The organism is Thermococcus eurythermalis, from assembly GCF_000769655.1.
Classification (GTDB): domain Archaea; phylum Methanobacteriota_B; class Thermococci; order Thermococcales; family Thermococcaceae; genus Thermococcus; species Thermococcus eurythermalis.
In genome coordinates, this window is record NZ_CP008887.1 from 111,391 (window position 1) to 166,073 (window position 54,683).

General features: G+C 55.0%; 55 protein-coding genes and 1 tRNA gene (2 of these 56 only partly in view). 22 read left to right on the top strand and 34 right to left on the bottom strand.

The window, feature by feature from the left end:
- The 8 genes from TEU_RS00670 to purD form a co-directional block, all read right to left on the bottom strand.
- A protein-coding gene (locus TEU_RS00670; RefSeq protein WP_050001952.1) for a DUF4932 domain-containing protein crosses the window boundary here: on the bottom strand, positions 1-322 show its 5' end (the start). The gene continues 1,214 nt to the left of window position 1, outside the view; 322 of the gene's 1,536 nt are visible here — the first part of the coding sequence; it begins with the start codon at positions 320-322; the stop codon falls past the left edge of the window.
- Between the two features lie 70 nt (positions 323-392).
- Positions 393-848 (bottom strand): hypothetical protein, encoded by a 456-nt coding sequence (locus tag TEU_RS00675; RefSeq protein WP_050001953.1) that lies wholly within the window; start codon positions 846-848, stop codon positions 393-395.
- Complete coding sequence (locus TEU_RS00680) at positions 845-1,456, bottom strand: hypothetical protein (protein ID WP_050001954.1); 612 nt, start codon at positions 1,454-1,456, stop codon at positions 845-847. Before TEU_RS00680 ends, TEU_RS00675 begins: the two co-directional genes overlap by 4 nt.
- The gene (locus TEU_RS00685) at positions 1,456-2,289 is read right to left on the bottom strand and encodes an ABC transporter ATP-binding protein (protein ID WP_050001955.1); all 834 of its coding nucleotides are present in this window, start codon (positions 2,287-2,289) and stop codon (positions 1,456-1,458) included. Before TEU_RS00685 ends, TEU_RS00680 begins: the two co-directional genes overlap by 1 nt.
- 198 nt (positions 2,290-2,487) lie before the next feature.
- On the bottom strand, positions 2,488-3,159 hold the full coding sequence (purQ, locus tag TEU_RS00690; RefSeq protein WP_050001956.1) for a phosphoribosylformylglycinamidine synthase I: 672 nt from the start codon (positions 3,157-3,159) through the stop codon (positions 2,488-2,490).
- A 1-nt stretch (position 3,160) separates the two neighbouring features.
- On the bottom strand, positions 3,161-3,403 hold the full coding sequence (purS, locus tag TEU_RS00695) for a phosphoribosylformylglycinamidine synthase subunit PurS (RefSeq protein WP_050001957.1): 243 nt from the start codon (positions 3,401-3,403) through the stop codon (positions 3,161-3,163).
- Between the two features lie 10 nt (positions 3,404-3,413).
- Entirely contained in the window at positions 3,414-4,556 is a 1,143-nt protein-coding gene (locus tag TEU_RS00700) for a formate--phosphoribosylaminoimidazolecarboxamide ligase family protein (RefSeq protein WP_050001958.1), read from the bottom strand.
- 10 nt (positions 4,557-4,566) lie between these two features.
- Positions 4,567-5,883: a phosphoribosylamine--glycine ligase gene (gene purD, locus TEU_RS00705; RefSeq protein WP_050001959.1), complete on the bottom strand. Its 1,317-nt coding sequence runs from the start codon at positions 5,881-5,883 to the stop codon at positions 4,567-4,569.
- A 136-nt stretch (positions 5,884-6,019) separates the two neighbouring features.
- Here purD and TEU_RS00710 point away from each other — a divergent pair, with 136 nt between their 5' ends.
- The 3 genes from TEU_RS00710 (at position 6,020) to purE (ending at position 7,910) form a co-directional block, all read left to right on the top strand.
- Entirely contained in the window at positions 6,020-6,655 is a 636-nt protein-coding gene (locus tag TEU_RS00710) for a hypothetical protein (RefSeq protein ID WP_144244785.1), read from the top strand.
- Positions 6,648-7,412 (top strand): hypothetical protein, encoded by a 765-nt coding sequence (locus TEU_RS00715; RefSeq protein ID WP_227738735.1) that lies wholly within the window; start codon positions 6,648-6,650, stop codon positions 7,410-7,412. Before TEU_RS00710 ends, TEU_RS00715 begins: the two co-directional genes overlap by 8 nt.
- Before the next feature lie 66 nt (positions 7,413-7,478).
- Positions 7,479-7,910 (top strand): 5-(carboxyamino)imidazole ribonucleotide mutase, encoded by a 432-nt coding sequence (gene purE, locus TEU_RS00720; RefSeq protein ID WP_050001962.1) that lies wholly within the window; start codon positions 7,479-7,481, stop codon positions 7,908-7,910.
- A gap of 309 nt (positions 7,911-8,219) precedes the next feature.
- On the opposite strand, the gene purT is transcribed toward purE, so the two are convergent.
- The gene (gene purT, locus TEU_RS00725) at positions 8,220-9,509 is read right to left on the bottom strand and encodes a phosphoribosylglycinamide formyltransferase 2 (RefSeq protein ID WP_050001963.1); all 1,290 of its coding nucleotides are present in this window, start codon (positions 9,507-9,509) and stop codon (positions 8,220-8,222) included.
- 149 nt (positions 9,510-9,658) lie between these two features.
- Between purT and TEU_RS00730 the strand changes: the two genes are divergently transcribed.
- The 3 genes from TEU_RS00730 to TEU_RS11770 all read left to right on the top strand — a co-directional run bounded on the left by TEU_RS00730 (position 9,659) and on the right by TEU_RS11770 (position 11,920).
- Complete coding sequence (locus TEU_RS00730; protein WP_050001964.1) at positions 9,659-10,624, top strand: hypothetical protein; 966 nt, start codon at positions 9,659-9,661, stop codon at positions 10,622-10,624.
- A 96-nt stretch (positions 10,625-10,720) separates the two neighbouring features.
- On the top strand, positions 10,721-11,725 hold the full coding sequence (gene purM / locus TEU_RS00735) for a phosphoribosylformylglycinamidine cyclo-ligase (RefSeq protein WP_050001965.1): 1,005 nt from the start codon (positions 10,721-10,723) through the stop codon (positions 11,723-11,725).
- A gap of 30 nt (positions 11,726-11,755) precedes the next feature.
- Positions 11,756-11,920: a hypothetical protein gene (locus TEU_RS11770; RefSeq protein WP_169741384.1), complete on the top strand. Its 165-nt coding sequence runs from the start codon at positions 11,756-11,758 to the stop codon at positions 11,918-11,920.
- On the opposite strand, the gene purC is transcribed toward TEU_RS11770, so the two are convergent.
- On the bottom strand, positions 11,892-12,599 hold the full coding sequence (gene purC, locus TEU_RS00740) for a phosphoribosylaminoimidazolesuccinocarboxamide synthase (protein ID WP_081947179.1): 708 nt from the start codon (positions 12,597-12,599) through the stop codon (positions 11,892-11,894). The two genes, TEU_RS11770 and purC, sit on opposite strands and share 29 nt — an antisense overlap.
- Before the next feature lie 164 nt (positions 12,600-12,763).
- Between purC and purF the strand changes: the two genes are divergently transcribed.
- Entirely contained in the window at positions 12,764-14,098 is a 1,335-nt protein-coding gene (purF, locus tag TEU_RS00745; protein WP_050001967.1) for an amidophosphoribosyltransferase, read from the top strand.
- On the opposite strand, the gene fdhF is transcribed toward purF, so the two are convergent.
- The 3 genes from fdhF to pdxS all read right to left on the bottom strand — a co-directional run bounded on the left by fdhF (position 14,061) and on the right by pdxS (position 17,798).
- Positions 14,061-16,010, bottom strand: coding sequence for a formate dehydrogenase subunit alpha (gene fdhF / locus TEU_RS00750; RefSeq protein ID WP_265100835.1), 1,950 nt, complete (start codon positions 16,008-16,010; stop codon positions 14,061-14,063). The two genes, purF and fdhF, sit on opposite strands and share 38 nt — an antisense overlap.
- Positions 16,011-16,163: 153 nt before the next feature.
- Positions 16,164-16,757: a pyridoxal 5'-phosphate synthase glutaminase subunit PdxT gene (pdxT, locus tag TEU_RS00755; RefSeq protein ID WP_050001969.1), complete on the bottom strand. Its 594-nt coding sequence runs from the start codon at positions 16,755-16,757 to the stop codon at positions 16,164-16,166.
- A 33-nt stretch (positions 16,758-16,790) separates the two neighbouring features.
- A complete protein-coding gene (pdxS, locus tag TEU_RS00760) occupies positions 16,791-17,798 on the bottom strand; it encodes a pyridoxal 5'-phosphate synthase lyase subunit PdxS (RefSeq protein WP_050001970.1) in 1,008 nt (335 codons plus the stop codon).
- A gap of 296 nt (positions 17,799-18,094) precedes the next feature.
- Here pdxS and TEU_RS00765 point away from each other — a divergent pair, with 296 nt between their 5' ends.
- Positions 18,095-19,336, top strand: coding sequence for a nucleotidyltransferase family protein (locus TEU_RS00765; protein ID WP_050001971.1), 1,242 nt, complete (start codon positions 18,095-18,097; stop codon positions 19,334-19,336).
- Positions 19,337-19,430: 94 nt separating this feature from the next.
- Here the strand turns inward: TEU_RS00765 and nadC are convergent, their stop codons facing one another.
- From nadC to guaB, 7 genes are all read right to left on the bottom strand, one after another.
- Positions 19,431-20,264, bottom strand: a complete 834-nt coding sequence (gene nadC / locus TEU_RS00770) for a carboxylating nicotinate-nucleotide diphosphorylase (protein WP_050001972.1) — start codon at positions 20,262-20,264, stop codon at positions 19,431-19,433.
- Positions 20,261-21,562, bottom strand: a complete 1,302-nt coding sequence (locus TEU_RS00775) for an ATP-binding protein (protein WP_050001973.1) — start codon at positions 21,560-21,562, stop codon at positions 20,261-20,263. Before TEU_RS00775 ends, nadC begins: the two co-directional genes overlap by 4 nt.
- Positions 21,563-21,647: 85 nt before the next feature.
- On the bottom strand, positions 21,648-22,556 hold the full coding sequence (gene nadA / locus TEU_RS00780) for a quinolinate synthase NadA (protein ID WP_050001974.1): 909 nt from the start codon (positions 22,554-22,556) through the stop codon (positions 21,648-21,650).
- Between the two features lie 62 nt (positions 22,557-22,618).
- The gene (locus TEU_RS00785) at positions 22,619-24,016 is read right to left on the bottom strand and encodes an L-aspartate oxidase (protein ID WP_050001975.1); all 1,398 of its coding nucleotides are present in this window, start codon (positions 24,014-24,016) and stop codon (positions 22,619-22,621) included.
- Between the two features lie 51 nt (positions 24,017-24,067).
- Complete coding sequence (locus tag TEU_RS00790) at positions 24,068-25,231, bottom strand: ABC transporter permease subunit (protein WP_050001976.1); 1,164 nt, start codon at positions 25,229-25,231, stop codon at positions 24,068-24,070.
- On the bottom strand, positions 25,224-25,973 hold the full coding sequence (locus tag TEU_RS00795; protein WP_050001977.1) for an ABC transporter ATP-binding protein: 750 nt from the start codon (positions 25,971-25,973) through the stop codon (positions 25,224-25,226). Before TEU_RS00795 ends, TEU_RS00790 begins: the two co-directional genes overlap by 8 nt.
- A 140-nt stretch (positions 25,974-26,113) precedes the next feature.
- Complete coding sequence (gene guaB, locus TEU_RS00800) at positions 26,114-27,571, bottom strand: IMP dehydrogenase (RefSeq protein WP_050001978.1); 1,458 nt, start codon at positions 27,569-27,571, stop codon at positions 26,114-26,116.
- A 366-nt stretch (positions 27,572-27,937) separates the two neighbouring features.
- Between guaB and TEU_RS00805 the strand changes: the two genes are divergently transcribed.
- From TEU_RS00805 to TEU_RS00820, 4 genes are all read left to right on the top strand, one after another.
- A complete protein-coding gene (locus tag TEU_RS00805; protein ID WP_320407204.1) occupies positions 27,938-28,135 on the top strand; it encodes a hypothetical protein in 198 nt (65 codons plus the stop codon).
- A 133-nt stretch (positions 28,136-28,268) separates the two neighbouring features.
- Entirely contained in the window at positions 28,269-30,245 is a 1,977-nt protein-coding gene (locus tag TEU_RS00810) for an IGHMBP2 family helicase (protein WP_050001980.1), read from the top strand.
- Between the two features lie 3 nt (positions 30,246-30,248).
- Positions 30,249-30,851 carry a tRNA(Phe) 7-((3-amino-3-carboxypropyl)-4-demethylwyosine(37)-N(4))-methyltransferase Taw3 gene (taw3, locus tag TEU_RS00815; RefSeq protein ID WP_050001981.1) on the top strand — a complete coding sequence of 201 codons (603 nt, stop codon included), beginning with the start codon at positions 30,249-30,251 and terminating at the stop codon, positions 30,849-30,851.
- A gap of 81 nt (positions 30,852-30,932) precedes the next feature.
- The gene (locus tag TEU_RS00820; protein WP_050001982.1) at positions 30,933-31,988 is read left to right on the top strand and encodes a DUF835 domain-containing protein; all 1,056 of its coding nucleotides are present in this window, start codon (positions 30,933-30,935) and stop codon (positions 31,986-31,988) included.
- Between the two features lie 171 nt (positions 31,989-32,159).
- Here TEU_RS00820 and TEU_RS00825 read toward each other — a convergent pair whose 3' ends face one another.
- Positions 32,160-33,227: a DUF1464 family protein gene (locus TEU_RS00825; protein ID WP_050001983.1), complete on the bottom strand. Its 1,068-nt coding sequence runs from the start codon at positions 33,225-33,227 to the stop codon at positions 32,160-32,162.
- 156 nt (positions 33,228-33,383) lie between these two features.
- On the bottom strand, positions 33,384-35,024 hold the full coding sequence (thsB, locus tag TEU_RS00830; RefSeq protein WP_050001984.1) for a thermosome subunit beta: 1,641 nt from the start codon (positions 35,022-35,024) through the stop codon (positions 33,384-33,386).
- Between the two features lie 151 nt (positions 35,025-35,175).
- Between thsB and TEU_RS00835 the strand changes: the two genes are divergently transcribed.
- Positions 35,176-35,895 (top strand): hypothetical protein, encoded by a 720-nt coding sequence (locus TEU_RS00835; protein ID WP_050001985.1) that lies wholly within the window; start codon positions 35,176-35,178, stop codon positions 35,893-35,895.
- Here the strand turns inward: TEU_RS00835 and TEU_RS00840 are convergent.
- Both TEU_RS00840 and TEU_RS00845 read right to left on the bottom strand, forming a co-directional pair.
- On the bottom strand, positions 35,847-36,596 hold the full coding sequence (locus TEU_RS00840) for an anaerobic ribonucleoside-triphosphate reductase activating protein (protein WP_050001986.1): 750 nt from the start codon (positions 36,594-36,596) through the stop codon (positions 35,847-35,849). The genes TEU_RS00835 and TEU_RS00840 overlap by 49 nt on opposite strands.
- Positions 36,597-36,618: 22 nt before the next feature.
- Positions 36,619-38,463 (bottom strand): anaerobic ribonucleoside triphosphate reductase, encoded by a 1,845-nt coding sequence (locus TEU_RS00845; RefSeq protein WP_050001987.1) that lies wholly within the window; start codon positions 38,461-38,463, stop codon positions 36,619-36,621.
- Between the two features lie 303 nt (positions 38,464-38,766).
- Between TEU_RS00845 and TEU_RS00850 the strand changes: the two genes are divergently transcribed.
- On the top strand, positions 38,767-39,792 hold the full coding sequence (locus tag TEU_RS00850) for a tetratricopeptide repeat protein (RefSeq protein WP_050001988.1): 1,026 nt from the start codon (positions 38,767-38,769) through the stop codon (positions 39,790-39,792).
- Positions 39,793-39,892: 100 nt separating this feature from the next.
- Here TEU_RS00850 and TEU_RS00855 read toward each other — a convergent pair whose 3' ends face one another.
- The 3 genes from TEU_RS00855 to TEU_RS00865 all read right to left on the bottom strand — a co-directional run bounded on the left by TEU_RS00855 (position 39,893) and on the right by TEU_RS00865 (position 41,607).
- Complete coding sequence (locus TEU_RS00855; protein ID WP_050001989.1) at positions 39,893-40,168, bottom strand: elongation factor 1-beta; 276 nt, start codon at positions 40,166-40,168, stop codon at positions 39,893-39,895.
- 17 nt (positions 40,169-40,185) lie between these two features.
- Entirely contained in the window at positions 40,186-40,359 is a 174-nt protein-coding gene (locus TEU_RS00860) for a zinc finger domain-containing protein (protein WP_050003902.1), read from the bottom strand.
- Between the two features lie 1,170 nt (positions 40,360-41,529).
- Positions 41,530-41,607, bottom strand: a tRNA-Arg gene (locus TEU_RS00865).
- Between the two features lie 91 nt (positions 41,608-41,698).
- Here TEU_RS00865 and TEU_RS00870 point away from each other — a divergent pair.
- Genes TEU_RS00870 through TEU_RS00880 form a run of 3 tightly spaced genes read left to right on the top strand, consistent with a single transcriptional unit; the run spans position 41,699 to position 43,391 of the window.
- Positions 41,699-42,067 (top strand): BlaI/MecI/CopY family transcriptional regulator, encoded by a 369-nt coding sequence (locus TEU_RS00870; protein ID WP_050001990.1) that lies wholly within the window; start codon positions 41,699-41,701, stop codon positions 42,065-42,067.
- Positions 42,068-42,073: 6 nt separating this feature from the next.
- On the top strand, positions 42,074-42,856 hold the full coding sequence (locus TEU_RS00875) for a M48 family metallopeptidase (RefSeq protein WP_050001991.1): 783 nt from the start codon (positions 42,074-42,076) through the stop codon (positions 42,854-42,856).
- Between the two features lies 1 nt (position 42,857).
- Positions 42,858-43,391, top strand: a complete 534-nt coding sequence (locus TEU_RS00880; protein WP_050001992.1) for a deoxycytidylate deaminase — start codon at positions 42,858-42,860, stop codon at positions 43,389-43,391.
- On the opposite strand, the gene TEU_RS00885 is transcribed toward TEU_RS00880, so the two are convergent.
- Complete coding sequence (locus TEU_RS00885) at positions 43,384-43,752, bottom strand: DUF2304 domain-containing protein (RefSeq protein ID WP_050001993.1); 369 nt, start codon at positions 43,750-43,752, stop codon at positions 43,384-43,386. The genes TEU_RS00880 and TEU_RS00885 overlap by 8 nt on opposite strands.
- A gap of 5 nt (positions 43,753-43,757) precedes the next feature.
- Positions 43,758-45,080 carry a glycosyltransferase gene (locus tag TEU_RS00890; RefSeq protein ID WP_050001994.1) on the bottom strand — a complete coding sequence of 441 codons (1,323 nt, stop codon included), beginning with the start codon at positions 45,078-45,080 and terminating at the stop codon, positions 43,758-43,760.
- A 53-nt stretch (positions 45,081-45,133) separates the two neighbouring features.
- On the opposite strand from TEU_RS00890, the gene TEU_RS00895 reads away from it, so the two are divergent.
- Entirely contained in the window at positions 45,134-46,030 is an 897-nt protein-coding gene (locus TEU_RS00895; protein WP_050001995.1) for an MraY family glycosyltransferase, read from the top strand.
- On the opposite strand, the gene cas6 is transcribed toward TEU_RS00895, so the two are convergent.
- Complete coding sequence (gene cas6 / locus TEU_RS00900; RefSeq protein ID WP_050001996.1) at positions 45,987-46,736, bottom strand: CRISPR-associated endoribonuclease Cas6; 750 nt, start codon at positions 46,734-46,736, stop codon at positions 45,987-45,989. The two genes, TEU_RS00895 and cas6, sit on opposite strands and share 44 nt — an antisense overlap.
- A gap of 209 nt (positions 46,737-46,945) precedes the next feature.
- Between cas6 and TEU_RS00905 the strand changes: the two genes are divergently transcribed.
- The 3 genes from TEU_RS00905 to TEU_RS00915 are packed head-to-tail and all read left to right on the top strand — an operon-like array spanning position 46,946 to position 49,566.
- Positions 46,946-48,136 (top strand): proteasome-activating nucleotidase, encoded by a 1,191-nt coding sequence (locus TEU_RS00905; RefSeq protein ID WP_050001997.1) that lies wholly within the window; start codon positions 46,946-46,948, stop codon positions 48,134-48,136.
- Positions 48,137-48,170: 34 nt separating this feature from the next.
- Positions 48,171-49,100 carry a serine/threonine-protein kinase RIO2 gene (locus tag TEU_RS00910; protein ID WP_050001998.1) on the top strand — a complete coding sequence of 310 codons (930 nt, stop codon included), beginning with the start codon at positions 48,171-48,173 and terminating at the stop codon, positions 49,098-49,100.
- Entirely contained in the window at positions 49,093-49,566 is a 474-nt protein-coding gene (locus tag TEU_RS00915) for a tetratricopeptide repeat protein (protein WP_050001999.1), read from the top strand. The genes TEU_RS00910 and TEU_RS00915 overlap by 8 nt, the downstream gene beginning before the upstream one ends.
- On the opposite strand, the gene TEU_RS00920 is transcribed toward TEU_RS00915, so the two are convergent.
- The 4 genes from TEU_RS00920 to TEU_RS00935 are packed head-to-tail and all read right to left on the bottom strand — an operon-like array spanning position 49,535 to position 53,523.
- The gene (locus tag TEU_RS00920) at positions 49,535-50,473 is read right to left on the bottom strand and encodes a radical SAM protein (protein WP_050002000.1); all 939 of its coding nucleotides are present in this window, start codon (positions 50,471-50,473) and stop codon (positions 49,535-49,537) included. The genes TEU_RS00915 and TEU_RS00920 overlap by 32 nt on opposite strands.
- Positions 50,463-51,632 (bottom strand): MFS transporter, encoded by a 1,170-nt coding sequence (locus TEU_RS00925; protein ID WP_050002001.1) that lies wholly within the window; start codon positions 51,630-51,632, stop codon positions 50,463-50,465. Before TEU_RS00925 ends, TEU_RS00920 begins: the two co-directional genes overlap by 11 nt.
- Positions 51,632-52,552 carry an isoaspartyl peptidase/L-asparaginase family protein gene (locus TEU_RS00930; protein WP_050002002.1) on the bottom strand — a complete coding sequence of 307 codons (921 nt, stop codon included), beginning with the start codon at positions 52,550-52,552 and terminating at the stop codon, positions 51,632-51,634. The genes TEU_RS00925 and TEU_RS00930 overlap by 1 nt, the downstream gene beginning before the upstream one ends.
- 59 nt (positions 52,553-52,611) lie before the next feature.
- Positions 52,612-53,523: a phosphate signaling complex PhoU family protein gene (locus TEU_RS00935; RefSeq protein WP_050002003.1), complete on the bottom strand. Its 912-nt coding sequence runs from the start codon at positions 53,521-53,523 to the stop codon at positions 52,612-52,614.
- An 84-nt stretch (positions 53,524-53,607) separates the two neighbouring features.
- Here TEU_RS00935 and TEU_RS00940 point away from each other — a divergent pair, with 84 nt between their 5' ends.
- On the top strand, positions 53,608-54,683 hold the 5' portion of the coding sequence (locus TEU_RS00940; protein WP_050002004.1) for an MFS transporter. It continues 91 nt past the right edge of the window; 1,076 of the gene's 1,167 nt are visible here — the first part of the coding sequence; the start codon lies at positions 53,608-53,610; the stop codon falls past the right edge of the window.

Here is a 54,683-nt window from a genome sequence, read left to right on the forward strand (position 1 = left end):
TGGCATCGTATCCCAAGCCCTCTCTCAGGGCTTTTCTGGCGAGGAATACTGCCCTGTGGTTCCTGTAGGGAGCGAAGTGCGAATTAACTTCCTGAGGGTAAGGGGTAAGGTTGTTGGAATTCCAGCCTGCGAGGTGGAAAACAACGTTCGTCAGCTCGGTGTAGGGGTTCACCTCGACACAGACGTTGCCTGAGCACTCGGAAACCGGGGAGACGTTGAGCTGGAAGTCCGGCTTCGGTGGAACGTGCGACTGGGAGAGGTAAAATGCAAAGAGTAGCACGAGCAAGGACAAAGGCACCAGCAGGAGTTTGGCTCTGGACATCCAATCTCCTCTCGACGTTTTTATATCAACCGGTGTCTGTTGTATTTCCTAATTTAACAATTACCCACGATTAGCCCCCTCCAAGCGCCGCTATGCCCCCACGCTTAAAGTACCTGCAGCTGAATATGAACGCGGCCAGTACAAGAGGCCAGAGAATGTACCTGCTCGGCAAAAGGGGATATACGAATATCATCGGAATGAGGAGCTTCTTTTCTTCAATCTCCGACATAAGTGCCACCATCGGGATTACGTCCGACCTCGAAACGAGGGCGTAGGGGACGACCGTTAAGATTTTGAAGAGCGCCCTTCCCAGGGCAACATCGCACGGGGTTACCGGAAGGGGAAGGAACCGTCGGAGCGGGTTCCTTATCTCCTCCTCAACACTCACCACCCCAATCCAGACAAGGCCGAAGACGTAGGGCAGAATGTCGTGGAGGAGGAAAGAGGGAAGGGTTAAGAGGAGGTACGGGACGTAGTACCTCCAGTACTTGAGGCCCATGAACTTGCAGAATGTGAGGGGAATCATCCAATCCCCTCCTTTTTCAGGTTGATGCTACACAGAGCACCCGCCCCAAGCAGGATGGCACTTATGGCCCACGCGAGGAGGGTAGCGTCAAGGAGCGAGATGAAAAGAAAGCTTCCAATTAGAGCCACTATCATTGCAAAGGCGGAGACCATCTTAACCCCAACGTTCTTTATCCAGACAGAGGGAGAGATTAAGGCCGAACCCACCCCTCCTGCGAGGGCCGCGGCAACTATCGCGGGCGTAATGGAGACGCCACCATTCCCCACCGCTCTCCCCACGTACCAGAGAACGAAAGCGTTGAGCGCTCCAACAGCAAGGGAAATTGTGAGTGAGAGAAGCGCCCTGGCGCGGACTATGTCCCAGGGCTCAATGGGGAGTGCAAAGATTCCGGGGATAAGGCCGTTCTTAACGTCCTGTTTGTACCTCCCCAGGCTGGATGGGCCAAGTACAGCCACCAAGAAAAGCGGAAGTGCGGCTTCCCAGCTCTTGGTGGCAAGGCCGCGGAGGAGGGGGACTCCAAGCGGGATTGCCACAATGATGTAAAGGATGCCCCAAGAACGAACGCTGGATTTTATGCGTTTCAGTTCGTGCTTCAGAACCGCGTCCATCAGCCCTCCCTCCGGATTGCCTTCATCAGGGGCATCACTTCCTCCAGAGCCACCCCCTTCTCTCTGCAGGCACTGACTATCTCATCAACACCTGCCCTTGAAACGATGATGACACTCTTTGGCCCAAGCTTGATACCATCGAGATTTTCAGTGCCTTCTCCTGAGACCACGTATGCGTTCGAAAACTCCTCAGGGCTAAAGTGAGCCAGCGTCCGACCACCCACCATCAGAACGACCCTGTCAGCCAAGCCCAGCGCAAACTCCGTTTCATGGGAAACCATGACAACTGCCGCACCGTTGTTTTTCAGCTCCCTGACGACATCAACGAGGAGCTCTTTTCCGCCGCTGTCAAGCCCGGAGAAGGGTTCATCGAGAAGAACCGCTTTGGGATGATATAGAAGCAGCCTCCCAATTTCCAGGCGCTTTCTCATACCCTTCGAGTACTGTCCGGCCTTTTTTCCAGCTTCCTCAGACAAGCCAACCCTCTCCAAGACAGAGTTTATGAAACCTGGGTCTGGTCTGCTACCGTTGTATAGCTCATAGAAAAATTCGAGATTCTCTTTCCCGGTCAGGAGAACGTCCAGGACGTCAGAGTCCATGATAAACCCTATTTTTCTTCTCGTCTCCTTTGAAGAGTAAGGGTTCCCACCGCACACCCTTACCGTACCGGACGTAGGTTTGAGGAGACCGAGGCCGAGTTTTAGCAGTGTGCTCTTCCCGCTTCCGTTCGGTCCGACGAGAAGGACGCATTCTCCCGGCTCGGCTTTTAGGGTGACTTCTCTAAGAATCTCCTGGCCGTTGGCAGTGTATGAAACATGCTCATATTCAATCATGAGAGTCCCCCCAGTGAACCCCACCATAGTAAGTGACGTGTATTCACTGATACAGTCACAGCGTTATTAATATTTCGTTGCGAGAACTTTTGACGTGCGTTAGTACTGACTCCTCGACAATGCTCAAAAAGTCCGGAACATGGCACTAATAACACCCTATGGATTGAGGATTAAAAATTTAAAAACGGCAGGAGGAGCTTATCTCCTCGCCCACTCCACCATGCTCCTAAAGAGCCTCAGACCGTCCTCACTCCCTAAGAAGCGGTCGCTCGCACGCTCTGGGTGAGGCATCGTTCCGAGAACGTTCCCCCTCTCGTTCGCCACCGCCGCTATGTTAAGGACGGAGCCGTTGGGGTTTGCCTCTTCCGTCACGTTCCCGTTCTCGTCGCTGTACTGGAAGGTTATCCTGACCTTCGAGGGGTCGTCAACGTAGTAGTTCCCTTCAGCGTGGGCTATCGGCATCCGTATGACCTCGCCGGGCTCGTAGAGGGAAGTGAACGGCGTTTCAGTGTCGCCGACGCGGAGGTAAACCCACCTGCAGAGGAATCTTGGGATTCTGTTCGGCCTCAGTGCTCCGGGAAGGAGACCCGCCTCCGTGAGAACCTGGAACCCGTTGCATATCCCGAGGACGGGCCTCCCCTCACGGGCGAACTCCTTAACCTCCTCCATTATCTTCTGACGGGCGGCTATCGCCCCGGCGCGCAGGTAGTCGGCGTAGCTGAAGCCCCCTGGGAGAACAACGCCGTCGAAGTCCTTGAGGCTCGTCTTATACCAGACGCGCTCTGCTTCTCCTCCAGCCTTCCTTATGGCCCTCTCCGTCTCAAAGTCGCAGTTCGTCCCAGGAAAGACGACAACGGCAAACTTGGGCATTTCAGCTCACCGGCTCGATGCTGTACTCCCAGCTGTGGATTAGCGGGTTGGCGAGAAGCTTCCTGCACATCTCTTCAACTTCTTCCTCCGGCCTCTCGCTCTCAAGCTCGAACTCGAAGTACTTGGGGACGCGGAGGTTCTCCACCGCGTAGCCGAGGTTCCTGAGGGCGTTTCCTATGACCCTTCCCTCAGGGTCGTTAAGGCCTTCCTTAAGGCGGACGATGACGGTGACCTTCCATCTCATTCCAACCACCTCAAGTTACCACCTTCTCAAGCTCGTCCAGCTCGATTGCGCGCTTGATTTCGAGGGCTACCCTCCGCCCGGTGCTCATCGGCTTCCTCCAGAGGGCGTTTCCGTAGGGGTGGCCCATCGCCATGTGAATGTTAGTCCCGCCGCCAGTCCTCGGCGCAACGTCGTAAATGTAGAAGTTGAGGTCTTTATCAACCGCCGTCTGGAGAGTAAAGGGCCCGATTATGCCGGGGGAGTAGTACTTCTTTGTCGCTTCAACGTACTTCTCGGCCATGTCGAAGACCTTCTCAAGGAGGGACTCACGGAGCGTCGAGGAGGCGTGGCCGCAGACGGTGTATTCGGGCTCGAACTGGTGCTCCGGGAGGGTCAGCTGCTGGGAAGCCGGGAGGCGGACGTGGCCGTCGAGGCTCGTCTCAAAGCGCCAGTCTATTCCCAAAAGCTCAATCTCCCCGTCAATCGGCGAGTAGAAGAAGTCGAAGTTGAAGACCGGCCCGATTATGTAGCGCTCGATTCTCGCTTTGGCGAGGTCTTCCTCGGTAATCACACCGAGCCTGATGAGCCTCTCCGCTTTCTCGCGGAACTCCTTGTAGCTCGCCGCGGTGAAGAAGCCGCGCTCAAGCCTCTTCTTCGCGTGCGGGAGCTTGACGATGACGAGGCCAACTTCATCAATCTCCTCCGGCTTCACTGGTTCCGGGTAGGGGAGTCCAGCCTTCTCAAGCAACCAGTAGTAGCTCTTCTCCTCGCTCCGCTCCTCACTCCTGAGGAGGTTACGGCTCCCGAAGAGCGGGACGCGGAAGTCGTTCTCAACCCTGTCAATGCCGGTGTAGACCACGAACGAGCGGTTCGGCACGAAGATGACGTTCCTCTTCACGAGCTCGTCCTGAACCTCCACGACCTGGGCGAACTTCTCAAGCACCAGCACCTCGTCAATGAAGCCCTTCGTAAGGCCGTCCTTCGTCTTCCTCAGCCTGAAATACTCGGCGTAAGTCCTGTGCCTGCCCCTCTGGGCGATGACAAGAACCGGGAGGCCTTCCTCCTTGGCCCCGTCCGCTATGTCCAGGGCAGAGTGGCTCCCTATGACGCCGACGGTTATCTTTTCAGGGTCGTATTTTTCGAGGATGCTCAAAATCTCGTCGCGGCTTATCATCTCAACCACCTCAGCATGGGTTCGACTTAAACTCCCTTCTGAGCTCTTGCATCAGCCTAATCCGCTTCTCAACGCTCTCCCTCGTCCCGATGTCCCTGCGGTAGAACAGCTCACCCTTGATGTGCGGGACCGCGCTCTCGGCAATCCTCTCGGCCTCTTCGAGGGTATCGGCAATTCCAACGACCGCTATGGCGCGGGAGCCGAGGAGCGTGAGGTTCTCGTCAATCGAGGCGTAGTAGAGCTTTGCCCCGGCGTCTTCAACGGCCTTCTCGTCAATTTCAACCTTTACACCCTTGACGGGGTTCACGGGGTAGCCCTTCGGTGCGAGGTACTTGACCACCGTTGCCCTTCCCTCAAACTCGGCCCTTCCAAGGTTGCCGTCCACTATTCCCTCCGCAATCTCAAGGAGGTTCGTCTTCAGAAGCGGGAGGACGTTCATCGCCTCGGGGTCGCCGAAGCGGGCGTTGTACTCGATTATCACCGGGCCCTCCCTGGAGAGCATGAACTGGCCGTAGAGGATTCCCTTGTAGGGCGTCCCGTTCTTCCTCATTGCCCCGACCGTCGCCTTCAGGGTCTCCAGGGCCCTCTCGTAGTCCTCCCTGGGGACGAAGGGGAGCAGGTGATTCGGACAGGAGTAGCTGCCCATTCCGCCGGTTATGGGGCCCTGGTCACCCTCGTAGGCGTGGGGGTAGTCCTGGGCTAGGGGCATGGGGATTACCCTCTTCCCGTCCGTGAAGACCTGGAGGGTGAACTCAACGCCGTCGGTACGCTCCTCTATGAGCACCCTCCCGTCCTTCCTGATGAGCTCCTCCGCGTATGCCTTGGCCTCCTCGTTGTCCTTCAGCTGGTAGCCGACTACCTTGACGCCCTTTCCACCTGTGAGCCCGAGGGGCTTTACAACGACGGGCCTGCCAAAGTCGTCTACCCACGAGTGCATCTCGGAGACGTCCTCAAAGACGCGGAAGAGCTTCCTGCCCGGGATTTCGTACTCTTCCATAAGCGAGCGGGCGAAGGCCTTGTCCGTCTCAAGCCTCGCCGCTTCTCTGCTCGGCCCGACGGTGGGGATTCCATTCTCTTCGAGGGCGTTTACGATGCCCTTCTCAAGGGGTGCCTCCGGGCCGATGAAAGCCAGATCAACCCCCCAGTTCAGGGCGGACTCAAGGACTTTTCCGACATCAGTCTCTTTTGCCAGGCCATAACCTGAAGCAAGCCTTGCGAGGCCTGGGTTCCTGTGCTTCGAGACCACGTAGAGCTCGGCGCCGCTCCTCACGAGCGCCTCGCCGATGGCGTTCTCCCTGCCGCCACCTCCAACGAGCAGAACCTTCATGAGCTTCACCATTTATTTGTTAAAAATTCCAGTTTTTAAGCTTTGTTTTGACATAAAAATTTGTAATCAAGAACTGCCGTTCTGAGTAACCACCTACACCAATAATTTATTAGGACTAAGACATACTTATGAATACGTGATGCCTATGGTGCCGAAGGAGCTTAGCGATCTCCCGCCCTCATCAGTCGGTGCGATTATCTCACGGGGCTGCGAAGCAAATGGAGACCTTATCGGGCTGGAGCTTATGGCAAGGGTACTCAAAGACGGCAAAAAGGTGTTCTTGGCGCTCTACGAGCCGTTCCTGACGTTCAAGTCCAACATCGAAAAGTTTGGAATCTCCCTGGACGACGTTCTCGGCAGGAACCTCTTCATACTCGACATATTCGGCAGTTTCAAGAGGATAGAGCGGGATATTGAGGGAGTAATCCAAATCAAGGGATACCTCGATGACGGCGTCTTTGCAGAGCGTTTTGAGGAGATAGGAAAGAAAATGCTTGAAACCGTCAGTCCAGATGAAGACGTCTGGTTTTTCACATACTTGAGTTCGGGGGCGTGTAAGGTATTCTCCAACCCGCTCAGGACTGTCAGGCTGGTCTGGTCAGAAGTTCATGACGTAATGGAAACAACCAAGAATATACGCATTGTTTTACTGTACAACAGCAAAGAGTGTCCAGAGCTTGAGGAAATCTTCTACCTCTACGCCGATGTTGTTGTGGAGGTCTTTTTAGAGAACGGAAAGCGGAGAGTTCTCGTGACCAAGGGGGGTGCTTGAGTTGCTCTCCCTCGGCATTGAAGCCGTTGATAATGCACTGGGAGGCGTCCGGGAGGGTTCTTCAATACTCATTCACGAGCAGGACCCCAGGTCAATGGGCAGAGAGCTCGCGTTCATGTTCCTGAAGAAGAAGCTCCAAGAGGACAACCTAATCGGCATGTTCAACCTGAGCTATCCCCTGCCAACGCTTTTCCACCTCCTCATGAAGCGCGGCGTCGATGCTGAAAGCTACCTGCGCTCCAAAAACCTCGTAATAATTGATACCTTCGGAAGCCTGTATGGTCACAGGGTAGAAATGGAAGGAGTTCAGTACCTTAAGGGTTCACTCTCTCCAGAGGTGCTTTCCAAGAAATATGCAGACGTTGTCGGCGCCCACAAGGAGGAGTGGGCACGGCTGGGCATGTTTGAGGGCAGGGAGCTCTGGGGAATCTCAATGAACATCAACGAGTACACCAAGATTTTCAACGAAAGCACGGTTCTCAGCTACTTCGAGGTCTCTGCCGAAACAAGAAGAAGGCACAGGGCATACAGGGAATACCCTACAGGCACCAACATTTGGGTGTACGTGGGAGGCCCCGACAGGGTGTTTGCTTCCCTCTACCGCCGCATGGACTATGTCATAAGGACACAGAGTGAACGGGTCGGGGACGCGATAAAGCGCTACCTCTGCATCTTAAAGGCACCCGGCCTGTGGCAGCCCATAACGTTCGAGTACTCCTTCGGCCCGGACGGTGTTGAGTTCAGGAGAATTGATTAACAGTCTTACGGCAACTTTTCTCAAAACATTTTTAAATTTTGACAAATTTTTATCACAGGTGATAGCATGAAAGTGCTCGTGGTTATGGGTAGCAAAAGCGACAGCCACATAGCGGAGAAGGTAACTTCCGTTTTAGACGAGTTCGGCGTTGAGTACGATGTGGAAGTTGCCTCGGCCCACAGGAACCCGAAGAAAGTTGAAGAGCTTGCAAAGAAGGACTACGATGTCTTCATAGCCATCGCAGGGCTGAGCGCCGCCCTACCGGGTGTTATAGCCGCCCACACTGTCAAGCCCGTCATAGGCGTCCCTGTCTCGGCCAAGCTCGGCGGATTCGACGCGCTCCTCAGTATAGCCCAGCTTCCCCCCGGCGTGCCAGTCGCCACGGTGGGGATAGACAACGGGAAGAACGCGGCGTTGCTGGCCATAGAGATACTCGCCCTAAAGGACGAGAACCTCAGAGAGAAACTCGAAGAATATAGGAAGAAAATCAGAGGCTGATTTCTACGACTCAAACCCTTATTTCCAGCATTCTCTTATTTTAGCATTCAAGGACGTCTGATTCAAACGGGGGATAATCAGGAGGCCCCCGATTCTTAATTCCAGCCCTTCTTTATTCGAGCCCGTTCCTCGATTGCAACTTCTTATTTTCAATCCACCCGACTGATTTTACCCGATTGCCTACGGCATATTGGTGGCCATAATATTTTTTAAATTTTTCGGATATCTTCCAAAAGATTAGAACAAGTCCGTACATATGTGTAATGTACAGAAATTAGCATGGAAAGCAAACAGAAAACCAGTGAAAAGTCAAAGCAGATGCTTCCTCTTCTCGTAATCCTGTCCGTGCCACTCCGATGAGCGGGTTCTGAGCTCTATCGAGTGGGCGACCATCTCGGCCTTTCTCTTTGCCTCCTCGACGCTCCTGCCCCAGGCTATTGCGACGCCCAGCCTCCTGCCTGGATAAGCCTCAGGCTTACCGAAGAGCCTCACCGTCGAGTTGGGGACACTCATTGCCTTGGCCAGCCCCTTGAAGCGCGGAGAGTGGCCGGAGACGTTGGTCTTGATGACGTGCGTCGCGGCCGGCGTCAGTATCGGGAACAGGCGGTAGCCGTCAACCCACTCGCCCGGAATCGGGAGGCCCAAAACCGCCCTCAGGTGAAGCCCGAACTCTGAAAAGCCGGTCGGGTGGGAAGCCAACGTTACCATTCCCGTGTCGTGGGGCCTCGGCGAGACCTCGTTTGCCCACACCCTATCGCCCTTCACGAACATCTCGACCCCGAAGAGCCCTAGGCCGCCGAGGACGTCGGTGATGCGCTTCGCTATGCGATAAACCTCGCGCTCGGCCTTCTCGCTGATTTCAGCCGGCTGCCAGCTGGAGTGATAGTCTCCGTCAATCTGGTAGTGGCCGACGGGCTTCGGGAAGGTAGTAACTACCTCGCCGTTCTCGTCGTAGTGTCTCACGGCCAGCTCGGTAATCTCCACCTCGAAGTCGATATGCTCCTCAACGATTATCTTGTCCGCACTGCCGCGGGCCTTCTTCTTCGCCTCTTCCCACGCCTTCGGGACGTCCTCGGGCCCTCTAACGAAGTACGAACCCTTACCCGAGGAGCTCATTATCGCCTTGGTGTGGCAGGGGTAGCCTATCTTCTCGCAGGCTTCATAGAGCTCGTCCAGGGTTGTGGCATAGGCGTAGCGGGAAGTGGGGACTTTGGCTTCCTTTGCAAGCGTCTCCCTCGTCCTCTCGCGGTGCATTGCTATCCAGGTGGCCTTTGCGTTCGGCACGACGAAGTAGCCGTCCTTCTCAAGCTCGAAGAGGGCATCGAGGTTTATTGCCTCTATCTCGGGGATTATCGCGTCCGGCTTTTCCCTCTCGACGACGGAGAAGAGGAAGTCCGCGTTCCTCATGTCTCCCACGTAGAAGCGGTGGGCGACCTGCATCGCCGGTGCGTTCGCGTAGCGGTCAACGGCTATGACCTCAACTCCGAGTCTTTGGGCCTCAATCGCTATCTCCTTCCCGAGCTCGCCGCTCCCGAGGAGGAGCACCTTCTGGGCGGAGTCGGTCATAGCGGTTCCGAGTTCATCGCGGGGCTTAATCATGACGACCACCTCAATGTTTGACGTTGATATGTTAAAAATCAACAATATTTAAGCCTTTTTAAGCATAAATATGGCAAAAATTCCCGTTACTCCACCAAAAGTGCTTTATGCCTCAGCGACAGAGTACTGCATGTTCCGGGTGATTGGACATGTACAGACGTAAGCTCCTCCTAATCCCGTTCATTCTGTCGCTGGTAGTCCTTCTCCCCACCGTGACTGCAGACTGCAACCCTTCAGAAACATACACCGTGCTGTCGGTTTTTCCTGCAGGAGACTGGCTCTTGATAGCCGTCGGCCACGTGAGCTGGACGTGCGAGATGGTGGCGGGGGAATGGGTTAGCAAACCCAATTTGCCCGACTCAAACGTGGACTACTACATCCTGACCGATGGAAAGGAGGCCTTCCTGCTCGGAAGCGTTAACCCCCTCCTGACCAACGCCACTCCCGTAAGCTTCATCAACGGGACGCTCTACGTGCTCAGAACGAAAGAGACAGAGGAGCCCTTCCAGAACGTTACGGTCTCCGTAAACGGCGAACCCCACAACTTCACGCTCTTTAAGCACGTCACGACGGAGGAGACATACCACTTCAATGGTTGGTGCTTTAATGTTGTTTCGAGGTGCACAATCACTGCATACCCGAATGGAAACATTACCAGGGAATGCAGAGGGGAACCTGTAAACGCCTCAGCTTTTGAACTCCCCCGCACCCCTCTTCAGGGGGAGCCGGTGATATTCGAAGAGGGAAAGTTAAGGTTCACCCTCGACGGCAAGGACTACACTCTTTTGCCCCCTGCGGGGTTTAATGCCTCCAGTGCGAATTTCACGGCGTTTAAAGCCGCCCAAGGGCCAGTTATAGTGAACATGGAGCAGGTGGTTCTGCCGGCAGGTGTAGGAATTGAAGAGACACACCTCATCTTCGTGCCCGAAGGGGGTAAGGCTTCTCCCATCAGAATTTCGCGGGACTTCAGCAGACTCCTCTGCAAAAGCCCGCAGACAGGGGACGCCAACTCCTCAACTCCCCAGGTTACCCCGGAAGAAAAAAGCATCTGCGGGCCCGGTCTGATTGTGCTGGTGAGCACGTTGTTCCTCCTTTTGGGACGCCAACGTGATTAACATTAATTTGCTTAATTTATCCCTCATCTCTTAATCTTTTGCCATATAAATGGCAAAGTTTTTAAGCCCTCGGTGGAACTCTCCCCGGTGGTTCTCATGCTGACCTACGCTCAGGCTGGAGTCGATGACGAAAAGACCGTAAGGGCCCTGAGGGGAATAATAGGACTCGCAAAGGAGACCTTTGAGTTCAGAAAAGGTAAAACTGGAGAACCGGCCGAAAACCTCGGCCACTACTCCGCCCTTCTCGACTTTGGCAGCTTTTACCTCGCAATGACGACCGACGGCGTTGGGACAAAAGTCCTCGTGGCCGAGGCAGTAGGCAAGTTCGACACGATAGGGATAGACATGGTAGCGATGAACGTGAACGACCTGCTCTGCGTTGGGGCGGAGCCGGTGGCGCTCGTTGACTACCTCGCCGTAAAGGAGCCAGACGAGAGGGTGTTTGAAGAGATAGCGAAGGGCCTCTACGCTGGAGCGGAGCAGGCGGGGATGGCGATAGTCGGCGGGGAAACGGCGGTGATGCCAGACCTCATAAACGGCTTCGATCTGGCCGGAACGGCAATTGGAGTCGTGGAGAAGGGGAAGGTCATTACCGGGGAGAAGATAAGGCCCGGCGACGCCGTGATAGGGATTTCAAGCTCAGGAATCCACTCCAACGGGCTAACCCTCGCGAGGAAGCTCCTCATACCCAAATACGGCCTCGACTATGAATATGAAGGCAGAAAGCTCTGGGAGTGGCTTTTAGAACCGACGAGGATTTACGTGAGGGCGGTTCTTGAACTGCTCGAAAGGGTAGACGTTCACGGTCTGGCCCACATAACCGGCGGCGGGCTTACGAACCTCAAGCGCCTAACTGAGTATGGCTTCTCCCTTGAGATGCCTCCAATAGAGGGAATATTCAAGCTCATCTATGAGAACGGCGTTCCGCTGGAGGAGATGTTCAGAGTTTTCAACATGAGCGTCGGCTTCGTGGCAATAGTCCCCAAAGAAGAAAAGGAAGAAGCCCTTGACCTCCTCAACAAGCACTACGAGAGCTTCGAGCTCGGAACCGTCATTGAGGAACCTGGAATAAGGGTCGAGAACTACGGAGTAATGCTTTAAGCCCCCTTTCAAACTTTTCTCGGTGGTCGTATGGAGCTGATGATTAAGCGAAAAGCCTTCCTCGAGGAGCTCTCAAAGGTCGTTGACGAGGCCGTAACGACCTACGGAACCCGACTGAGGAGAATAGAAATAACGGAAGACCCGAAGGGCTGTTATACGGTTTTAATCACCTACGAGTCGGAGCCTGGCCGGTGAGCCTCTCGTAAAGCTCCTCGTAGGCGTTTATAAGGTCGCCTTTATCAAACCTGAAGACGTCCTTGTCGAGGCTCTTTCCGGTTTCTGCGTCCCAGAAGCGGCAGGTGTCGGGGCTTATCTCGTCGCCGAGGACTATCTCTCCCCTCTCGTTCCTTCCGAACTCCAGCTTGAAGTCGACAAGGGTTATACCGCGCTCGGCAAAGTACTTCCTAAGGATTTCGTTCACCTTGAGGGCTATACTCTCCATCTCTTTAATTTCTTCCTCGCTTATGCCGAGGACTTTCGCGTGGTGGTGGTTTATCATCGGGTCACCGAGGCTGTCGTCCTTGTAGTAGAGCTCGATTATCGGCTCCGGAAGTTCGGTGCCCTCTTCGAGCGGGAGGCGCTTCTTCAAACTCCCGGCGACGACATTCCTGACGACGACTTCAACCGGATACATCTTGAGCCTCTCAACGATGAGCCTGTTGTCTCCAGCAATTCCGATGAAGTGAGTCTTGATTCCGTTCTCCTCGAGGACTTTGAAAAGAAACGCGCTAATCTGGGCGTTGAGCCAGCCCTTACCTCTGAACTGGGCCTTCTTCTCTCCGTTGAAGGCAGTGGCATCGTCTTTAAACTCCATAATGGCCTTTCCATCGTCGAGGGGGATAACTTTCTTCGCCTTGCCTTCGTAGACCTGCATGGGTTTCACCATGTTAATGTAAAATCTACCCATATTTAAGGCTTATTTTAACATAAAAACGTCAATCAATGGGCAAAGCTTTTAAACACTGACAAGCAAAAACCCCGTGATAACATCGGCATTTATCAACACTTTCAAGTCAAACCAAGCCGGCGGGGTTCGCCATGAGGGAGAAGTGCGGAATCTTTGCAACGCTGTCGGAGAACGCCCCAAGGAAAGCATACTACGCCCTCATAGCGCTCCAGCACAGGGGGCAGGAGAGCGCGGGGATAAGCGTCTGGAGGCAGAGGATAAAGACGATAGCGGGAAGGGGGCTCGTCTCGGAAGTCTTCAGGGGAAAAGAGCTCTCAAAGCTCAAATCAAGGCTCGCGATAGCCCACGTCCGCTACTCCACCTCCGGCTCCCTCAACGAGACCCAGCCTCTGGAGACGGCATGCTGTGGGAAGACCATCGCGGTGGCCCACAACGGGACGCTTACGAATTTTCTCCCCCTCAGAAGGCACTACAAACGGCTTGGTGTCAAGTTCCAGCACTCCGTTGATTCCGAGCTGTTGGGTATCTCGTTCCTCTGGCACTTCAACGAAACAGGCAACGAGTTTGAGGCGATGAGGGCAGTTTTCAATGAGGTCAAAGGCGCGTATTCCGTAGCCCTGCTCTTCGATGGAAAAATCCTCGTCGCGAGGGACCCTGTCGGCTTCAGGCCGCTCAGCTACGGGAGAGGGGACGGCCACTACTTCGCCTCCGAGGACTCAGCTCTGAGGCTCTTCGCCGAAGATGTAAGGGACGTGAGGCCAGGGGAAGCCTTCCTGCTCTCCGAAGGCGGGGTGGAAAGCAAAGTCCTGGCGAAGGAAAGCCACCACCACTGCGTTTTTGAGTACATCTATTTTGCAAGACCCGACAGCACGATAGACGGCGTGAACGTCTACACAGCAAGGGTTAGAATGGGCGAGGAGCTGGCAAGGGAGAGCCCTGCTGAAGGCGACGTCGTCATAGCGGTTCCCGACTCAGGAAGGGCCGCGGCGCTCGGCTTCTCGCGGGTGAGTGGGATTCCTTACTCCGAAGGCCTCATAAAGAACCGCTACATAGGGAGGACTTTCATAACCCCCGGACAGTTCTACAGGGAGCTGAAGGTCAGGCTCAAGCTCTCGCCGGTAAAGGAGGTCGTGGAAGGGAAGAGGGTCGTCCTCATCGATGATTCAATCGTCAGGGGCACGACGATGAAGCGCATCGTGGCGATGCTGAGAAAGGCAGGCGCGAGGGAAGTACACGTGAGGATAGCCTCGCCGCCGATAAGGCACCCCTGCTACATGGGCATAGACATCCCCACGAGGCACGAGCTGATAGCAGCATTTGGAAGCGTTGAGAACGTGAGGAAAGCCATAGGCGCCGACAGTCTAGCCTATCTCAGCGTCGAAGGGCTGAAGAGGGCCGTTGGAAGGGAAGACCTCTGCCTGGCGTGCCTTACCGGGGAGTACCCTGAGTGGGCCTTCCGCTTCTGAGCTTCCTTATCCTGCAGGCCGAAAACTTGAGCTCCGGCGTCCCGGCCTTGTTGAGGGCGGGGCTCGTTATCCGGTTTGCCTTGAAGTGGAAGGGAACCACAACAACCCCTTCAGGAGCTCCCCCAAGCTTTGCGCGCATCCTTATCCTCCCGCGTCTCGTCTCAATCTCGACCCAGTCGCCGTCCCGGATTCCGAGCTTCCGGGCATCGTGCTCGTTTATCAGGACTCTCGGCTCGCCCATTAGCTTCACAAGCGAGGGGCTTCTCAGCGTCATCTCACCCGTGTTGTAGTGGCTTATCAACCTCACCGTTGTCAGGACGAACGGGAACTCCTTGTCAGGCTCCTCCCAGGGGCGAACACGCTCCACCGCAAAGAGCCTCGCCCTCCCGTCCGGCGTCGCGAAGTCCCAGGTGTGGAGCCTCTTCCTCGGCAGGAATATTCCCTCGCCGTTCTTGAGTTCATCAACGCTTCTCTCCTCAAGCTCCGGGAAAAGACGGAAGTACTCTGCTGTTATCTCCTCAACGCTCGAATAGCTGAACCCCGGCAGGCCGAGGGCCCTTCCGAGCATGGTCAGTATCTCCCAGTCAGGCTTTGAATCGCCCATCGGCTCGCAGATTTTGTGGCCCCACTGGATTCTCCTCTCGCTGTTCATGTAGCTCCCGGACTTCTCGCAGAAGGCTGAAGCCGGCAGGACGTAGTGGGCGTAGCGCGCTGTTCTCGTCATGAAGACCTCCTGGACGACGAGGAGGTCGAGCTTCCTTAAAGCCCTCCTGACACGCATGAAGTCTGCCTCGCTCACCGCGGGGTTCTCGCCGACGATGTAGAGGGCCTTAACGTCGCCCCTTTCAATGGCCTCCCACAGCTCGGTCAGGTAGAGCCCCCTCTCCGTCGGCAGGTCGTCAACGCCCCAGAGCGAGGCGACGCGCTTCCTGAACTTTTCATCGGTGAGAGGGACGTAGCCCGGCAGGAACTCGCTAAGCGCGCCCATGTAAGCGGCTCCCTGGACGTTGTTCTGCCCCCGCATCGGGTAGAGGCCGCCCTTTTCCCCGATGTAGCCGAGGAGCAGCGCGAGATTTATCACAGCCAGGACGTTCTCGACGCCCGAGACGTGCTGGGTCAGGCCCATTCCCCACATCACCGCACCGCTCCCCGCGAGGGCAAAGGTTCTCGCGGCTTCGTGTATCGTCCCGGCGGGGATCCCGGTCACCTTTTCAGCGTACTCAGGGGTGTACTTTCTGACGGCCATCCTTATCTCGGAGAAGCCCCGCGTCCTCGCTTTCACGAACTCCTCGTCGTAGAGCTCCTCGCCGATTATCACGTTCGCCATCGCGTTCGCAAGGACTATGTCAGTCCCGGGCCGTATAACGAGCTTATAATCGGCGAAGGCCATCGTCCGCGTTTCCCTGACGTCAACAACTATCACTTTCGCCCCTTTTTTCTTAGCCTTCAGAATGTAGTCCATGACAACGGGGTGGGTCTCGGCCGGGTTGTAGCCCCATATCAGAATGGCGTTGAAGTTCTCAAGGTCTTCATAGGGGTTCGTCTGAGCTCCGGTGCCGAGGGCGAGCTTGAGCGCGTGGACACTCGCCTCGTGGCAGAGGCGAGCGCAGTTGTCTATGTTGTTCGTCCCGAAGAGGCGCGCAATCTTCTGGAGGAGGTAGTTTTCCTCGTTGCTGACCTTAGATGAGGCTATGAACGCCACCGCATCGGGGCCGTAGAGCTCCCTGATTTCGAGGAGTTTGTGGGAAATCTCCTCCATCGCCTGCCCCCAGCTTATTGGCCTCATCTTCTGGCCTTCCCGCTTGAGGGGGCGCCTAAGTCTGTCCCTGGAGAAGACGAACTCAAGGGCGTAGAGTCCCTTCGGGCAGAGCTTACCCCTGTTGGGCTCGCCTGGATACGGCTTAACCTTCATCGTCTTGGGATCCACGAGGAGCCTGCACCCAAAACCGCAGTAGGGGCAAACGACCGTCTTATGCTCGCTCACGCTATCACCAATAGACAAGCAAAAGGCAAAAATAAAAAGTTTTCTACCAAAAATTAACTGAAAAATGTCAAAATCACAGGCTCACAGCGCCTTCCGCAGGAAGTACTCGTGAACCCTCGTGTCGTCGGTCAGCTCAGGGTGGAACTCAAGGCCGATGACGTTGTCCTGCTCGATGCCCACAACCCTGTCCCCAAGCCACGCTATCGGCTTCACCTTGTCGCTCAAAAGCTCGACTATCCTCGGGGCGCGGATGAATACACCCAAAAACGGCTCGTCGCTGAAGGCCAGCTTTATGGGCGCCTCAAAGCTGTCCACCTGCCTCCCGTAGGCGTTTCTGTTTACCTTAACGTCGAGGAGCTCAAGGAACTTCTGCTCTGGAGTTGCGCCTATTACCTCCTTGGAGAGCATTATCAGGCCCGCGCAGGTGCCCATGATCGGGAGCCCTTCCTCACCGAGCTTCTTGACCGGCTCAAAGAGGCCGTTCTTTTGCATGAGCCTTGAGATAGTTGTGCTCTCCCCGCCGGGGATTATGATGGCTGAAATCTCCTCAAGCTGTTCCGGCCTCTTCAGCCAGATGACCTCTCCGCTCACGCCGAGGTTCTCAAGGGCCCTCCTAGCGGCCTCGATGTGCTCTTCCACGTCGCCCTGAAGGCCTATAACCCCTACCTTGACCATTTTTATCCCTCCAAAAGCGGAAAAGGAGAAGAGTCAGACGCCCCTCTCCTCAAGGCGGACTTCGAGCTCCTCGATGTCCTGGCCGCGCATCGGCTCGCCGATTTCCTTGCTAATCTCAACGAGGACATCAGGCTCGTCCCAGTGGTTGACGGCCTCGACTATTGCCCTCGCCATCTTCGGCGGGTTGGAGCTCTTGAAGATTCCGGAGCCGACGAAGACGCCGTCCATGCCCATCTGCATCATGAGGGCGGCATCTGCAGGGGTGGCGACTCCTCCGGCGGCAAAGTTGACGACCGGAAGCCTTCCAAGCTTCTTTATCTCAAGGAGAACCTTGTAGAGGCCGTCAACGATTTCGCGGTAGGTGTAGTGTCCGTAAATCGGCTCGTTCTCGAGAACCCTTGCCGGAAGCCCGGCTATCTCCTTGACGTTGAGGGCGAGCCTGAGATAGGGCTCGGCGAACTTTTCGGCAACGCCGTAGACCTGCTCATCGGTCATGGCCTGAATCTGCCTTATTCCCTCCGCAACGAGGCGAACGTGCCTGACGGCCTCGACGATGTTTCCTGTTCCTGCCTCGCCCTTGGTTCTAATCATTGCGGCCCCTTCCCATATCCTCCTCACGGCCTCACCAAGGTTCCTCGCCCCGCAGACGAAGGGAACGTTGAACTCGCGCTTGTCTATGTGGAAGAACGGGTCAGAGGGCGTTAGAACCTCGCTCTCGTCAATCATATCAACTCCAAGGGCTTCGAGAATTTTTGCCTCGGCGACGTGGCCGATTCTGACTTTAGCCATTACGGGGATCGTAACGGCGTCCATTATCTCCTGAATTTTCTCAATTGGGGCCATTCTCGCAACGCCACCGGCCTTCCTGATGTCGGCAGGGACGCGGTGAAGGGCCATGACAGAAACGGCTCCAGCTTCCTCAGCAATCCTCGCCTGCTCGGCGTTTGTAACGTCCATGATGACTCCGCCCTTGACCATCTTGGCGAAGCCCCTCTTCAGCCTCTCAGTACCTTTCTTCTCAATAACGTCAAGCTTCCCCATACCACACACCCCGGTTCACGGTCTTCGTCGGTTATCAAAACTCATTCATAGGTTATCAAAGAAGGGAGATATATAAGTCTTGCCACAGCAATGTCATAAATGAAGCGAAAAATGTTTAAACAAATACATCAAAAGCCGAAAGACACCATCTAAGTGTTCTCACGTCCCCAAAGGCACATTTAGGAGCCCTAGCAGTTATTTTGTCATGAAAAGCCACTTCTGCAACCCAAAGGGGCATACAAATCCACTGGGGAATACTTTTTTAATACGGTTCCGAGATTAATAAGGGATTCCAGATGATAAAGAAAGCGGTTATCCCAATAGGGGGTGAAGCAACGAGGCTGAGGCCCCTCACGATAGAGACCTCAAAGGGACTTGTCAGGCTTCTGAACAAGCCGATTCTTGAGCACTCAATCCTCAGCCTCGCGAGGGACGGCGTGGAGGAGGTTTATCTCGGTGTCAGGGGCTACGTCAACTACACGACGCTCTTTGACTACTTCCGTGAGGGCTACTGGCTGAAGAAGAAGTACGGCCTTGAGAAGGAAGTCAGAATACGGTACATGCCCAGGTATGAGAGCACCACCAACGGCGACGCTGTCTGGTACACCATGAGGTACTACGACATCAAGGAGCCAGTAGTGGTTATTCAAGGCGACAACATATACCAGCTCAGCCTCAGGGAGATGTACGAGTGGCACAGGAAGAAGAACGCCTTCATGACGATAGCTCTTCAGCCTGTCAATGACGTTACCGGCTTTGGTGTGGCGAAGATAGACGACGACCACAGGATAGAGTACTTCGTCGAGAAGCCGAAGCCGGAGGAGGCCCCAAGCAACCTCGCGAACACCGGAATCTACATACTCTCCGAGAACTTCTGGGAGTTCCTTGAGGAGGATTGGGCCAAAGAGATGAAAGAGAACCGCAGGCTGGACTTTGGAGGGGACATAATACCCGCGCTCATAGAGCACGGCTACGATGTCTACGGCTACCCGATGAGCGGCTACTGGTTCGACATCGGGACGCCCGACAGGTACCTGAACGCGGCGATGTACCTGCTACACCACCTCTCTCCAGAGGACATGGAGGCCGTCGAGATAACCCATGACGTTTACATGCAGGGCAAGTCCGAGATGTCCGAAGACCTGCGCAAGAGGATAAGGGACATGATAAAGCGCGGTGAAGTTCTCATTGAAGGAAAAGCCCTCTTGGGAAGGCACATCTCAATAGGGAAGGGCACCGTCCTGGAGGACGCCATCATAGACAACTACTCCATGATTGGAGAGAACTGTGAGATACTTCACTCCGTCATAATGGACAGGGCAAAGCTGGGGAACAACGTGAGGATAATAAACTCAATAGTCGGCAGGCACGTCGAGATAGGCGATAACGTGAGAATTGTCAACTCGGTCATCGGGGACAACGCCGTGATAAGTGACAACGTGAGAATGTACAACGTCAAGATATGGCCCCACGAGTTCGTGGAGAACGGGGCATCGCTTGAGAACTACACTGTGAGGCATACCGCTCCGAAGAGGTAGGATATCGGATTCAAAGGACTGGAGAAGCTTTCTTTTCTATATTTCCAAGATTCTCGGGACTTGAAGAAAATGAGAGCCAGGAAAGAGAGCCAGATTAAAGCTTTTCAACGATTTCAAGGCTCACGTCGAAGTTCTTCACCGAGTGCGTCAGGTAGCCGAGGCTGATAACGTCGATGTCTAGCCTGGCGTACTCCCCGATGTTCTCCGGCGTTATGCCCCCGGAGACCTCGATTTTCACCCTCTCGCGCAGGCCCTCACGCCTTAGAGCCTCTATCGTTCTCTCTATCTCTTCGGGCGTCATATTGTCGAGCATCACAACGTCGGCCCCCGCCTTTACCGCCCTGAGGGCGTCCTCAAGGCTCTCCACCTCCACTTCGACAACCTTGTAAAGGGAAAATTCCTTCGCGCGCCTTATTGCTTCTTCCAGCGGAACAAGGGCGAGATGGTTGTCCTTAATGAGTATCGCGTCGCTCAGCGAGAACCTGTGGGGCTCGCCGCCGCCGATGAGTATGGCCCTCTTGTCTATCGGCCTGAGAAGGCTCTTCCTCGTGCCAGCTACACGGACCTTCGAGTTCACGGCCCTGACCTTCTCGACGAGCCTCCTAACCTCGGTCGCGATACCGCTCATCCTGCCCATGACGTTGAGAGCCGTCCTCTCGACGAGCAAAATGGCCCTCGCGTCCCCCTCAAGCTCGAGGATTACGTCTCCTTTCCTAACTTCCTCGCCATCGCGTTTTCTGACCGAAACCTTGACGCCAAAGTGCTCGAAGAGAGCTTTAGCTTCTTCAACGCCCGCTATAACCCCATCCTGCTTGGCTATGATTACGGCCCTGGCTTTGGTGCCCTCGGGAATCACGGCCTCGCTCGTCACGTCACCGAAGGGTGCATCTTCCTCAATGAAGCGGAGGAGGTATGAAACTGGTATCATTCTCCTTCACCTCCCAGCAGGAACTTCCAGAGGGGCACGAGCCGAACCTTCTTCCCCTCCACCTCGATTGTATCATCACGCTCCCAGTTTATTATCGTTAGGCTGTCACAGTTGAGCTTCTCAGAGGCGCTCATAAGCGCCGAAACCTCCCGCTCAAACGTTTCGGGTTCATCAAGGGAATAGCTTACCTGTATCAGCTCGGAAACAATGCCGTCCTCAACCACAGCAAAATCAACTTCCCTGCCCCGCTCGTCCTTGAAGTAGTAAAGCTCCCTCTCCTGCCTCCTGAGTTCAAGGAAAACGGCGTTCTCCATCAGCCTGCCGGTGCTCCCTCCCGAACGGGGGGAATAGGCGTTTATCAAACCGGAGTCAATGATGTAAACCTTTGGGAGGCTCTTCTCAACCTCCTTGAGGTTGTGGGAGAACTTCCTGAGCGGGAAAACCAGGTAGGCCTCTTCAAAGTACTCGAAGTAGCTGTAGAGGGTGTTCCTGCTCACCTCGACCCCCATACCCTTCATGTATCTGGCCGTTTTGTTTACCGAAAACTCCTTGGCGAAGGACGCCATGAGGAGCTTCAAAAACAGCCGAATCGCCTTCAGGTTCTTCACGTTGTGTCTCTCGACCACGTCGCGGTAGAGCATCACATCAATGTACTCAGAAAGGGTCTTTCTCTTGAGGAAGGGGTCGTCGAGCAGAACGACCTCGGGGAAGCCACCGAACTCAAGGTACTCCCTCAGAAAGGCCTTTATCCTCGCCTCGTCTCTCGTGGAGATGTACTTGCCCGGGGTAAAGCCCTTTGCCCTCATGAACTCACGGAAGGAGAAGGGAAACATCTCGAAGGTGAGCGTTCTCCCACGCAGTGCCGTTGCGATTTCCCTGCTCAGGAGCTTTGAAGAAGAACCCGTCAGATAGACCCTGAAGCCGTCCCTCTCAAGGGCTCTCTTGACGAAGAGCTCCCAGTTTTCAACCTCCTGAACCTCATCGAGGAAAAGGTACTTCTCCTCGGCATCGGGGAAGAGCTCGTAGAAGACCTTCACGAGGGTCGAGAGGTCGTCAAGGCTCGGCGGGTATATCCTGTCGTCGTCGAGGGGGAAGAAAACGGCCGCCTTACCTTCACTTCTCAGCCTGGAGAACTTTTGCAGGATGTAGAATGTCTTTCCGGTCCTCCTCGGCCCGATTATAGTTACTGCCTTGTTCACCGCCAGGTCATCGGGGACGTTGAGCTCACGTTCGATGCCATCAACGCTGAGGTCGAGGTAGTCCATCACTACCTGTGCTATGACTTCCTCACGGCTCATGTTAAGTGAAAAGGCAAAAATCCTTAAAAAGTTTCCCTCCTAACTTAACAAAAATCCCGGAATCTTGCACTTCCAACTTAACACCTTAGCTCATCTCAAGCATTCTCTCGATGGCCTTCCTGGCCTTCTCAGCTATTTCAGCGGGCACTTCGACCTTGTGTTTCATGTCCCTGAGCGACTCGTAGATGTGGTTGAGGGTTATCGCCTTCATGCCGATGCAGACGGCGTCCTCCCTTGCCGGGTGGAACCTGATGTCAGGGTAGAGCTTGCTGAGGCGGTAAACCATCTCTTTCTCAGTGAAGACGACCCACTCGCTCCACTCTTTAGCTCTTCTTATCATTCCGCCGGTGGAGACAATTATATCGGCCCTCTCCTGAACCTCCGGCTCACACTCGGGGTGAACCATAAGCTTTGCCTCCGGATGAAGCTTCCTCGCGCGCTCGACGTCTTCAACGGTGAACTTCCTGTGGACGTAGCAGTGGCCGTTCTCCGGGATGGGTATGACCTTTTTGCCTGTCTGCCTGGCAACGTAGTGGGCGAGGTTCTTGTCCGGTCCGAAGATTATCACGTCGGAGTCGAGCTTTTCAACTATCCTGACGGCGTTGGCGGAAGTTACCGTGACGTCGGCGTAGGCCTTCGCCTCGGCGGTTGTGTTCACGTAGAGAACCACAGGCGCGTCCGGGTACTTCTTTTTCGCCTCAAGTATGTGCTTGACCTTCAGCATGTTGGCCATCGCGCAGGTGGCCCCCCTCTCCGGCAGGAGGACGGTCTTTTCAGGGTTGAGGATTTTGGCGGTCTCGGCCATGAAGTCAACGCCCGCAAAGACTATTACCTCGGCATCAACGTTTATGGCCTTCCTCGCGAGTTCAAGGCTGTCGCCGAGAAAGTCGGCTATGTCCTGGACTTCGGGAAGCTGGTAGTTGTGGGCCATGATTATCGCGTTACGCTCCTCCTTCAGGCGTTCAATTTCTGCTATGAGCGCCTCCTTCTCCATAATCTCACCTCGCTTGGATGGGGGTAGAGGGAGAAGATTAAAAGGTTGTTGGCCACATTTGATTAGAGCCTGCACTTCCCATCGAAAAAGCTCGGCCTCTCGAAGGCCTTTCTCATAACCGGAAAGTCCTCGCGGTAGTGACTTCCCCTGCTCTCCTCCCTGGCTAAAGCGCACTCAAGGACGCCCCTCGCGAGCAGTTTCAGCCTCGGGTCGGCCTCGATTCCCTCAAGCTTCCTGAGGCCCTCCTTTAGCGTTTTGGCGCTCCTCACGATTCCCGCATAACTCCAGAGCAGTTCTCTCAGCGCGTCAACGTCCCCCTGTTCGTAGCCGTGGTAGGCCAGCTCCTTAACCTCCCCTCCCCTCGGCCTCTCGCGTGCTATCGTTCTGGCAACCTCAAGGCCGGAGACGATGCACTCAAGGAGGGAGTTGCTCGCCAGCCTGTTCGCCCCATGGAAGCCGTTGCTCATCGCTTCACCTATCGCGTAAAGGTTTTTAATCCCCGTCCTGTACCAGAGGTCGGTCGCTATCCCACCCATAGTGTAGTGGGCTATCGGCGAGACGGGAATTAAGTCTCTGGCCGGGTCAATCCCGTCCTTCCTCAGGAAAGCGTATATCTGAGGGAAGCGCTTCTTAAAGTCCTCTATGCCGGTTGCATCGAGGAAGACTCTCCTGCCGGCCTTCATCTGGTTATATATCGCCCTAGCAACGATGTCCCTAGTGGAGAGCTCGTTCACGAAGCGCTCGCCGTCTTCGGTTACCAGCTTTGCTCCGGCTCCCCTGACGGCCTCGCTGATAAGGAAAACACCTTTCTTTCCGATGTAGCCGGTCGGGTGGAACTGGACGAACTCAAGGTCACGGGCGGGGGCGCCTTTCATTACCGAGTCGCCGATTAGAAGGCCGGTGTTCTCGGGGGAGCCGGCGGTGAACTTAAACAGAGCAGAGAAGCCACCTGAGGCTATAACAGTTGCATCGAAATGAAGGAACTCACCATCAACGAAGACCCCGTAGGCCTTCCCTCTCTTTACCCCAAGCTCTTCCGCCTTTCCTTTAACGAAGTGGACGCCGAGTTCCCTGGCACGGAGGTAGAGCAGTTTGGTCACGTGCTTTCCGGTCTCGTTCTTAATCGTGAAGACCCTGTGAAACGAGTGTCCGCCCTCGGTTTCACTCGCCTCGAACTTCAGGCCGAGGGAAGTGAGAAAATCATAGGCCTCGCTCGCCTTCGAGATTACGTTCCAAACGACCTCGCGGTCGTTGATGTACTTTCCGGCTTTGATTGTGTCGAGGACGTGGGCTTTGGGGGAATCGCCTTCGAGGATGGGAAATGCCACCCCAGCCTGGGCGAGGTAGGAATTGCTCTTTTTGATTCCGGGGCCGATGAGCGTGACATCAAAACCCTTCTTTGCGAGCGCTATGGCCGCTGTCAAGCCGGCAATACCATCGCCTATGATTCCAACCCTCATCTAACCACCGGGAAAAGAAGAGAAGAGGGACTTAAACGGTTTTTGTTTTCTTCAAATTTTCACCCGAATCAGCCACCTGAGCTTGCCGGCGTCTATGCTCTTTGTCATCAAAACTCCGCTCTCAAAGACCCACACCGCCAGGCGGAGCACTAACCCGTTCCAGAGCAGGAGATAGAGAACCGCCGCGGCGGCCCGCAGGTAGTCGCCGTTTGTTGCACTCAAAAAGGCCCAGAGGGGCGCGTAGCCGGGGTCGGCCTTTACAAGGAGCCCGGCGGCACCCGAAACATCAAGCCCCGCAAAGGCAACCAGGAGGGGAATCAGGTAAAGCACCTCAACGAGTCCCGCCAGGCTGAGGGCACTCCTCACATCGAGGGTAAAAAGCGAGACCAGCAGGCTCGTGAGGAGCATCAGCAGGAAGAGCAGGAAAACTCCGGCCGAGAAGAAGACGACTGGCCCTACACCAACCGACACGCCGGTCGGGCCTCCTCCGGAGGTCTTTGGGAGCATGGAGACGGCCCAGGTCGAGAGTGTTAAAGACGCCAGCACCAAAAAGCTGAAGACCACGGAGGCGAAAATCTTCCCGAGGATTATCGACCTGCGCGAGACCGGGAGGGTGAGGAGCGTCTCAAGCGTCTTTCCTTCCTTCTCCATGGCGACGGAGGCCGCTACCGCCTGGGAAGCGTATACCCCAATGACGAAGAGAACCAGTGGCACCGCCAGCGCACTCCGGAGGAGCGCCGAGACGTAGCGCGAGGGCTCGACGCTGAGAACACTCCCGCCGACGTCGAGGAGGAACTCTGGCCGTATTGATGGGAAGACGCCCTCACCGAAGCGCAGAACCAGCGCCTTCAAAGCCCCGGCCAGCCTGACGGTCTTAAAGTCAAGCACCGATGAAAGTTCCGTCTCGATTAACAGACTTGGAGAGCGCCCGCTTTTGATTGCGTCCGAGAATCCGGCCGGGATAACGAGCCTAACCGGCGAGCCGTTATCTATGACAACGCCACTTTCTTCCAAGAACTCGATGAGCGCCCTTGAGTACTCCCCGGAATCCTCATTGACAACGCTGATTACGAGGCTTGATGAGCGTGAGGACGACTGCAGAACTCCGAAAAGCAGTGGGATAAAGATTATTGGGACGATTATGGCCGCCAGGAGCCTCCTATCCCTCAAAATGTCCGCGAGCTCTTTCTTAAACATAATCCACAGCTCACCCATGGAAAACCCTCCCAGAGGCCGTTACAAAGACTTCTTCGAGGTTCTCAGCCTCGTACTTGGCCTTCAGCTCCCCAGGCGTCCCGGTCTCAACGATCCTGCCCCCCTCTATTATCGCCACCCTGTCGCACAGGAACTCGACCTCGAGCATGTTGTGGCTCGAAACGAGGACTGAAACGCCTTCTTCGCTGGAGAACTCCTTTATGCGCTTTCTGATTTCATAGGCACTTGACACGTCCAGCCCGCTCGTCGGCTCGTCGAGGATAGCCAGCCTCGGCCTCACCATCAGCGCCCTCGCCAGGAGGAGCTTCCTCGTCATTCCCTTGGAGTAGGTCGCAACCCTGTCGTGGAGCCTGGCCCCAAGGCCAGCTATTTTAATCCCCAGCTCGACCATCTCGTCGGCGTCCTTTCCCGTCGCCTGCGAGTACAGCCCGGCCATGAAGCGGAGGTACTCGAGCCCCGTCATGTTCCTGTAGGCGCCGGCCTCCTCCGGCAGGTAGCTTATCAGCTTCCTGACCCTCTCGGGCTCCTTAACGACGTCATGTCCCATCACTTCAGCTTTTCCCCTGTCCGGAGGGAGGAGCGTTGCGAGGATTTTGAGGGTCGTGCTCTTTCCCGCTCCGTTCGGCCCGATGAGACCGAATATCTCGCCTTCCATCATCTCGAAGCTTATCCCCCTGAGGGCTTTAATGCCTCCATACTCCTTTTCAAGGTCCCTGACAACGACGGCGGGGCTTTGAGACATCACCTCTCCCACCCCACAATTATGCTTAGAGGTTGGAGAAGGTTACTTATAAAAGTTTCTTTCCAAGTATGCTTAGGCAGAATAGGAGAAAGAAAATTCAGAAAGCAACCAAACTCCCGAACAGGGGCAAAAATCCAAAATCACTTCCCCAACGGATAGTTCGGGGCCTCGTTGGTGATGAGTATGTCGTGCGGGTGGCTCTCCTTAACTCCCGCCTGCGTTATGATGACGAACTCACCCTTCTCCTTCAGCTCCTCGATGTTCTTAGCGCCAACGTAGCCCATTCCCGAGCGCAGACCACCAATGAGCTGGTAGAGAACCTCGCTCACCGGCCCCTTGTACGGCACAACGCCCTCAACTCCCTCCGGGACGAACTTGCGCGTCTTCATGTGGCCCTTCTGGTAGTACCTCTCGGCTCCGCCCTTCATCATCGCCCCAAGCGAACCCATGCCGCGGTACTGCTTGTAGCGCCGTCCGTTGATGACAACCTCTTTACCCGGCGCCTCCTTAGTTCCAGCTAAAAGAGAGCCGAGCATGACGGCATCGGCTCCGGCCGCTATCGCCTTAACGATGTCGCCCGAGTAGCGGATTCCGCCGTCCGCTATGACGTGAAGCCCGTACTCGCTCGCTTTGTCGGCGACGAGCGCTATGGCCGTGATTTGCGGGACGCCGACACCGGCAACAACGCGGGTGGTACAGATGCTCCCCGGCCCAATTCCCACTTTCACGGCATCGGCGAAGGTCAAATCATCGACGGCCTTCGGGTTGGCAATGTTTCCAACGATGAGGTCTGCATCGACAGCTTTCCTTATCTCCTTCATTGCCTTGATTGCTTTGAGGTTGTGGGCGTGGGCGGTGTCAATTACGATAACGTCAGCCCCCGCCCTGTCGAGAGCCTTCGCCCTTTCAAGGTCAAAAGGCCCAACGGCAGCAGCAACCACCAAATCGCCGTTCTTGTCATGGACGGCGTTCTTATACTTCCTTCTCCTCGCCAAATCGCTCATCGTGATTATGCCAACGAGCCTGCCCTCAGAGTTCACAACGGGAAGCCTGTCAATCCTGTGCTCGAACATCAGGTTGAGGGCTTCCGCGGCCGTTACGCTCTCGGGAACTGTTATCGGCTCGCCGGTCATGACTTCCCGCACGAGCTTCCCCTGCCTCACGGCTATGTCCTTCTTGCTGATAACGCCAACGACTTTTCCGTCTTCGACGACCGGCAGGCCGTCAATGTCGTTCTTCTCCATGAGGAAGAGGGCGTAGTCCACTGTTTCGTCGGGCGAAATCGAGATTACTTCCTCGACGATGAAGCGCTCTGCGCGCTTGACTTTCCTGACCTGCTCGACCTGTTCGCTTATGCTCATGTTCCTGTGGATTACGCCCAGACCGCCCTCGCGGGCCATCGCGACTGCCATCTCCCACTCGGTTACGGTGTCCATCGCCGCGCTGAGAATTGGAATGTTGAGCTTTACGTTCGGCGTTATCCAGGTCGAGACGTCCACGTCCTTTGGCTCGACCTCGGTCGGCTGGGGCACCAGAAGAACGTCGTCGAAGGTGTAACCCCTAATGGCATTAACAAGTTTGTGTTCAAATTTTCCCATTTTTGCCCGACCTCCACGTCCTTTTTAACGTGAACCTGGCAAGTATTTTTAAGGGTTTCGAGAAGCCCCCTCGTTGTATATCTGCCACCCCGGAGGTTGTCACGCAACATTTTGACGAAGGGGGAGAGGTTTTTTCAGGAAAAATCTGTCCAATGTACAAAAAAGCCTCCGAAAAGCACTTATATATGCATGGGTGCCTTGTTATGGTGATAACCATGAGGAGGGCTTACGAAATTCGCAGGAGGGTTTCAGAAAAGGAAAGGGGGGAGGGCCAAACCCTTCGTTAGCGTCGGCTCTGAGGAACTGCTGTTTGAGGTTCTAAAGGAAGGTCTGTTCTGGGCCGCCCTCGGCCGGCCGTCTGAGGTCATGCCGTTTCTGAGGGGCAAACTTTTGGGCAACGGCTTCAGCGAAGGCTCCAAGAGACAGCTCGAGTGGCTCCTCGACGAGCTCCAGAGCTTCTACGAGCGCGTCGCCTGCGGTGGCCGCGTGGAAGAAAGGCACCTGAGGGCAATCAAGTCCTTCCACAGGGACATAGTATCTGTCCTAGAGACGGAAGGGGCTTAGCTTTTTAACCCCTCTTCCCCACTCTTCTTGGGATGATGAGGGAAGTTTCGTCCGAGCGGTGAGGAAACTCGCATGGGCTGACCAACCCTCAACCTTTTAAAAGGCTCTTCTTTTTGCTCTCCGGGGGCCAAAAATGGACGAAAAACTTGAGAAGTTCATCAATCACCTCAAAGTCCTCGTGGAATACGAGAGAAAGGCCGAGATTGAAGCGATGAAGGCAGAGATGAGAAGGCTCAGCGGCCGCGAGAGGGAGAAAGTTGGGAGGGCCGTTTTAGGTTTAAACGGTAAAATCGTCGGCGAGGAGCTCGGCTACTTTCTGGTGAAATACGGCCGCGAGAGGGAAATCAAGACGGAGATAAGCGTCGGAGATTTGGTCGTAATCAGCAAGAGAGACCCGCTGAAGAGCGACCTGGTTGGAACCGTCGTCGAGAAGGGGAAGCGGTTCATAACGGTCGCCCTTGAGACCGTCCCGGACTGGGCGCTTAAGGGTGTGAGGCTCGACCTCTACGCCAACGATATAACATTCAAGCGCTGGCTTGAGAACCTCAACAACATCCGCGAGAGCGGGAGAAAGGCTCTGGAGTTCTACCTCGGTCTGAGAGAACCGGAAGAGAGCAAGCCGGTTGAGTTCGAGCCCTTTGATAAAAACCTGAACGCGAGCCAGAGGAGGGCCGTTGCCAAGGCCCTTGGGAGTCATGATTTCTTCCTGATTCACGGGCCCTTTGGGACGGGAAAGACGAGAACGCTCGTCGAGCTGATACGGCAGGAAGTCGAGCGCGGAAACAGGGTTTTGGCCACCGCCGAGAGCAACGTGGCCGTTGACAACCTCGTCGAACGGCTGGTCGATTCCGGTTTGAATGTCGTTCGCGTCGGACACCCGAGCAGGGTCTCAAAAGCTCTCCACGAGACGACCCTTGCTTACCTCATGACCCAGCACGAGCTCTACGGTGAGCTGAGGGAACTCCGCGTAATCGGGGAGAACTTGAAAGAAAAGAGGGACACCTTCACCAAACCAGTTCCGAAGTACAGGCGCGGGCTGACTGATAAGCAGATTCTCCGCCTGGCTGAGAAGGGGATAGGGACGAGGGGCGTTCCAGCTCGGTTAATCCGCGAGATGGCACAGTGGCTCAAAATCAACGAGCAGGTGCAGAAGACCTTCGACGATGCTAAGAAGCTGGAGGAGAGAATAGCGAGGGAGATAATAAGGGAAGCTGACGTTGTCCTGACAACAAACGCCTCCGCCGGGCTGGAGGTGGTGGACTACGGCTCCTACGACGTGGCGGTGATAGACGAGGCGACCCAGGCCACCATTCCGAGCGTCCTCATACCAATCAACCGCGCGAAGCGGTTTGTTTTGGCCGGAGACCACAAGCAACTACCGCCGACGATACTCAGCGAGAAGGCAAAGGAGCTCAGCAATACCCTCTTTGAGGGGCTGATTGAGCGCTATCCTCAGAAGAGCGAGATGCTCACCGTCCAGTACAGGATGAACGAACGGCTAATGGAGTTCCCGAGCAGGGAGTTCTACGACGGAAAGATAGAGGCGGCGCCAGAAGTTAAGCGGATTACCCTCTCAGACCTTGGGGTTAAGTGCCCGGAGTTTGGAGAGCAGTGGGACGACGTCCTTAAGCCGGGCAACGTGCTGGTCTTCATAGACACCTCCAAGAGAGAAGACCGCTTCGAGAGGCAGAGGCGCGGTAGTGAGAGCCGCGAAAACCCGCTTGAGGCCAGGCTGGTGAAGGAGGTCGTTGAGAGGCTCCTGGAGCTGGGAGTTAAGCCCGAATGGATAGGTGTCATAACGCCCTACGACGACCAGCGCGACCTTATAAGCTCGCTCCTGCCGGAGGAGATAGAGGTCAAGACCGTTGACGGCTATCAGGGAAGGGAGAAGGAGGTAATAGTCCTTTCATTAGTCCGCTCCAACAGGAGGGGTGAGCTTGGCTTCCTGAAGGACCTGAGGAGGCTGAACGTCTCGCTGACGAGGGCGAAGAGGAAGCTGATTCTGGTAGGCGACTCCGCAACGCTGAGCGCCCACCCGACGTACAAACGGCTGGTTGAGTTTGTGGGTGAGAGAGAAACGGTAGTTGATGCCGGGAAGCTGGGGGTGTGATGCATGTTCCTCTACACCAAAAACTTCGACGAGCAGAAGGAGAAGGCGATGGGGAGCCTCAGGCAGGCGTTAGTCGAGGGAAAGGTGGACGAGGACATAATTCCCCTCCTTGAAAAGATAAACGCGCTGGAGAACTACTTCACAACGAGCTCCTGCTCGGGCAGGATTTCGGTCATGGAGATGCCCCACTTCGGGGACAAGGTGAACTCTGTGTGGCTCGGCAAGTGGCACAGAACAGTCAAAGTCGAGGAGGTGCTTGAGGCCATTGAGAGACACAGGAAAGGCCAGCTCTGGTTCCTCGTGAGGAGTCCAATCCTGCACGTCGGCGCGAGAACCCTTGATGACGCCGTTAAGCTGCTCAACCTCGCCATAGGGCTGGGCTTCAAGTACAGCAACATCAAGAGTGTGAGCCACAAGAAGCTCCTCATCGAGATACGCTCCACCGAGAGAATGGACGTCCCGCTCGGCGCGGATGGAGAGCTCTGGGTGAGCGAGAATTACATCGAAAGAATCGTGAACATAGCGAACGACCAGCTGAGAAGGTTTAAGGGGAAGCTGAAGAGGCTGGAGGAAGAAGTGGAGAGAATCTCAATAAACGACGAATAACACCCCAAAACAAAGTTTTAGACGGAAAGGAGACGCAAAGCGTTATATAAAACAATAACGCTTAGTGTGTTAAGGGATACCATGAATAGAACGATGCTCATCATTGGACAGACGCTCAGCCTCTCGGCAAAGGTGGCAGGAGCCCTGTTTCTCACTTACGTTTACCGGAAGCACCGGCGAAAGCCGGCCCTCTGCTGGTCGCTTTCCTGGGTAGCGGCCGCTTCTTCGATATTCGCCGACATAAGCGAGAACATATGCCTGCTATCACTGTCTGAAGCATTCTGGGCGGCTCTACTCTTCTGTGGGACACTCTGTCTGCTTGAGGAGAAGGGGGACGTAAACAGAATGGTGAAAGCGCTGTCGGCTATCCCCGTTATAATAAGCCTATACGGAATCCTAATAGGGACTCTGGACTATTCCTCCGATTGGTTTGCTCTTCTCGGCCTGCCCTATGCGGTCTCCGCCCTGTTCATTACAGCTTCCGGGCTTCTAATTATTTCCCTAAAAGACATATATAACACCAAAGCTGTTCATCTTGGTGGCGTCATCACGGTTCTGGGGCTCCATGAACTCGACTTTCCAGTTTTAAGGCTCGTTGAGCGGTTTGCCCCAATAGGCTTCGTTCTGGGTTCCATGTTGGCGGTTCTCTCAGCGTACTTTATGATAAAGTTCGTCTTCACGGCTGAATTCATAAAGGTTGAGAAGCCTCGGGTGGAAATAGACTTCACTCCGGGTGTGATGATAGTTAGTCCTGAGGAGTACCCCGCAATAAAAGAGAAGCTCAAAGAGGTGCCGGCGCTTGCGTTCGTCAGGGACGTAAACGTCCCAGAGGTGTGGAACAGGTTCTTTGTTACGACCTCAGGCAAAGATAACGCAATACCCCCCACAAATCTTGCAAAAATCCTCGACATCACGACGCGATACCTGCGGGAGGCCAATGAAAAGGGATTCCACGGTGTAGTCGTCGTGGACTGCCTCGAATACCTGAAGACATACAACGGATTCGAAGCTATTTCAAAATTCCTGGCGTCCCTCAGGGACTCAACAGTCCTGCACAACGGAGTCCTAATCCTGGTTGTAGAGGAAAACGCGTGGGAGACAAAGGAACTTGGGATGCTGAAAAGAATCCTGGGTTAATCTAGAAGCTTTTGACTAGGCCGTGCCACTGCTAAGGGCCGGGTGCATTAACACCCTCGTTGACGTAGAAAGGGCCAAGGAAGCGCTGGAAATCGGCCTTAGACAGAAAACTAAGGCCCCATATTCAGCCCCGAACCCACAGCCGACGCCATAACCGGATTAAAAAGAAAGTCAGACGCTAAGTGGGAGTTTCACGTAGTCAAGGACGCTTCCGCGGCTCTTCTTTATCTCCACGTGCTCCACGAGCTCCATGAACTGGCCCCCAGCGAGGCCGTCGCCTATTATCGCGCTCCCCTGGGCGGCCTCTTTGGCCTTACCCTCAAGACCCCTCTGCCTGACGACGGGAAGGTCAAAGAGCTCCTCGAATGTGTCTTCCACGTCCTTCCTCAGCTCGTCTATGCGCATCAGCCTGCCCGAGAGGATTATCTCCTGGGCATTTCCAACGACGGCAAGTTCTGAGGCAACGGCCTTAATGAAGCCGTCCTTCATGGCCTCCCATGCCTTTGAGAAAGGTTCTTCGTCAAGCCTTCTGGCGAACTCCTCGGGAGGGAGTATCTCGTTGGCCGCTATCACCGTTGCCCCGCCCCAGAAGAGGTGCCACTTCTTTATCCTCCCCATCAGGTAGGCGACCTCGCCGTCGAGGGCACCGCTGTTTACATAAGCTGGGCCAGGGAATATCGTCCCGCCGATGCCATCAACGATTTTTCCTCCCTTCACGGCTCCAGCGTAGTTGTAGCCGAAGCCCACCTCGAGGAGGACGAAGGAGACATCGCTGTACTCAATTCCAAGCCTCTTCGCCTGGTCGTAGATGCCGAGCACGGTTATCGCCATCTTGTCCGCCGTCCCCATGTCCACCCTGTTGTACTTCCTCCACTCAGGGACGGTTGGAAGGTGAATGACCCCAGGAATGAACCAGACGTTCATGCCCTTCTCGGCCATCTGGCCGACCATCTCCTGGAGGCCGAGGAGAACGGGGATTTCCTTCATTTCCTCCTCTCTCACGAGCGTCATCTCGAAGCGGTCCCTCTCAGTCAGCTCGCTTATGTGCTTCAGCGGAACCCCGTAGCCCGAAGGGCCGATTATGACCTCGGCGTTGAAGTCCTCGATGGCCTTCACTATCCTCCCCGGGTCTTCCGCAACGACTTCGCTTGGAAAACTCAGGTCGAGCTTTATTTTTCCGTCCTCTAAGCCAATAACATCGAAGCTCTTGGTTCCCGGGTCAACGCCTATAACCCTCACGAGAGACCCCCCACTTCAAATTTTGTTCCTATTCAGAAGAGAAATAGCGCGTTTAAAAAAACTGCGCTAAGGCTTCAAAGCTTCAGAAACTTTGCACAGGCCGAAAGGAACCAAGAACAGAATTAGAAAAGTGGGAAGGGTCAGAACTCAGCGCCTTCAGTCTAGGTCGCTGCTGAAGTCCTCGCTTCCGCCCTTGCCGCCCTCTTTGTCCTTCTCGAGCTTGCTGGCGGCGATGACGTCGTCGATCCTGAGGATCATGATTGCCGCCTCGCTGGCGCTCTTGATGGCCTGCTTGGTGACCCTGACCGGGGCGATGACGCCGCGCTCCATCATGTCGGCCGGCTCGCCCTCGAAGACATCTATACCGATGGTCGGTCCCTTCTCCTTGTGCGCTGCTATGACCTTCACGAGGGTCTCGATCGGGTCGAGACCGGCGTTCTCGGCGAGGGTCCTCGGTATGACCTTAAGGGCCTCTGCGAAGGCCTCGATGGCGAGCTGCTCCTTGCCGCCGACCTCCTTGGCGTACTCGTCGAGCCTGATGCTCAGCTCAATCTCCGGAGCACCGCCGGCGGCGACAATCTTGCCGTCCTCGACGATGTCCTTGACGACCTTGACGGCATCCTCAAGGGCGCGCTCGACCTCGTCAACGACGTGCTCGGTGCCGCCCCTGATGAGTATGGTGACCGCCTTCGGGTTCTTGCAGCCCTCGACGAAAATCATGTTCTCGCCGGCGACCTTCCTCTGCTCGACGAGCTCGGCCTCACCGAGGTCCTCTGGAGTGAGGTCGCGGACGTTGGTGACGATCTTGGCGCCGGTGGCCTTGGCGAGCTTCTCCATGTCGCTCTTCTTGACGCGCCTGACGGCCATTATGCCGTACTTGGCCAGGTAGTGCTGGGCGAGGTCGTCAATACCCTTCTGGACGAAGACAACGTTCGCTCCAACTTCCTTGATCTTCTCGACCATCTCCCTGAGCATCTTCTCCTCCTGCTCGAGGAAGGCCTGGAGCTGCTCCGGGCTGGTGATCCTGATCTCGGCGTCGGTCTCGGTCTCCTTGACCTCAAGGGCCTCGTTTATGAGGGCGATCTTGGCGTTCTCAACCCTCCTCGGCATGCCTGGGTGGACGACCTCCTTGTCGATGACAACGCCTCTGATGAGCTTGGTGTCCTTGACGCTACCGCCCTCCTTCTTCTCGAACTTGATGTTGTCGAGGTCGACCTTGTAGGTGCCGTCAACCTTCTCGGCGACCTGCTTGACGGCCTCAACGGCAATCTCGGCGAGATACTCGCGCTCCTCCTCGGCGGCCTTACCAGTGATTGAGGTTATAGCGGCCTTCTTGAGGGTCTCAACGTCCTCAACGTCAACATCCCTGGCAATCTCGTCGAGGATCTCCTGGGCCTTCTCGGCAGCTAAAGCGTAACCCTTGATGATTATGCTCGGGTGAATGTTCTGGTCGAGGAGCTCCTCGGCCTTCCTGAGAAGCTCACCAGCAATAACAACAGCAGTAGTAGTACCATCACCAGCCTCCTTATCCTGAGTCTTAGCAACCTCAACCATCATCTTAGCGGCAGGGTGCTGGATGTCCATCTCGTCGAGTATTGTTGCACCGTCGTTGGTGATAACGATGTCGCCGAGGCTGTCAACGAGCATTTTATCCATTCCCTTCGGGCCAAGGGTGGTCCTAACCGTCTCGGCTATAATCCTTGCAGCCAGAATGTTAAGCCTCTGAGCGTCCCTTCCAACATACCTCTGGGTTCCCTCAGGCAGAATAACAACCGGCTGGCCTGCAAGCTGGGCCATCTCCCCTCACCCCCTCCCTTTTTCTTTTTCACTGGATGAGGTCTTTTAGTAACCTCAAGTGCTTCCGCTTTATGGTTCCTTTGGGCTATTTATAAATTTTTCGGTAGCCCTCCCCAGCAAGGCTTATAAAAGACCATGAGGAGAGGTAAGCATGAAGAAGCTAATCCCAGTTGCAGTTCTAACCCTTGCAGTGGTATTGGTTGCACACACCCAGCTTCAAAGTGATGGGCTGGAGAAATACATCGGAGACTTAAACAGGACGCTGGACTACGCGGCTGTCGTCAGGCGCAACATGGAGCAAAACAACCTGACAACGCTTATCCTAAAGGAGGGCAACCAGTACATAGTTATCGAAGAACCTAACGCACACGGGATATGGTCGCTGTACAATGGAAGCGAGAAGGTAATTAGATGGAAGATATGCGTCGAGGGGTTCCAAAACAACGGAACCGATAGCAACCCTGGCCCGGTTGCCTTCATGAGCTATCTCTACTTAGTCCTCAACGGAAGCCCTAAATACGAGAGAGAAATCACATGGGGAAATCCCATCAAAGTGACCCTCGTGAGAAAGCCGGGCGTTCCACCCTACGAGAACCTAACAATAAACGACACCAAGTACGGGCCCCAAACGTTCCAGGCTCCAGTGAACGACTGGATTAGGGCCAACTTGACGGTCTCAGAGGGGAAACTGAAGAGGATAACCATGCTCTCAAAGTACCCGGACTACTTCAACCAGACCCTGAATACTGTCAGTGTCGATATAAAAATCATATACAGGGGTGAGAAAGGGTATGATAATATGAAAAAGCACGTTCTGGAGCGCTACACCGAACTTCTGAGGGCATGCTCCCCGGAAGCACCAAAGAACTGATTCACGTGGACGGCAACGCCGGCCTCTTCTAGCCTCTTCCTTAACCCCTCAAGTTCTTCCCCGGGCCAGCAGTACCTTGAGCACCATGCCTCGTTTCTTGGATTCGTCAGGGGTCTCCCAACGAGCGGGTTCAGCACGACGTAGAAGTCTGTGTTGATTCTCCGGAGAACCTCCTCAACATAGGGCCACACATCTGGGCCCCGCGCCACGGGGATTCTCAGCTCCACAGGAACCCCGTACTCCGACACGAGTTCGATGCCCCTCAAGAAGAGCGCCCAGAGCCTTTTCGCGGACGCTTTGGGGAGGCCGTAGAGCTCCTCGGGGGGCGCCTTAAGGTCCGTCGCTATGTGGTCAACCAACCCGGCGTTGAGGAGCCTCCCCAGGGGCCCCACGAGGGTCAGGTTCGTGTTCAGGCTCACGGGCACGTCAAGGAGCCTGACCTCCGCAAGGAGAGACCCCAGCTCCCTCCACTGCATCAGCGGTTCGCCGCCGGTGACGTGGAAGTAATCTATGAGGAACGCGCTCGCCTCAAGCTCGTCGAGGAGGGATTTTCTGTCGAGGCGGAAGCAGTCGAGGCCCTCAGCGATGCGCCAGTTGTGGCAGAAAGGGCACTTAAGGTTGCAGCCGCAGAGCCAGAGCGTGAAGGTGACCCTCCCGTGGACGTCCACCATGCTGACGCTCTTCCACCCGCTCGTGAGCATTCAACCACCTCCAGAAAAGAAATCAGGAGGAGTAGTGCCTCCTCGTCCAGAACTCCTTCTTTCTGTACGGGTTCCAGTTCTTGAGCGGGCGGTAGTATCCGATGATTCTGCTCCATACCTCCACGTCCTCGCTTCCACAGCGCGGGCAGTGGGTGTGCAGGCCTGTCGTTGAGTAGCCACATTTGTTGCAGACGGTAATCGCCGGCGTGTAGCTCCAGTAGACGAGCTCGGTTCTCATAAGCCTCCGGGTCAGCTTTGCAAGGGCCTCAGGGTCCGGCTCCTCCCCGAGGAATATGTGCATCATAACCCCGCCGGTGAAGCTCCTCTGGACTTTCTCCTCCACCCTTATCCTGTCCGCAAGCTCAAGGGAGCCATAGTAGGGCGCTATGCTGGTCGAGTAAATTGGGTTCTCCGGGTCGTCGAGGTACTCCCTGAGCTCCGGGAACTCGCGAAGGTCTTTTATGGCTAGCTTCGCCGCGGCGCTCTCACCCGGAACCTCCTCCACGTTCCAGGGCGTTCCAGTTTCCTTCATCCACTCCCTAGCCCTCGCGGTCGCGAACTCAACCATCTCCTTCATGACCTCCGCGGCCCTGAGCCAGTCCCTCCTCGTCCCCTCCTCCCAGAGCTTCGGCTCGTTGAGGTAAATGGCAACCGCTTCTGGAAGGCCGAGGATTCCGACGGTGTTGAAGTGGCTCCCCGGAAACTCCTCAAGGTAGAGGTGAATCATGCTGTACATGTGCCTGTAGGACGTGATAAGCCGGACGTAACGCTCCCTGAACCAGTCGGTTGTTGTCCGGATTACCTCAAGAACACGCTCATACTCCTCCCAGAACCTGTCATCGTCGCCCTTCGCCCTCAGTGCAAGCCTCGGCAGGTTCAGGGTGGTGACGTTCACCGAGCCGGTGATGTCGGGCATCGCCCACAGGCCGCCGAAGCGCTGGCGTTCAAGCCTCTCAACGGCTTCATCTTCAGCGCTCTTACCTGAGACCCCAAATGCAAACGCCATCTCGGACTTATCTATGGCTATCCTGCAGCACATCGCGTAGCTCGCGTCCGGGTCAACAACGTTCGTGTTCAGCCAGTAGAAGCTCCCGCGCTTCGCGGCGGTGGTGAAAACGGCCTCAAAGACCTCCGGGTCGTCCCAGAGCATCTTGGCGGTCACCATCAGCGTGGGTATCGGGAACGTAAAGGGCTGGCCGAGGGCGTCGCCTTCCCTGAGAACCTCCGTCAGGGCTATGAAGAACTCCTTCGCCTCCTTCTCGTACTCGCCGAGCGGCTCAACCTTCTCGCCCGCATAAACCGCGTGGTCGCCTTCAAGCATCTTCTTCGGGGCGTCGAGAGTTACGGTGAAGTTGGTGAAGGGGGTCTGCATCCCCACCCTGCTCGGGTAGTTGAGGTTGTAAACAAGCCTCTGGATGTTCTGCCGTATCTTCCGCCTACCCAGGCCCTCCTTCCTTATGAACGGCCCTGCGTACCACTCGACGCTTGAGAGCGCCTGGGCGCCGCTGAAGTAGTGCTGCATGGTTATGAGGTAGTTCGCTATGTGGTCAACGTACGTATCGAAGTGTTTAGCTGGGCGTGAGACTATCGTCGGGGTCTTGAGGCCTTTTTCGAGGAGCCTCGCGGTGCTGTGGCCGGTGCAGTAGGGGATGTAGAGGCTGTAGGGGAGCTTGTGGATGTAGATGTCCCCCGAGAAGTGCGCCCTCAGCCCCTCCCCCGGGACAAGGGAAATGCTATCCTTAAGGGCCTCCTCCATCACGTAGGCAAAGAAGCCAGTGGGGCCAGGGTAGCGGTTTGCGTTTTCCAGGACGTCGAGACTGCTCCAGCCCGCGTACTCCTTGATGATGTCGCGCTTAGTGGCCTCCATATTTACCACCTGGATAAATTGTCCCGAATCTCAGGTTGCGGGCACACCCTATAATCCTTCTCGTTGGACTGATGGACATAATATCCAGCATATTATAAGTGGATACAGCGAATTGATAACAATAGCGGGGAGCTTTTTGACCAAACGACAAACAAAATGACGAACAGAATAAACCATAGCATTAAATCAGACAGTAACTTGTCCAATATTCAAATACGCTTTGATAGTTTTGACAGATGTCAGAGGCTTTCGAGACCATATCTTTTTAACCAGTTCGGCGAACCGAAGGGCGGTGATGTAAAAATGAGCGACATCAGGGCCGAATGGGAAAAGGCCTTAGCGGAGAAGGACTGTGAGAAGTTGCTTGAGCTCTTTGACGATTACATTGACATCATCGAGGACGAGGAGACCCTTAGGCAGGAGCTGAAGAAGTTGGGAGAAGTCGCGGTCGAGTGCGACGACCCCTACGACCTACTCCACGAGATTGGCCATGTTTACGCTCACCTCGATGACGCCGAGGCTGGGATTGAGCTCTACAAAAAGGTAGCTGAAAGAAAGAAGGACGACCCGGAGGAGTACGCAACAGCCCTTTATTACCTGGCCGATGCCTACGAGCACTTCGGCATGCCTGATAAGGCAATAGAGACCTATGAAAAGCTCCTCAAGCTGGAGGAGGAAGTCCTGAAGAACGAGAGGGAGATAGCACTTACGCTGGCTAACCTCGCGGTTAACTACGACGAGCTGGGCGAGACTGAGAAGGCCATTGAGCTTATGGAGCGCGCGAGGGAGATTTTTGAGAAGCTCAACGACGAGAAGAACCACATGATAAGCCTCATAGACTTAGCGCACTTCCACTACGAGCTTGGGAACTACGACACCGCGGAGGCCCTCATCAGGGAAGTCCTCAGGAACCCGCGCGACGATGAGATTGAGATAAACGCCAAGCTGGTCGAGGCCGAAATCCACGCGGGCAGGGAAGACTACGATAAGGCCTTCAAGGCCCTCCGCGAGGCCCTGCTCAAGGCAATCAACGTGAACGACGATGTCTTTGGGCTCGTGTTCGACACGCTCATAGACTTCATCGAGGGCCTCTTCAACGAGGAAGAGTACGAGGTAATAGCGAGGAACATGGAGGGCTTCGCCGAGCTGTTTGAGGACGATACCGCGTACTTCTTCAGGGCAATAGCGGAGCTCGCCCGCTGGAGAGCCGGCGAGGAAGGGGCAAAGGAGCGCTTCGACGAGCTCTATTCAAAAGTGGAGAACGAGGAGCTCCGCTCAATACTTGACGAGTGGAAGAGGCCGAAGCTTAGCCTGAGCTTGGGGCTTTGAGCCCTCTTTTTAAAACTCTCTTTCTCATCACTTTGATGTTAGAAACTGGAAGTCCGAGAAAACAGCGGGATTGAAGTAAGTCAAAAGGAGGGCAGAGCCCTCAGATTCTCGAAACGGTCTCGACCTCGGCGCTCTCGACGTTCTCAACCTGCCTAAAGGCCTCAAGGACCTGCTCAAGGTCATAGCCCTCTTCGTCCTTGGCAAGGACGTAGAACTTGAGGGCAACGAGACCGAAGGCTATCGGCTCGCGCTCGACCTTGGCGAGGCCGAACTTCTCGGGGAGAGCCTCCTTGAGCTTGACCTCGAGCTCGTCGAGGTTAACCTCGGGGTCGGTCGGCATGACCTTAATAACCGCAACCATGTTGTAGTCAGCCATTCTTTTCACCTCCTAGTTTACGGCCCCTCCCATCCGCACTTGGGGCACTTGTACGGGACGCTAAGGACCCTGCAGGACTCGCAGCGCCAGATGATGGCTTCGCCGCAGTTCGGGCAGACGAAGTGAGTGGCGTGCTCCCTTGGGGTTATCTCCTTTCCGCATGAGGTGCATACGGGTATCTCGAACTTCATTTCCTCAGCCACTGCGAACACCTCCAAGAAAGGCGGTTGTTTTTAAACCTCTGGTGAGCGTTACTCGGCCAATTTATAAGCTTTTCCCCAAGCAAAGCCCCGACAAGGGCTCCGAATATTATCATGTCCGACATTATCTCTGCCGCAACAAGAGCTTAAAAGGAAAATCGTCCCTGGTGCGCTCTCCCGCCAGTGTTTCTCCTTCCAGGTGACCTTTAGGAGGTTGAGATTCTCCAGTTTAGAAACCCCTACACTGAGTTACACTGAGTCCGCTTTTCAAAAGGAATCACGAACCTTGGTCAAACTTCGCGGAAGCTTTTTCCAAAAGCTTCACCAAAAGTTCGTAGATCTCCCCACAAAAACCGTAATGCAGGATTTTTACCTCTTCACAAGCCCCCTGTCCCCAAAGAGAACACGTTTATACAAAGCTCTGTCGGAGGGTTTGCTTCCCCTTTGACGCCCTTCGGGCGTCTATTCCAACGTTAAACCCCACAATAAAGGAGCAATTTAAGAAGTCCTCATTTCCAAGACCACATATCCAAAAGAAAAATCACCTAGAGTTCTAGTTTTCAGAAGGAGCTACGAACCTTGATCAAACTTCTCGCTCAGCCTTTGGAAAAGGCTGGCGAAAGTAACGCCCTTCTCATCTACCGGACAAGAAGGCAATCGTGCACTAACAAAACTGCAACCTTCAAGTGAGTTTACTTCCCAGGCAAACACCTTCAGGCAGTTTCAAATTCATTTTGGCGCCCGAAGGGCGCTTTCCTACAGTGAAACACTAGCAAATGAGCAGGCTAAACAGAAACCCACATTAAAAGCCTAGCAATTTTAAAATGGCACTCGCTTTTCCGCCAGCGCTTGCGCAGGAAGCTTTTGGAAAAAGCTTCACCAAAAGCTCGTGATTCCTCTTCAAAGCTCCTATGTAACATAATTTCAAAACCAAGCTGGTCGGTAGAAGCCTGAATTCACTTGATGACTTAGACTTTCTTCTTAAGTTCTACTTAAACCGCGCTCCAAAGGAGCGCCTAAAAGCTTGAACCCCTTGTTAAAAGACGCCCTTAGAGAAATTCACCTTTCCACAGGAGCAATCAATGAGAAATCCACTCAAAGAACAGCAACTCAAAAGAGAATCACAAACCTTGATGAAACTTTGCGAAGGCAAAGTTTCGATGGCGGGCCGGGCGGGATTCGAACCCGCGACCTTCGGCTCCGGAGGCCGACGCCCCATCCAGGCTAGGCCACCGGCCCACCCGGGGTAAATACATAACAGGGCTTAAAAAGCTTAACCCACGACAAAGCTTTTTAGGTTTGTTTAGAAAGATAAATCTAGGTGATGAGTATGGAGCCGCAGGAGTTTAAGCTCACCGAGGAAGGCATTAAAGCTGTTCTCCCCCCACTTGAGGCCGAGATAATGGAGCACATGTGGAAAGTGAAAGTGGCGACGGCAGGCCAAGTTTATGAGCATATGAAGCAGAAGCATCCCGATATAAGACGCTCCACGGTAAGCATACTGATGAACCGTCTCTGTGAGAAGGGACTCCTCCAGAGAGGCATCGATAGGGGCAGGGGCGGAATGAGATACGTATACTCAATAACAACGACAAGAGAAGAGTTCGAGCAAAAAGTTGTCCAGAAGATCCTTGACGCACTGATGACAAACTTTAGAGAAGCGACCTACGCATATTTATCCAAGATGAAAAAGAAGTGATGCAAGATGCTCTATCTCATCCTTGCACTTGAGGTCTTCCTGATAGTCTGGACTCTAGGAGACCTCGGGCTTGCAATGGTGGCAGGGATACTTGCATCCCTGGGGATCCTTTACGTATGGGTAAATAGGCATAAGTTCGGTGAAAGGTTAATTCCCCTTGATAAGGAGGAAATGCCGTGGCTCTACAAGGGCATAGAAGAGCTCGCAAGAAAGGCCGGAGTTCCAATGCCAAAGATCTACCTGCTGGACGACTATATACCAAACGCGTACTCATTTGGAGACACAATTGTTCTTTCACTCGGCCTTTTTGAAGTTCTTGATGAGGACGAAATAATAGTGGTAGCCGCTCATGAACTCGGCCATATAAAAAACAGGGACACTATATGGTTCCCGGTGATAACCTACGGAAGGTTTCTGATGATAATAAGCACGCTGGTACTCGTTATTGCAGGCAACATTGCAGTTAAAGGCCTTGCACCCCTGCTTTACTTGGTATACGAGCTTTCAAGGAGCGACTTCATGAAGGCGAGAGAGTTCTTGGCAGACGAGACTGCACTGGCATTGCTCCCGGTGCCAATGAGCCTCAAAAGGGCCCTTGAGGAGTTAAAATACTACGAAGACCTCAGGACGAACGTAAAGATTAAAGGCGTCCCAAGCATCGAGCCAGGGATAGAGAGGGAAAAGCGCTTCACGTTTTTCATGGAGACACACCCCAGCTACGAGGAGAGAATCCTAAGGATAACGTTTGAAATTAACAATCTGATAGAAATCAAGCAGAGGGTGCGGTGATATGGGCGTGGAGATTTTCCTCAATCGGGAAAAAGCCGAGAGGATAAAGCGGATACGACCAACGAAGGACGAGTACTTCATGCTGATAGCTAAGCTGGTCTCCCTCAGGGCCACGTGCCCCAGGCTCAGGGTCGGCGCTGTTGCAGTAAAGGACGGCTACATTCTGGCGACCGGTTACAACGGCGCGCCAAGGGGAATGAACCACTGCATTGACGTGGGCTGTCTTATCGTCGATGGCCACTGCCACAGGGCCGTTCACGCGGAGCAGAACGTTATAGCGATGGCGGCAAGAAAGGGGATAAGCCTTGAGGGAGCAACGCTCTACGTGACCCACTTCCCCTGCGACACCTGCTTTAAACTCGTCGTCAACGCGGGGATTAGGGAGATAGTCTACGAGGAGATGTACCCCAACGAAGCCACCGAGATACTGCTGAAAGAGGCCCAGGAGAAGGGAATAGTGAAGATACGGCAGTTCAAACTGCCGAAAGAGCGCGTCAGGGCGTTTCTCGAGGAGCTCTTCGGGGAGTTCATTTGAGCTTTTTCTCGATTTCTTCAAGCCTTCTGTTGAGCTCTTCCAGCTCTATGGCGACTTTTCTGGTCAGCTCGGTTATCTCACGCTCAGTTCTGTCCACCGCGAGGTAGACCCTAAAGAGCAGCAGATATGCAATCCCTATGGCGACAACAAAGAGGGCATCCAAACCCCTGCCCAGGCCGAGAATATCCTTAATTTCAATGGCAATCCTCAGGGGGAACAAGGCAACGATGAGCAAACCTACGAGGAGAGCCTCCCAAAACAGGAAGTCACCCCATTCAAAATCTCCCCTGCGGTACTTGCCGAGAACGTAGACCACAAGGACAAGCACGATTGCAAGGGTAATCATCTGAACCGCATACATAGCCATCACCTCAGTTTGTCAAAGAGAAGGTTCAGGGCTATCTTAACGCCCTCTAAAACGTTCGTCCCCTTCTTCATAGAGTACTCAGTGTAGACAGCCTTGATAGGAACTTCGACGATTCTACAGCCCGCTTTGGAGGCCTCTATTATAATCTCACTCGACACGGCATAGCGGTCGCAGGTTATCCTGATTTTCCTCAGGCAGTCGCCGCTTAGACACCTTAACCCGCTCTGACTGTCGCTGACGTATTTACCAGCAAAAACCGCGGTCACGGCATCTAGAACGAAGTTGCCGAACTTCTTCACGAGGGGCATCTGGCTCGTGTCACCTTTGAGCCTTGAGCCGACCGCAAAGTCCGCCCTGCCCTCCGCAACTGGCCTCATGACGCGGAGGGCGTCGCTTATAAGGTGCTGGCCGTCGGCATCAAATGTGAGGACAAGTTTGGCGTTTTTTCTGATGGCATAGGCAAAGCCCGTTCCGAGGGCCCCACCAAGCCCCCTGTTGACGAGATGCGTAAGAACGTGGACTCCGTAAGAACGAGCTATCTCCTCCGTTCTATCCCTGGAGCCGTCGTTCACGACGATTATCTCGTCCTTTTTGAAATACCTGAGAAGATTCTCTATTACCCCCTTGATGGTCTTCTCCTCGTTGTAAGCGGGAACAACAACGTAGCTCGACAGGAGCCTCTCGAAGAGCTTCCTGAGGTGAATGAGGTTCTCGACCTCAAAGTTTGGCTCGGCTTCAACCTGAAAGCTCATTCTGCCAGCCTCGTGGCCGGTGACAAGGACGCTCAGAGCGCCGAGCTCCCGGGCAGGGATGACATCGTAGCCGTGGTCTCCAACGACGATGGCTTTCTCTGGTTGAACGTTGAGCTCACCGAGGATTCTCCTCAGCTGGCCAGGATTCGGTTTCAGCTCCTCGGGAGGGACATCATCCCTCGTTGAAATAATCTCAAAGTAGTCCTTAATGCCGTGAAGCTCCAGGGCCTCAAGGGCAGCCATTCTGGAGCTCCGGGTCATGAGGGCAAGCTTTATTCCCTCCCCCACAAGAAAGTCGAGGAGCTCCCTTGCCCCCTCGAAGAGAAAGCTGTCCCTTATCCTTTCAACTTCAAGATTGACGAGAATTGAGTACATCTCTTCGAAAGGTCTGCCCGTTTTTCTGGACAGCTCGATAAGGCCCTCATACATCGGCGTTAGCTCTCCAACGAGCTCCCTGGGAATCCCTAAGGAAATCAGCCGTTCTTTAAGCTCGGACTTTATCTCGCTGAAAGTCTTCTCAGCACCCACAAGCGTCCCGTCGAGGTCAAAAACAACGGCCCTGATGTCCATGATATCACCGAAGGATTTATTTTTGCCCCAGTGTACTGGAGCCGGTGTCCGAGATGATAGCGTTACTCACGCTTATATCTTTAATCCTTTCGCTCGTCCTCACCGGATACATCGGAGGGCTTATGGGAAAGGCCGGAATAGTTGGCAGAGATATTCACAAACCGGAGAAGCCCGAAGTCCCGGAGATGGGCGGCACAGCGATAGTTCTCACCGTGGGGCTTCTGGGGGCGCTGGTGAAGCCAGAGATACTCCCGGTGTTCCTCCTCTTTGGACTGGTGGGAGTTATAGATGACCTAGTCGCCCTCAAGCAGTCCCACAAGGTCGTCCTTTCGCTCCTCGTGTCGGTTCCAGTTGCATTCATGGACATAGAGAGGAGCATCGATTTATTTGGATACACACTGAACCTCGGAATACTCTACCCTATCTTCGCAGTCCTGTTCGTTACCGGCTCGGCGAACCTCGTCAACATGCTGGCCGGGTTCAACGGGTTAGAGGTTGGTACGAGCGCGATAGCCCTTGGCTTTCTCGCCCTGATGACAGAAGGCACCGCGAGGGAAGTTGCCCTCATAGGGCTCGGTTCATCTTTGGGGTTCCTCTGGTGGAACAGGTATCCCGCCAGGGTCTTCCCAGGCGATACAGGGACGTTGAGCCTGGGGGCGCTTATAGGACTCGTCGGAATCCTAGGCAAGGTTGAGACCTACACTGCAATCCTGCTGGTGCCCCACTTTCTCGACTTCGCGATAAAGGCCCTTGGTGTCCGCTTTGGGGTCAGGAGGTACGGAAGGACAGAAGTCCTGCCAGACGGAACCCTCAAGGCCCCACCATACCCAAGCTTCCTCGGAACAATAATGAGAAGGGTCAGGGTTACCGAACCCAGGCTCGTTGCAATAGTCTGGGGGATTGAGTTCACCCTTGGTGTTCTTGCGTGGGCTCTGAGTCAATTACTTTGACCATTCCAAAGCCGTACCTCGTTTTTTCTCCAAACCCCGTCTCGTAGCCAAACTTTGCCAGTTCATGCGATCCGGTGTACCTGAACACCATGAGGGAGCTCCTGAAGTAGGTGTCCCTAACGAGTATCCTTACGGGCTTGAACTTGAGGACTTCAATCTTAAAGTCCTTGTCCTCGGGCATGTGTCCGTAGATGGCGGAGTAGCGCATCAGCATTACCTTTCTGAGCTTGTCAAAGAACATATCGTCGCTGGGATACAAGTCCCAAATCTTCATCCTGCCGTCCACGAACTTGACGGTTCTGACCATGATTGGGCTGAGGGTGGAGAACAGCATTTCATCTTTGATCTCTGGCTCTCTGAGAACTTTAACATCGTCTGCTATGAAGGTCGCGTCCTTAATCTTAAGGGCAGGGTCGTCAAGAAAGCCCTCGGCAACGGCCTTGATGAGCTCTGCCGAATGCGACGAGACGTAGAGAGACACGTCATCAGACAGAACCCTGATCCCCGCCTCCGGGATAAGCTCCCTTTTGCGAACCATTATGCGCGAGAACGTGAAATAATCGGTGTGACTTGTTTCCACTCCCCTGGCCAGCTCTGGGGATATCAGGTATATCTTTTCCAAGATTTGTGTGTAGACCTCGTAGTTATAGTTGAAAGGCAGTATTGTTCCTTCCACCGCCGGCCTCAGCTTTATTTCTATTCTCATTCTACCCACCCCGGTTTCAGCTAAGAATATATTGGGATTTAAGATTAATAAGAATTTTGCATAGAACGTGCCAATAAGTGCACATATTTACAACTTTAAAGTGTCGGCAACGACAGTTGGAAAACCTGCAAGATAACTCCAGAGCCCACAAGGTTAAAAAGGCTCTTAATTAATGACATGTAGAGAGAACGTATGAGAGGTGAGAGAGTATGAGTGTTGAAGACGCAAACATTCACGAAAATTACGATGATTACATAACGTTCCTCAAGAGGAGGATCAGGCAGCTTGAATTGCAGGTAAGAACGCTCGAGGCCGACAAGGAGAGGCTTGAGAGGGAGCTCTCAAGGCTCAGGATGGAGATGTCACGGCTTAGGCAGCCACCCGCATTCGCCGGCAACGTTATCGAAGTCCTCGACGACGAGAGGGCTATAGTCCAGAACTACAACGGGCCGCGTTTCGTCGTCAGGATAGCGCCGTGGATAGAGAGGGACAAGCTGAAGCCCGGCTCAAGGGTTGCCCTGGACCAGAGGACAATGGCGATTGTTGAGCTCCTACCGAGCGAAAAGGACCCCAGCGTGCTCGGCTTTGAGGTCATAGAGAGACCCAGAGTCAGCTACAACGACATAGGTGGCCTCGACAAACAGCTCCAGGAGCTCAGAGAGGCGATAGAGCTGCCGCTCAAGCACCCAGAGCTCTTCGAGAAAGTCGGAATCGAGCCTCCGAAGGGAGTGCTCCTCTACGGCCCGCCCGGCTGTGGAAAGACCCTCATGGCGAAGGCCATCGCAAGGGAGGTCAACGCCACCTTCATCCGCGTCGTCGGCAGTGAGCTCGTCAGGAAGTTCATAGGAGAGGGCGCAAGGCTCGTCCACGAGCTCTTCGAGCTGGCCAAGGAGAAGGCGCCGACCATAATCTTCATTGACGAGATTGATGCAATAGGAGCAAAGAGGATGGACGAGACCACCGGCGGTGAGAGAGAAGTGAACAGAACCCTTATGCAGCTCCTCGCCGAGATGGACGGCTTCGATCCAAGGGGCAACGTCAAGGTCATAGCGGCCACCAACAGGCCCGACATCCTTGACCCAGCACTCTTGAGGCCGGGCAGGTTCGACAGGCTCATAGAAGTCCCGCTCCCGGACTTCCGCGGCAGGCTTGAGATACTCAAGGTCCACACCAGGAAGATGAACCTCAGGAACGTTGACCTCAGGGTCATAGCTGAGATGACGGAGGGAGCAAGCGGAGCCGACCTGAAGGCCATAGCGACCGAAGCCGGAATGTTCGCCATAAGGGACAGGCGCGAATACGTTACACAGGACGACTTCCTGAAGGCCATCGAGAAAGTCCTCGGCTCGGAGAAGAGGCTTGCCCAGACGATTGCGATGCACGAGGTCATGTACGGCTGACCTTTCTTTTCTCATTCATCGGAGGAGAGAGTGAATGGTCAGCAGGCTACTGGCACTCGAGGCATATCCACAGCTCCGCGACCTGGACTTCAGAATCCTCAGGGGAGTAGAACTCAACATGAGGCACCACAAGTGGGTGCCCTTAGAGGACATAGCGCGCTTCGCGAGGGTAGATGTAGAGACCGCATCGTTCAGGCTCGGCAAGCTCGACGACCTCTCGCTGGTCAGGCGGAGGAGCGACATAGGCTACATCGGCTACCAGCTCACGATACACGGCTACGACGCCCTGGCGATAAGGGCCCTCGCCAAGAAGGGCGTTGTCGAGGCCATCAGCGCCACCCAGATAGGTGTCGGAAAGGACGCGGACGTTTACGTCGGGATAACGCCGGGCGGTGAGCAGGTCGCGGTGAAGTTCAACAGGATAGGGGGCAGAACCGCGTCCAGGAGGGCGGGCTACCACTCCCACGTCTTCGCGGACAAGCACCACACGAGCTGGCTCTACGTCTCAAGGCTCATTGCAAAGAAGGAGTACGACGCCCTTGTTTTGCTCAGCCCGATTGCGAGGGTTCCAAAGCCCATAGCCTGGAACAGGCACGTTCTCGTTATGGAGTTCATCAAGGGGACGGAGCTCGCGGAGCTGAGGGACGATGACCTGATGAAGGAGGAAGCAAAGAACATTTTGGATAGAATACTTGAGGAGTACCTCAAGATAGTGCGCTTTGGAATAGTCCACTCCGACCTGAGCGAGTTCAACGTCGTCCTGACGGGCGACGACATTCTGATAATAGACTGGGCCCAGCACATAACCACAGCCAACCCCGAGAGCTACGGGCTGCTGAAGAGGGACCTCCAGGTCATTCTTAACGCCTTCAGGAGAAGGTGGCGCGTTGAGAGGAGGTTTGAGGATGTCTGGCCGGAGTTTGAGAAAGCCTGGCACGAGAGCAGGGGTGAGAGGCATGAGTGAGGGACGCGAGAGGATTGCCGCGCTCTTCCGCGAGGCCCTTGAGGCCGAGAACCGGAACGACTTTGAAACCGCCAAGAGGAAGCTCGATGAAATACTCCATGAGACCATTGAAGCTGAACCGGAGCTGTATTTTGAGGCATGCTTCCGTCTCGTTGATATATTCCTCCAGGAGGACAACTACAGGGGAGCTGTCAAGTGCGCCCTCCGCGCAGTTGTGCGCGCTCCAAGTGAAGAACACTACAGGCTCGGCCTGAAGAGACTCGGCGACGTCCTGACGATAATCAAAAAAGAGGGCAAGCTCTCCGAACTCGCGGAGAACATGGAACAAGCGCTCAAGCTCGTCGAAGGCGACGAGGAGCTGTACCGCTTTACAATGGCCCTCATAAGGCTCGCGAGGGGAGAAGAGGTCGGGGAGAAGTTCACGCTCCCCGAACTCAACGAGGCCTTCGAGAGCCTAACCGGGTGAGGAACTCCTCAACGTACTCTTTTTTCGGTGGAAACGGGAAGTTGTAGGGCTCCTTCTTTGGCCTTTCATTGTAGTACGGCCTGTTGCAGGCCGGACAGCCGTGGGTGGAAAACACTGACGGCGGAACGTCTATACCGTCCAGGTCAAAGCCCGCTATGGAGTCTCCCTCCATGATGATTCTGTCCCCGAGGCCGTTCTCAATGAGCCACCTGGCCAGCTGGACTTTCCGGTAGCGCTCAAGGCTTGGTGGAGAAGAGTTCTCAAGCCTCGTTCCCTTCAGGGGAGTGAAGGCGAAGAGCGAAACGTCAGCCCCTATTGAGTATGCCCTTTCAAACGTCTCGACCAGCTCCCTGTCGGTCTCCCCAAGCCCCACTATGACGTGAACCAGCGCCCTTCCGGCCCCGAAGACGTCAACGATTCTCTTAGCGAAGTCCCACATCTCCCCCCACTCGAAGTCGGGTTTAATCTCACTGAACAGCCTCTTGCTTGCCACGTCCAGGCCAACGCCAATGTAGTCAACGCCAAGGCCATTGAACTCATCAAGAGTTGCCCTATCAACGGGAGTTATCGAGACCGAGACTGGCAGATTGAGGGGCTTAAACGCCTCAAGCAGGGTGAAAACATCATCAAGCATTCCGGGGTAGTCTATCGTCTGGAGACATATCCTCCCGAAGCGGCCGTTGGGAAACGCATCGAGAACTTCTTCAAGCTCGAACGCAGGCCAGGTGACGCGGGAGAGCCTGTTGAAGTCCGCACTGCTTGAACGGGCCTGGGCACAGAAGGCGCAGTCGTTGGCGCATTTGCCAGGCCAATATGTCATTAGGTAGGCAGTCGTTGGCCGGGCCATCAGCTTCGCCCTGATAAGCCCCATCGCGATTGCGGTGCCGTAGGAGACCCTAACGAGCATTCAACTTCCCCCAGATAACGGGCGCGTAGAGGGTTATAAACCCAACCCCAAGGATTAAAGGAAGAACCGGAAAGACGCCCCAGTAGTCCCTCACCTGGGCGACGTAGCCGAGGGCCACCTGGCCTGCTAAAGTCCCGAGGTCGAAGAACATGGTGTATATCCCAGAGCCCATCGTCCTTATTCTCTGTGGCAGGTTTCCGAGGGCCATCAGCTGCATCGCCGGAACCGCCAGACCAAAGCCCGCTCCGATGAGGGCGGCGCTGACGTAAGCGTAGGGCGGAAGAGTGTACACGTTAAGCATGACGTAGCCCATGAGGAGAAGGACGAGGCCAAGGGTCGTCACCGGGAGAGGCCCTCTTCTGTCGGCGCTCCTGCCCCCGATAAGGCGCGTCATAAAGGAAAATGTCCCGATGACCATCATATAATAACCGAAGAGGCTCTGGGGTAGGGATAGGGACTTGTAGAGGGCGGGGAGGTAAGTGGTAACCCCCGCATAGCTCATCGAGAAGAGGAAGAGCGTCAGCGAGGCGGAAACGAAGGTTACCCTCAACAGCTCGCGGTAGCTGGCCTTCTCGTGCTCCCTGTGTCCTGCAACATCCCCGACTTCACGCCAGGCCATGAAAGCCAGCAATGCCCCGACTGTCGAGAACACCGCCGTCAGCGCAAAAGCCCCTCCAAACCCGATTAAATCTGAGGCGTAGCCGCCTATCGCAGGCCCGACTATGTTGCCCAGGGAAAACATCATGCCGCGCCAGCCGAGGGTCTCTCCCACCCTGCCGGCGGGGGCCAGGTCTACTGCGGTTGAAAGGCTGGAGGGGAAGAACAGCCCCATTGAGAATCCGTGAATTGCCCTGGCAAATGCGAAGAGGTAGACGTTGGAAGTCAGGGCAGACACGACGTAAAGAACCCCCGCAAGGAGGCCCAACAGATTACCGCCGACGAGGGCGTGGAAGCGGTAGCCTTTATCCCCAACGGCACCGCCTAGGGGCTTGGAGATGAGGGAGAGGAAAGATGTGACCCCCGCCACGAGTCCGACCAGGAAGGGCTCGGCGTTAAGGCTGACGAGAAACGGAGAGACCACTGGCGTGACGACGCTTATCCCGAGGAAGAAAAAGAACGTTGAGAAGTTAAGGAGCCAGACGTCCCTCAGTGAGGCCACTAAACACCAGCCTCCGGCCCTTTCATGCCCTCCTTCATGAAGGCGTAGCTCATGTGCTTGGTATTCTTGGCAAAGCCGACGTTGCCCTTTGCATCTACCATAATGATGCCCATCGTGTCGGGGCCGAAGTACCGAGTGGCAAGGCTTATTGCCGCGTCGCTTGCCGCCTGGGCGTCCATACCGAGCCTGACGAAATCGGTGGCACTCTTTGCCAGGGCGAGCTTTATCGCCACCTCACCGAGGCCTGTACAGGAAGCACCTGCAACCTCGTTGGCGTATGTTCCACCGCCGATTATGGGGGTGTCGCCGACCCTGCCAAACATCTTGAGGAAGACACCGCCGGTTGAAGTCCCCGCAACGACCTCCTCGCCGTCAAAGGCAACCGCCCCGACCGTGCTCCTGAGGACTTCTGGGTATTCTTTGATCAGCTCGTTGAGCTTCTTCCAGTGCCTCGTTTCCCCCTTCTCGATGAGCTTTTTCCTGAGCTCCTCCCACTGCTTGAGCCTCTCATCTGTAACCGGGTCGTACTCCTCGAAGCCCATGAGCCTGGCAAACTTGACGGCCCCCTCACCTATGAGGAGCACGTGGTCGGTCTTCTCCATGACCTTCCTCGCGACGCTTATCGGGTTCTTGACGCCCCAGATGCCAGCAACTGCCCCCGCTTCCAGCGTCTTCCCGCGCATTATTGCCGCGTCCATCTCGACCTTTCCGTCGAGGGTCAGGACGGAACCGGTGCCGGCGTTGAAGAGCGGGTTGTCTTCAAGGGCCTTGACGGCCTCCTCGACGGCGTCCAGTGCGGAACCCCTCTTGAGCTCGCGCCAGCCCGCCAGAACAGCCTCCCTAACGCCCTCAATGACCTTTGGAATGCGCTCCTCTTTCCTTATTGTGCCGGCACCGCCGTGGACTATTATCGCGACCATGAGAACCACCGGGGAAAGTTCCCTCGAAGGGTTAAAAGGGTTGTGGAAACGAAAAGAAATCAGCTGATCGCCATGTTGATTATAGTCTCCCCGATGTTCTCAAGGTACTCAAGTATCCTCCTGAAGCTCTCCTTGGCAATGGACTGCCTGTAGTCGGTCGCTTTAATCGTGGCGCGGAGCTCTAGCATGAGCTTGTCTATCGCCTTGAGGTCGCGCTTCTCTATCTGCGCAACCATGGCCTCGAACTTCTCCCGGAGGTACTGGACGTCAATATCATCGGGGTTCTCCGCGATTCTGATTATGTGGTCGCCTATCCTCTCGATGTTCCTGGCGATGAATAGAATCCCCATGAGGTCAAACGTCCTCCTGGCGATTCCACTCTCCTCCACAACCGTGTGCTTGCTCAGCAGCCTGTTCACGGTGCGGACTATCAGAAAGTAGAACCTGTCAAGCTCGTTTTCGAGGTCGTTCATGTCACGCCTTATCTCGCCGTCCCCGGTGCCGATGAGGAGCTCAAGGTCGCCGAGCATCGAGAGGATAATGGACCTGATTCTCCACAGGAGCTCAGCCAGGTTGACCTCGTCCTCGTCGAGAAGGCTCTTTGCAACAATCCTCATCGGTTCGTCGAGGATTATCTCGACACCGGGAAGGCTCTGAAGCACCTTTCTTATTTTGACCTTGTAGATCGGCATCTCCCCGGGGAGCCTTATCTCAAGGACATCGTAGCCCTGGATGTAGGCGGAGATAACGAGCCTTATCGCCATATCGGGCGAGAACTCCTCGGAGAGCGCCAGGACTTTTTTCTCGCTCACATCTTTAGGCTCGCTAGGGAAGATTGTTATACTGCCGTCCGGGTTTATAGTCAGCGGTACGGTATCACCCTGCTTTAGGTTGTGCTCCTTCACCCATTTCTTTGGAAGGGAAATTATGTATGAGCTTCGTCCGGTAAACTGTATCTTGCGGAACTCCATATCAAGCCACCCACGCTATATAGAGATAGCCCGTTAAAGGCTTCACTTCGATAAACTTATAAGCGCTATGAGGGACGTTTCACTATGCTCTCCAAGTACGGCAGGGACGCGAAGATACTCATCGGGGCAAACGCGCTTGGACAGACGTTCCTCTGGTTCTCGTTCTTCATAATGCCGTTTTACCTGACCGCCCTTGGCTACAACGAGAAAGAAATGGGAGCGTTCTTCTCGACCCAGACGACTGTAGGAGGGCTCTTTTTCCTTCTGGCAGGATATGTCTCCCTAAGGCTCGGATACAAGAAGACTCTCATCCTGAGCGCGTTCGCCGGGCTCATCGGGAGGCTCCTGCAGGTTCTCGCGCCGAACACGTTTATCCTGTTCCTCGGGTTCGTCCTCGTGGGGGTGAACATGGGGCTAAGGCAGCCGAACTACAACGCCTACCTGAGCGAGCTCGTTCCAGGCGAGATGAGGCACGAGGCGTTCTCCAAGAGCTTCGGCCTTGGAACGCTCTTCAACTCGCTTGGAGTACTCCTAGCGGGCTTTCTACCGGAATATCTAATGAGACTATCCTTCGCAGAGGAAACGGCCTACAGAATAACGTTCTCCTTCTCAATCCTCCAGTTCGTCTTTGTTATCCCTGCCCTGCTCCTCGTCCATGACGTCGAGGTCAGGGAGAGAAAGATAAGGTGGGAAAGAGACCTGGTAATAAAAATCCTCAAGTTTTCACTGCCCAGCGCCCTCATAGGCCTCGGTGCGGGGATAACCATACCCTTCATGAGCATCTACTTCAAGAAGCGCTTCGGGGAAACCCTCCAGGCGATAAGCTGGGTCTTCTTCTTCCAGCAGCTGGCGATGGGCCTCGGCTCGTTTGGACTGCCCGAGCTCGTCAGGAGGTACGGGCCCGTCAGGGTTATAACGTCATTCCAGGGGCTTGCAACGCTCCTCTTCGTCGTGTTTCCGTCCCTAGAGACGTTCGCACTGGCGGGAGCGGTTTATGTGCTCAGGGCAATACTCATGAACATAATCTGGCCGATAAACGACTCGTTCATGATGGGCTTTTTCAGGGCCGAGGAAAAGGCAACAGCAAACGGGATAAGGCAGGCATTCTCGACGTTCATGCGCGGAATAGGAAACTCCATCGGCGGGACGCTCTTTGCAGT

Excerpts from the sequence above, each read along its gene's own strand:
- TEU_RS00915 (WP_050001999.1), top strand. The coding sequence starts at position 49,093 with ATGAGTGAGGGACGCGAGAGGATTGCCGCGCTCTTCCGCGAGGCCCTT.
- pdxS (WP_050001970.1), bottom strand. The coding sequence starts at position 17,798 with ATGGGGAAGCTTGACGTTATTGAGAAGAAAGGTACTGAGAGGCTGAAG.
- purT (WP_050001963.1), bottom strand. The coding sequence starts at position 9,509 with ATGATTAAGCCCCGCGATGAACTCGGAACCGCTATGACCGACTCCGCC.
- cas6 (WP_050001996.1), bottom strand. The coding sequence starts at position 46,736 with ATGAGAATAGAAATAAAGCTGAGGCCGGCGGTGGAAGGAACAATACTG.
- TEU_RS00895 (WP_050001995.1), top strand. The coding sequence starts at position 45,134 with ATGATAGCGTTACTCACGCTTATATCTTTAATCCTTTCGCTCGTCCTC.
- purQ (WP_050001956.1), bottom strand. The coding sequence starts at position 3,159 with ATGCCCAAGTTTGCCGTTGTCGTCTTTCCTGGGACGAACTGCGACTTT.
- purE (WP_050001962.1), top strand. The coding sequence starts at position 7,479 with ATGAAAGTGCTCGTGGTTATGGGTAGCAAAAGCGACAGCCACATAGCG.
- purM (WP_050001965.1), top strand. The coding sequence starts at position 10,721 with ATGCTGACCTACGCTCAGGCTGGAGTCGATGACGAAAAGACCGTAAGG.
- fdhF (WP_265100835.1), bottom strand. The coding sequence starts at position 16,010 with ATGAAGGTTAAGCCGTATCCAGGCGAGCCCAACAGGGGTAAGCTCTGC.
- thsB (WP_050001984.1), bottom strand. The coding sequence starts at position 35,024 with ATGGCCCAGCTTGCAGGCCAGCCGGTTGTTATTCTGCCTGAGGGAACC.
- purD (WP_050001959.1), bottom strand. The coding sequence starts at position 5,883 with ATGAAGGTTCTGCTCGTTGGAGGTGGCGGCAGGGAGAACGCCATCGGC.
- guaB (WP_050001978.1), bottom strand. The coding sequence starts at position 27,571 with ATGGGAAAATTTGAACACAAACTTGTTAATGCCATTAGGGGTTACACC.
- TEU_RS00785 (WP_050001975.1), bottom strand. The coding sequence starts at position 24,016 with ATGAGGGTTGGAATCATAGGCGATGGTATTGCCGGCTTGACAGCGGCC.
- TEU_RS00845 (WP_050001987.1), bottom strand. The coding sequence starts at position 38,463 with ATGGAGGCCACTAAGCGCGACATCATCAAGGAGTACGCGGGCTGGAGC.
- TEU_RS00790 (WP_050001976.1), bottom strand. The coding sequence starts at position 25,231 with ATGGGTGAGCTGTGGATTATGTTTAAGAAAGAGCTCGCGGACATTTTG.
- TEU_RS00765 (WP_050001971.1), top strand. The coding sequence starts at position 18,095 with ATGATAAAGAAAGCGGTTATCCCAATAGGGGGTGAAGCAACGAGGCTG.
- TEU_RS00680 (WP_050001954.1), bottom strand. The coding sequence starts at position 1,456 with ATGGACGCGGTTCTGAAGCACGAACTGAAACGCATAAAATCCAGCGTT.
- TEU_RS00810 (WP_050001980.1), top strand. The coding sequence starts at position 28,269 with ATGGACGAAAAACTTGAGAAGTTCATCAATCACCTCAAAGTCCTCGTG.
- TEU_RS00855 (WP_050001989.1), bottom strand. The coding sequence starts at position 40,168 with ATGGCTGACTACAACATGGTTGCGGTTATTAAGGTCATGCCGACCGAC.
- TEU_RS00775 (WP_050001973.1), bottom strand. The coding sequence starts at position 21,562 with ATGAGCCGTGAGGAAGTCATAGCACAGGTAGTGATGGACTACCTCGAC.
- TEU_RS00910 (WP_050001998.1), top strand. The coding sequence starts at position 48,171 with ATGGTCAGCAGGCTACTGGCACTCGAGGCATATCCACAGCTCCGCGAC.
- pdxT (WP_050001969.1), bottom strand. The coding sequence starts at position 16,757 with ATGGTCAAGGTAGGGGTTATAGGCCTTCAGGGCGACGTGGAAGAGCAC.
- TEU_RS00685 (WP_050001955.1), bottom strand. The coding sequence starts at position 2,289 with ATGATTGAATATGAGCATGTTTCATACACTGCCAACGGCCAGGAGATT.
- TEU_RS00870 (WP_050001990.1), top strand. The coding sequence starts at position 41,699 with ATGGAGCCGCAGGAGTTTAAGCTCACCGAGGAAGGCATTAAAGCTGTT.
- TEU_RS00700 (WP_050001958.1), bottom strand. The coding sequence starts at position 4,556 with ATGATAAGCCGCGACGAGATTTTGAGCATCCTCGAAAAATACGACCCT.
- TEU_RS00805 (WP_320407204.1), top strand. The coding sequence starts at position 27,938 with ATGCCGTTTCTGAGGGGCAAACTTTTGGGCAACGGCTTCAGCGAAGGC.
- TEU_RS00675 (WP_050001953.1), bottom strand. The coding sequence starts at position 848 with ATGATTCCCCTCACATTCTGCAAGTTCATGGGCCTCAAGTACTGGAGG.
- TEU_RS00730 (WP_050001964.1), top strand. The coding sequence starts at position 9,659 with ATGTACAGACGTAAGCTCCTCCTAATCCCGTTCATTCTGTCGCTGGTA.
- TEU_RS00840 (WP_050001986.1), bottom strand. The coding sequence starts at position 36,596 with ATGCTCACGAGCGGGTGGAAGAGCGTCAGCATGGTGGACGTCCACGGG.
- TEU_RS00880 (WP_050001992.1), top strand. The coding sequence starts at position 42,858 with ATGGGCGTGGAGATTTTCCTCAATCGGGAAAAAGCCGAGAGGATAAAG.
- purS (WP_050001957.1), bottom strand. The coding sequence starts at position 3,403 with ATGAGATGGAAGGTCACCGTCATCGTCCGCCTTAAGGAAGGCCTTAAC.
- TEU_RS00935 (WP_050002003.1), bottom strand. The coding sequence starts at position 53,523 with ATGGAGTTCCGCAAGATACAGTTTACCGGACGAAGCTCATACATAATT.
- TEU_RS00920 (WP_050002000.1), bottom strand. The coding sequence starts at position 50,473 with ATGCTCGTTAGGGTCTCCTACGGCACCGCAATCGCGATGGGGCTTATC.
- TEU_RS00885 (WP_050001993.1), bottom strand. The coding sequence starts at position 43,752 with ATGTATGCGGTTCAGATGATTACCCTTGCAATCGTGCTTGTCCTTGTG.
- purF (WP_050001967.1), top strand. The coding sequence starts at position 12,764 with ATGAGGGAGAAGTGCGGAATCTTTGCAACGCTGTCGGAGAACGCCCCA.
- TEU_RS00860 (WP_050003902.1), bottom strand. The coding sequence starts at position 40,359 with ATGAAGTTCGAGATACCCGTATGCACCTCATGCGGAAAGGAGATAACC.
- nadA (WP_050001974.1), bottom strand. The coding sequence starts at position 22,556 with ATGGAGAAGGAGGCGCTCATAGCAGAAATTGAACGCCTGAAGGAGGAG.
- TEU_RS00850 (WP_050001988.1), top strand. The coding sequence starts at position 38,767 with ATGAGCGACATCAGGGCCGAATGGGAAAAGGCCTTAGCGGAGAAGGAC.
- TEU_RS00820 (WP_050001982.1), top strand. The coding sequence starts at position 30,933 with ATGAATAGAACGATGCTCATCATTGGACAGACGCTCAGCCTCTCGGCA.
- TEU_RS00795 (WP_050001977.1), bottom strand. The coding sequence starts at position 25,973 with ATGTCTCAAAGCCCCGCCGTCGTTGTCAGGGACCTTGAAAAGGAGTAT.
- TEU_RS00835 (WP_050001985.1), top strand. The coding sequence starts at position 35,176 with ATGAAGAAGCTAATCCCAGTTGCAGTTCTAACCCTTGCAGTGGTATTG.
- TEU_RS00890 (WP_050001994.1), bottom strand. The coding sequence starts at position 45,080 with ATGGACATCAGGGCCGTTGTTTTTGACCTCGACGGGACGCTTGTGGGT.
- taw3 (WP_050001981.1), top strand. The coding sequence starts at position 30,249 with ATGTTCCTCTACACCAAAAACTTCGACGAGCAGAAGGAGAAGGCGATG.
- TEU_RS11770 (WP_169741384.1), top strand. The coding sequence starts at position 11,756 with ATGGAGCTGATGATTAAGCGAAAAGCCTTCCTCGAGGAGCTCTCAAAG.
- nadC (WP_050001972.1), bottom strand. The coding sequence starts at position 20,264 with ATGATACCAGTTTCATACCTCCTCCGCTTCATTGAGGAAGATGCACCC.
- TEU_RS00930 (WP_050002002.1), bottom strand. The coding sequence starts at position 52,552 with ATGGTCGCGATAATAGTCCACGGCGGTGCCGGCACAATAAGGAAAGAG.
- TEU_RS00905 (WP_050001997.1), top strand. The coding sequence starts at position 46,946 with ATGAGTGTTGAAGACGCAAACATTCACGAAAATTACGATGATTACATA.
- TEU_RS00875 (WP_050001991.1), top strand. The coding sequence starts at position 42,074 with ATGCTCTATCTCATCCTTGCACTTGAGGTCTTCCTGATAGTCTGGACT.
- purC (WP_081947179.1), bottom strand. The coding sequence starts at position 12,599 with ATGCAGGTCTACGAAGGCAAGGCGAAGAAAGTTATCCCCCTCGACGAT.